The 57,366-nt window shown below is 59.3% G+C and carries 55 protein-coding genes and 1 tRNA gene (2 of these 56 only partly in view); 29 read left to right on the top strand and 27 right to left on the bottom strand.

Going from position 1 to position 57,366, the window contains the following annotated elements; translation table 11 throughout:
• On the bottom strand, positions 1-410 hold the 5' portion of the coding sequence (locus tag KBX14_RS02755) for a DUF4245 domain-containing protein (protein ID WP_070362752.1). It extends 163 nt beyond the left edge of the window; only the first 410 of its 573 coding nucleotides appear in the window; its start codon is at positions 408-410; the stop codon falls past the left edge of the window.
• A gap of 260 nt (positions 411-670) precedes the next feature.
• On the opposite strand from KBX14_RS02755, the gene glpX reads away from it, so the two are divergent.
• The 5 genes from glpX to KBX14_RS02730 all read left to right on the top strand — a co-directional run bounded on the left by glpX (position 671) and on the right by KBX14_RS02730 (position 5,908).
• The gene (glpX, locus tag KBX14_RS02750; RefSeq protein WP_070362753.1) at positions 671-1,684 is read left to right on the top strand and encodes a class II fructose-bisphosphatase; all 1,014 of its coding nucleotides are present in this window, start codon (positions 671-673) and stop codon (positions 1,682-1,684) included.
• Positions 1,685-1,730: 46 nt separating this feature from the next.
• Complete coding sequence (locus KBX14_RS02745) at positions 1,731-3,131, top strand: class II fumarate hydratase (protein WP_070479330.1); 1,401 nt, start codon at positions 1,731-1,733, stop codon at positions 3,129-3,131.
• A gap of 61 nt (positions 3,132-3,192) precedes the next feature.
• The gene (locus tag KBX14_RS02740; protein WP_141742272.1) at positions 3,193-3,708 is read left to right on the top strand and encodes a hypothetical protein; all 516 of its coding nucleotides are present in this window, start codon (positions 3,193-3,195) and stop codon (positions 3,706-3,708) included.
• Positions 3,709-3,749: 41 nt separating this feature from the next.
• Positions 3,750-4,376, top strand: a complete 627-nt coding sequence (locus KBX14_RS02735) for a TetR/AcrR family transcriptional regulator (RefSeq protein ID WP_168161642.1) — start codon at positions 3,750-3,752, stop codon at positions 4,374-4,376.
• Positions 4,370-5,908: an MDR family MFS transporter gene (locus tag KBX14_RS02730; protein ID WP_256041794.1), complete on the top strand. Its 1,539-nt coding sequence runs from the start codon at positions 4,370-4,372 to the stop codon at positions 5,906-5,908. Before KBX14_RS02735 ends, KBX14_RS02730 begins: the two co-directional genes overlap by 7 nt.
• Before the next feature lie 16 nt (positions 5,909-5,924).
• On the opposite strand, the gene KBX14_RS02725 is transcribed toward KBX14_RS02730, so the two are convergent.
• From KBX14_RS02725 to KBX14_RS02715, 3 genes are all read right to left on the bottom strand, one after another.
• Positions 5,925-6,476: a GNAT family N-acetyltransferase gene (locus tag KBX14_RS02725; RefSeq protein ID WP_070479325.1), complete on the bottom strand. Its 552-nt coding sequence runs from the start codon at positions 6,474-6,476 to the stop codon at positions 5,925-5,927.
• A gap of 70 nt (positions 6,477-6,546) precedes the next feature.
• Entirely contained in the window at positions 6,547-7,155 is a 609-nt protein-coding gene (locus KBX14_RS02720; protein WP_070362758.1) for an LGFP repeat-containing protein, read from the bottom strand.
• Positions 7,156-7,204: 49 nt separating this feature from the next.
• Positions 7,205-7,915: a LysR family transcriptional regulator substrate-binding protein gene (locus KBX14_RS02715; protein ID WP_070362759.1), complete on the bottom strand. Its 711-nt coding sequence runs from the start codon at positions 7,913-7,915 to the stop codon at positions 7,205-7,207.
• Between the two features lie 23 nt (positions 7,916-7,938).
• Here KBX14_RS02715 and KBX14_RS02710 point away from each other — a divergent pair, with 23 nt between their 5' ends.
• On the top strand, positions 7,939-8,298 hold the full coding sequence (locus tag KBX14_RS02710; RefSeq protein ID WP_070362760.1) for a DUF5997 family protein: 360 nt from the start codon (positions 7,939-7,941) through the stop codon (positions 8,296-8,298).
• A 3-nt stretch (positions 8,299-8,301) separates the two neighbouring features.
• Here the strand turns inward: KBX14_RS02710 and glyA are convergent, their stop codons facing one another.
• Positions 8,302-9,594 (bottom strand): serine hydroxymethyltransferase, encoded by a 1,293-nt coding sequence (gene glyA, locus KBX14_RS02705; protein ID WP_070976188.1) that lies wholly within the window; start codon positions 9,592-9,594, stop codon positions 8,302-8,304.
• A 188-nt stretch (positions 9,595-9,782) separates the two neighbouring features.
• Here glyA and coaA point away from each other — a divergent pair, with 188 nt between their 5' ends.
• Positions 9,783-10,718, top strand: a complete 936-nt coding sequence (gene coaA, locus KBX14_RS02700; RefSeq protein ID WP_070362761.1) for a type I pantothenate kinase — start codon at positions 9,783-9,785, stop codon at positions 10,716-10,718.
• A gap of 14 nt (positions 10,719-10,732) precedes the next feature.
• Here the strand turns inward: coaA and KBX14_RS02695 are convergent, their stop codons facing one another.
• From KBX14_RS02695 to mca, 3 genes are read right to left on the bottom strand one after another with little or no spacing between them, the layout of a single operon-like run.
• On the bottom strand, positions 10,733-11,503 hold the full coding sequence (locus tag KBX14_RS02695) for an isoprenyl transferase (RefSeq protein ID WP_256041793.1): 771 nt from the start codon (positions 11,501-11,503) through the stop codon (positions 10,733-10,735).
• A gap of 45 nt (positions 11,504-11,548) precedes the next feature.
• Entirely contained in the window at positions 11,549-11,851 is a 303-nt protein-coding gene (locus KBX14_RS02690) for a hypothetical protein (protein ID WP_141742271.1), read from the bottom strand.
• Positions 11,852-11,881: 30 nt separating this feature from the next.
• Positions 11,882-12,790 carry a mycothiol conjugate amidase Mca gene (mca, locus tag KBX14_RS02685; protein WP_070362762.1) on the bottom strand — a complete coding sequence of 303 codons (909 nt, stop codon included), beginning with the start codon at positions 12,788-12,790 and terminating at the stop codon, positions 11,882-11,884.
• Between the two features lie 115 nt (positions 12,791-12,905).
• On the opposite strand from mca, the gene KBX14_RS02680 reads away from it, so the two are divergent.
• The 3 genes from KBX14_RS02680 (at position 12,906) to KBX14_RS02670 (ending at position 14,582) form a co-directional block, all read left to right on the top strand.
• A complete protein-coding gene (locus KBX14_RS02680) occupies positions 12,906-13,370 on the top strand; it encodes a DUF4307 domain-containing protein (RefSeq protein WP_070362763.1) in 465 nt (154 codons plus the stop codon).
• 107 nt (positions 13,371-13,477) lie between these two features.
• On the top strand, positions 13,478-13,999 hold the full coding sequence (greA, locus tag KBX14_RS02675) for a transcription elongation factor GreA (RefSeq protein ID WP_070362764.1): 522 nt from the start codon (positions 13,478-13,480) through the stop codon (positions 13,997-13,999).
• A gap of 52 nt (positions 14,000-14,051) precedes the next feature.
• Positions 14,052-14,582 (top strand): hypothetical protein, encoded by a 531-nt coding sequence (locus tag KBX14_RS02670; RefSeq protein WP_070362765.1) that lies wholly within the window; start codon positions 14,052-14,054, stop codon positions 14,580-14,582.
• Between the two features lie 136 nt (positions 14,583-14,718).
• Here the strand turns inward: KBX14_RS02670 and KBX14_RS02665 are convergent, their stop codons facing one another.
• Positions 14,719-15,549 carry a Bax inhibitor-1/YccA family protein gene (locus KBX14_RS02665; RefSeq protein WP_256041792.1) on the bottom strand — a complete coding sequence of 277 codons (831 nt, stop codon included), beginning with the start codon at positions 15,547-15,549 and terminating at the stop codon, positions 14,719-14,721.
• A 205-nt stretch (positions 15,550-15,754) separates the two neighbouring features.
• Between KBX14_RS02665 and KBX14_RS02660 the strand changes: the two genes are divergently transcribed.
• Together KBX14_RS02660 and KBX14_RS02655 are read left to right on the top strand one after the other, a co-directional pair.
• Entirely contained in the window at positions 15,755-17,812 is a 2,058-nt protein-coding gene (locus KBX14_RS02660; RefSeq protein ID WP_070479322.1) for an acyltransferase family protein, read from the top strand.
• An 8-nt stretch (positions 17,813-17,820) separates the two neighbouring features.
• Positions 17,821-18,447 carry a class I SAM-dependent methyltransferase gene (locus KBX14_RS02655; RefSeq protein WP_070362768.1) on the top strand — a complete coding sequence of 209 codons (627 nt, stop codon included), beginning with the start codon at positions 17,821-17,823 and terminating at the stop codon, positions 18,445-18,447.
• 18 nt (positions 18,448-18,465) lie between these two features.
• Here KBX14_RS02655 and KBX14_RS02650 read toward each other — a convergent pair whose 3' ends face one another.
• The 4 genes from KBX14_RS02650 to KBX14_RS02635 form a co-directional block, all read right to left on the bottom strand.
• On the bottom strand, positions 18,466-19,026 hold the full coding sequence (locus tag KBX14_RS02650; RefSeq protein ID WP_141742270.1) for a hypothetical protein: 561 nt from the start codon (positions 19,024-19,026) through the stop codon (positions 18,466-18,468).
• A 98-nt stretch (positions 19,027-19,124) separates the two neighbouring features.
• Positions 19,125-19,198 (bottom strand) — tRNA-Leu (locus KBX14_RS02645).
• Between the two features lie 74 nt (positions 19,199-19,272).
• A complete protein-coding gene (mfd, locus tag KBX14_RS02640) occupies positions 19,273-22,857 on the bottom strand; it encodes a transcription-repair coupling factor (protein ID WP_083433236.1) in 3,585 nt (1,194 codons plus the stop codon).
• A 47-nt stretch (positions 22,858-22,904) separates the two neighbouring features.
• Positions 22,905-23,537, bottom strand: a complete 633-nt coding sequence (locus KBX14_RS02635) for a TetR/AcrR family transcriptional regulator (protein ID WP_070362771.1) — start codon at positions 23,535-23,537, stop codon at positions 22,905-22,907.
• Positions 23,538-23,892: 355 nt separating this feature from the next.
• Here KBX14_RS02635 and KBX14_RS02630 point away from each other — a divergent pair, with 355 nt between their 5' ends.
• The gene (locus KBX14_RS02630; protein WP_256041791.1) at positions 23,893-24,879 is read left to right on the top strand and encodes a DUF3800 domain-containing protein; all 987 of its coding nucleotides are present in this window, start codon (positions 23,893-23,895) and stop codon (positions 24,877-24,879) included.
• A gap of 73 nt (positions 24,880-24,952) precedes the next feature.
• Here KBX14_RS02630 and KBX14_RS02625 read toward each other — a convergent pair whose 3' ends face one another.
• A complete protein-coding gene (locus KBX14_RS02625) occupies positions 24,953-26,485 on the bottom strand; it encodes a multicopper oxidase family protein (protein ID WP_256041790.1) in 1,533 nt (510 codons plus the stop codon).
• Between the two features lie 54 nt (positions 26,486-26,539).
• Between KBX14_RS02625 and KBX14_RS02620 the strand changes: the two genes are divergently transcribed.
• The 7 genes from KBX14_RS02620 (at position 26,540) to pth (KBX14_RS02590) (ending at position 34,312) form a co-directional block, all read left to right on the top strand.
• Complete coding sequence (locus tag KBX14_RS02620; protein WP_256041789.1) at positions 26,540-27,766, top strand: MFS transporter; 1,227 nt, start codon at positions 26,540-26,542, stop codon at positions 27,764-27,766.
• A 66-nt stretch (positions 27,767-27,832) separates the two neighbouring features.
• Positions 27,833-29,272: a bifunctional UDP-N-acetylglucosamine diphosphorylase/glucosamine-1-phosphate N-acetyltransferase GlmU gene (gene glmU / locus KBX14_RS02615; protein ID WP_071573299.1), complete on the top strand. Its 1,440-nt coding sequence runs from the start codon at positions 27,833-27,835 to the stop codon at positions 29,270-29,272.
• 9 nt (positions 29,273-29,281) lie between these two features.
• Positions 29,282-30,259: a ribose-phosphate diphosphokinase gene (locus KBX14_RS02610; protein WP_070362775.1), complete on the top strand. Its 978-nt coding sequence runs from the start codon at positions 29,282-29,284 to the stop codon at positions 30,257-30,259.
• 162 nt (positions 30,260-30,421) lie between these two features.
• Positions 30,422-31,780, top strand: coding sequence for an amino acid permease (locus KBX14_RS02605; RefSeq protein WP_256000384.1), 1,359 nt, complete (start codon positions 30,422-30,424; stop codon positions 31,778-31,780).
• A gap of 33 nt (positions 31,781-31,813) precedes the next feature.
• A complete protein-coding gene (gene hisC, locus KBX14_RS02600; RefSeq protein WP_256041788.1) occupies positions 31,814-32,878 on the top strand; it encodes a histidinol-phosphate transaminase in 1,065 nt (354 codons plus the stop codon).
• Between the two features lie 141 nt (positions 32,879-33,019).
• Positions 33,020-33,652, top strand: a complete 633-nt coding sequence (locus KBX14_RS02595; protein WP_070362778.1) for a 50S ribosomal protein L25/general stress protein Ctc — start codon at positions 33,020-33,022, stop codon at positions 33,650-33,652.
• An 84-nt stretch (positions 33,653-33,736) separates the two neighbouring features.
• Entirely contained in the window at positions 33,737-34,312 is a 576-nt protein-coding gene (gene pth, locus KBX14_RS02590; protein ID WP_070479311.1) for an aminoacyl-tRNA hydrolase, read from the top strand.
• 6 nt (positions 34,313-34,318) lie between these two features.
• On the opposite strand, the gene KBX14_RS02585 is transcribed toward pth (KBX14_RS02590), so the two are convergent.
• Positions 34,319-35,233 (bottom strand): nitronate monooxygenase, encoded by a 915-nt coding sequence (locus KBX14_RS02585; RefSeq protein WP_070479309.1) that lies wholly within the window; start codon positions 35,231-35,233, stop codon positions 34,319-34,321.
• 54 nt (positions 35,234-35,287) lie between these two features.
• On the opposite strand from KBX14_RS02585, the gene pth (KBX14_RS02580) reads away from it, so the two are divergent.
• Positions 35,288-35,881, top strand: a complete 594-nt coding sequence (pth, locus tag KBX14_RS02580) for an aminoacyl-tRNA hydrolase (protein ID WP_256041787.1) — start codon at positions 35,288-35,290, stop codon at positions 35,879-35,881.
• Positions 35,882-35,891: 10 nt separating this feature from the next.
• Here the strand turns inward: pth (KBX14_RS02580) and KBX14_RS02575 are convergent, their stop codons facing one another.
• Positions 35,892-36,446: an NADPH-dependent FMN reductase gene (locus KBX14_RS02575; protein WP_070362782.1), complete on the bottom strand. Its 555-nt coding sequence runs from the start codon at positions 36,444-36,446 to the stop codon at positions 35,892-35,894.
• 132 nt (positions 36,447-36,578) lie between these two features.
• Here KBX14_RS02575 and KBX14_RS02570 point away from each other — a divergent pair, with 132 nt between their 5' ends.
• Positions 36,579-38,225: a peptide chain release factor 3 gene (locus KBX14_RS02570; RefSeq protein ID WP_070362783.1), complete on the top strand. Its 1,647-nt coding sequence runs from the start codon at positions 36,579-36,581 to the stop codon at positions 38,223-38,225.
• Here the strand turns inward: KBX14_RS02570 and KBX14_RS02565 are convergent.
• Positions 38,222-39,376, bottom strand: coding sequence for a YihY/virulence factor BrkB family protein (locus KBX14_RS02565; RefSeq protein ID WP_256041786.1), 1,155 nt, complete (start codon positions 39,374-39,376; stop codon positions 38,222-38,224). The genes KBX14_RS02570 and KBX14_RS02565 overlap by 4 nt on opposite strands.
• On the opposite strand from KBX14_RS02565, the gene KBX14_RS02560 reads away from it, so the two are divergent.
• Both KBX14_RS02560 and KBX14_RS02555 read left to right on the top strand, forming a co-directional pair.
• Positions 39,375-39,818 carry a hypothetical protein gene (locus tag KBX14_RS02560; RefSeq protein ID WP_070362785.1) on the top strand — a complete coding sequence of 148 codons (444 nt, stop codon included), beginning with the start codon at positions 39,375-39,377 and terminating at the stop codon, positions 39,816-39,818. The genes KBX14_RS02565 and KBX14_RS02560 overlap by 2 nt on opposite strands.
• Before the next feature lie 5 nt (positions 39,819-39,823).
• Positions 39,824-40,534 carry a metal-dependent transcriptional regulator gene (locus KBX14_RS02555; RefSeq protein WP_083329492.1) on the top strand — a complete coding sequence of 237 codons (711 nt, stop codon included), beginning with the start codon at positions 39,824-39,826 and terminating at the stop codon, positions 40,532-40,534.
• Here the strand turns inward: KBX14_RS02555 and KBX14_RS02550 are convergent.
• The 7 genes from KBX14_RS02550 to KBX14_RS02520 all read right to left on the bottom strand — a co-directional run bounded on the left by KBX14_RS02550 (position 40,428) and on the right by KBX14_RS02520 (position 50,195).
• The gene (locus tag KBX14_RS02550) at positions 40,428-41,339 is read right to left on the bottom strand and encodes a metal ABC transporter permease (protein WP_256041785.1); all 912 of its coding nucleotides are present in this window, start codon (positions 41,337-41,339) and stop codon (positions 40,428-40,430) included. The genes KBX14_RS02555 and KBX14_RS02550 overlap by 107 nt on opposite strands.
• Positions 41,336-42,289 (bottom strand): metal ABC transporter permease, encoded by a 954-nt coding sequence (locus KBX14_RS02545; RefSeq protein ID WP_070362788.1) that lies wholly within the window; start codon positions 42,287-42,289, stop codon positions 41,336-41,338. The genes KBX14_RS02550 and KBX14_RS02545 overlap by 4 nt, the downstream gene beginning before the upstream one ends.
• Positions 42,289-43,038 (bottom strand): metal ABC transporter ATP-binding protein, encoded by a 750-nt coding sequence (locus tag KBX14_RS02540; protein ID WP_070362789.1) that lies wholly within the window; start codon positions 43,036-43,038, stop codon positions 42,289-42,291. Before KBX14_RS02540 ends, KBX14_RS02545 begins: the two co-directional genes overlap by 1 nt.
• A 3-nt stretch (positions 43,039-43,041) precedes the next feature.
• Entirely contained in the window at positions 43,042-43,998 is a 957-nt protein-coding gene (locus KBX14_RS02535) for a metal ABC transporter substrate-binding protein (RefSeq protein WP_070362790.1), read from the bottom strand.
• Between the two features lie 163 nt (positions 43,999-44,161).
• Entirely contained in the window at positions 44,162-46,528 is a 2,367-nt protein-coding gene (locus KBX14_RS02530; RefSeq protein ID WP_256041784.1) for a hypothetical protein, read from the bottom strand.
• 18 nt (positions 46,529-46,546) lie between these two features.
• Complete coding sequence (locus KBX14_RS02525; RefSeq protein WP_252931108.1) at positions 46,547-48,565, bottom strand: Rib/alpha-like domain-containing protein; 2,019 nt, start codon at positions 48,563-48,565, stop codon at positions 46,547-46,549.
• 169 nt (positions 48,566-48,734) lie between these two features.
• Complete coding sequence (locus tag KBX14_RS02520) at positions 48,735-50,195, bottom strand: glyceraldehyde-3-phosphate dehydrogenase (RefSeq protein WP_256007874.1); 1,461 nt, start codon at positions 50,193-50,195, stop codon at positions 48,735-48,737.
• 339 nt (positions 50,196-50,534) lie between these two features.
• Between KBX14_RS02520 and KBX14_RS02515 the strand changes: the two genes are divergently transcribed.
• Positions 50,535-51,335: an HAD family hydrolase gene (locus KBX14_RS02515; RefSeq protein WP_070362794.1), complete on the top strand. Its 801-nt coding sequence runs from the start codon at positions 50,535-50,537 to the stop codon at positions 51,333-51,335.
• A gap of 3 nt (positions 51,336-51,338) precedes the next feature.
• Here KBX14_RS02515 and KBX14_RS02510 read toward each other — a convergent pair whose 3' ends face one another.
• Entirely contained in the window at positions 51,339-51,515 is a 177-nt protein-coding gene (locus tag KBX14_RS02510; RefSeq protein WP_168156190.1) for a hypothetical protein, read from the bottom strand.
• A gap of 39 nt (positions 51,516-51,554) precedes the next feature.
• The gene (locus KBX14_RS02505) at positions 51,555-53,093 is read right to left on the bottom strand and encodes an FMN-binding glutamate synthase family protein (protein WP_070362795.1); all 1,539 of its coding nucleotides are present in this window, start codon (positions 53,091-53,093) and stop codon (positions 51,555-51,557) included.
• A 148-nt stretch (positions 53,094-53,241) separates the two neighbouring features.
• Between KBX14_RS02505 and KBX14_RS02500 the strand changes: the two genes are divergently transcribed.
• Both KBX14_RS02500 and KBX14_RS02495 read left to right on the top strand, forming a co-directional pair.
• Positions 53,242-53,820: a DNA-3-methyladenine glycosylase gene (locus tag KBX14_RS02500; RefSeq protein ID WP_070362796.1), complete on the top strand. Its 579-nt coding sequence runs from the start codon at positions 53,242-53,244 to the stop codon at positions 53,818-53,820.
• Between the two features lie 102 nt (positions 53,821-53,922).
• Positions 53,923-54,576, top strand: a complete 654-nt coding sequence (locus KBX14_RS02495) for a heme oxygenase (biliverdin-producing) (RefSeq protein WP_252931110.1) — start codon at positions 53,923-53,925, stop codon at positions 54,574-54,576.
• On the opposite strand, the gene KBX14_RS02490 is transcribed toward KBX14_RS02495, so the two are convergent.
• Complete coding sequence (locus KBX14_RS02490; RefSeq protein ID WP_070362797.1) at positions 54,562-54,999, bottom strand: hypothetical protein; 438 nt, start codon at positions 54,997-54,999, stop codon at positions 54,562-54,564. The two genes, KBX14_RS02495 and KBX14_RS02490, sit on opposite strands and share 15 nt — an antisense overlap.
• Before the next feature lie 94 nt (positions 55,000-55,093).
• On the opposite strand from KBX14_RS02490, the gene KBX14_RS02485 reads away from it, so the two are divergent.
• Positions 55,094-56,998, top strand: coding sequence for an HtaA domain-containing protein (locus KBX14_RS02485; RefSeq protein WP_370687048.1), 1,905 nt, complete (start codon positions 55,094-55,096; stop codon positions 56,996-56,998).
• Positions 56,999-57,012: 14 nt separating this feature from the next.
• Positions 57,013-57,366, top strand: partial view of a hemin ABC transporter substrate-binding protein gene (locus KBX14_RS02480; protein WP_070362799.1) — the start only. It continues 714 nt past the right edge of the window; the window shows 354 of its 1,068 coding nt (coding positions 1-354); it begins with the start codon at positions 57,013-57,015; the stop codon falls past the right edge of the window.

Below are 57,366 nucleotides of genomic sequence, written 5' to 3'. Positions count from 1 at the left end.
CCATCGATCGTGTCCTGGCGGTCAAGCGTGCGCTGCTTTCCGTCGACCTCGGACTGGACCGTTTTGCTGTCCGCACCCGTTTGCGTCAGCTGGATGAAGCCACCATCGGGCGTGACCCACCCTACGACTGGAGCTGGCTGCTGAGCGATCATGCTTCGCCGCGCGGAGTTCGTCACCCAACCTGTTGGCATTTGAGGGTAGCGCACCGGAAAATCGACTCCGCGAGCCTCAAGGCCAAGGAACGTCTTCGCATCGACTTCTTGCACAGGCCCATTTTCGGGCTTACCGGGATTGAACGTGCACAGCCCGGTCGCACCAACGGCAATGATCATGACGACCACGATCAAGATGACGTTGATGAGCATGTCTCTGCCGTCTTGGAAAATGCGAGGTTTGTTTTCTTGAGCCACGCGCTCCAGTATGACATGGATTCCTGATACCCCCGAATTTGTCTTTTACCCCCGCGCGTTGGCTTTTTACGCAGGAAGTCCCCAGTTCAGACACCACTATTCGCAGCATTGCCCTATTTTAGGTGTAGAAACGACGGTTCATGTCTGGCAAAAGTGCCATGATAGAGGTGTGCCAGACCGCAGTGGTATGGCTTTGCAACGCGGCATGATGTCGATGTTGTCACAACTAAAACTAGTTTGCCGCAGGAGGGCACTGTTTCATGTCTGAACAAACTTCTGAAAACTTCCCTGACCGTAACCTTGCAATGGAGCTCGTGCGCGTTACCGAGGCTGCTGCGCTTGCCTCTGGCCGCTGGGTAGGTCGCGGGATGAAAAATGAAGGTGACGGCGCCGCAGTCGACGCCATGCGCAAGATGATCAACTCCGTCACGATGGACGGCGTCATCGTCATTGGCGAGGGCGAAAAGGACGAGGCGCCGATGTTGTTTAACGGCGAAAGTGTCGGCAACGGTTTTGGCGCACAGGTTGATCTGGCGGTTGACCCAGTCGACGGCACGCGCCTGATGGCGGAAGGTCGCCCGAATGCTATTTCGGTTATCGCGGCTGCCGACCGTGGTTCCATGTTCAACCCGCAGGACGCGTTCTACATGAACAAGATTGCAGTCGGCCCTGAGGCTGTCGGGGTCATCGATATTACGAAGTCCGTCGAGTTCAACATTAAGGCAGTGGCAGAAGCCAAGGGAGTCGGCGTTGGTAACGTGACTGTGGTGGTACTCGACCGCCCACGTCACAACAAGCTGGTTGCGGAGATTCGCAAGGCTGGTGCCAAGGTACGTTTCATTATGGACGGAGACGTTGCTGGTGCCATCGCTGCTGCCCAGAACACCAACTCCATTGACATGGCGATGGGCATCGGTGGCACACCGGAGGGGGTTATCACGGCGTGTGCATTGAAGTGCCTTGGTGGTGAGATCCAGGGCCAGCTCGCACCGCAGTCCGATGAAGAGCGCGAACGCGTGCTGGCAGCGGGCCACGATCTCGACCGTGTGCTTGGCCTCGACGACTTGGTGGCCTCCGATAACTGCTACTTCGCGGCTACCGGTGTCACCAACGGCGACATGCTGCGCGGCGTCTCCTACCGTAAGAATGGCGCTACCACCCGTTCGTTGGTAATGCGCTCGAAGTCTGGCACCGTCCGCTACGTGGAGTCCCTCCACCAGCTGCCGAAGCTTCAGGAGTACTCGGTGATCGATTACTCCGGCCCGATCAAGTAATTCAAAGCGTCGATTTTCTGTAAGTATCAAGTAAAGGAAAGATTGAATGGCCGATAAGCAGTACCGTATCGAGCACGACACCATGGGTGAGGTCAAAGTACCTGTTGATGCACTGTGGCGTGCTCAAACTCAACGTGCTGTAGAGAACTTCCCGATCTCTGGCCGGGGCCTCGAGAACCAGCAGATCCGCGCCCTTGGGCTCCTCAAGGCCGCGTGTGCGCAGGTCAACAAGGATTCGGGCAAGCTCGATGCGGAAAAGGCTGACGCGATCATCGCTGCGGCGAAGGAAATCGCAGACGGCAAGCACAACGACCAGTTCCCAATTGACGTTTTCCAGACGGGTTCTGGCACTTCCTCGAACATGAACACTAATGAGGTCATTGCTTCGATCGCGCACGCAAACGGCGTGGAAGTCCACCCGAACGACCACGTCAACATGGGACAGTCCTCGAACGACACCTTCCCAACTGCAACGCACATTGCTGCCACCGAAGCTGCCGTCGAAGTGCTGGTCCCGGCCCTGCAGGTGCTGCAGAAGTCACTGGCTGCGAAGGCTGAGCAATGGCACGAGGTAGTGAAGTCGGGCCGCACTCACCTGATGGACGCGACCCCGCTCACGCTTGGTCAGGAGTTCTCCGGCTACGCGCGTCAGATCGAGCTCGGCATCGAGCGCGTTGAGGCAACTGTTGGCCGCCTCGGCGAGCTCGCCATTGGCGGCACCGCGGTTGGCACCGGCATCAACACCCCAGCAGACTTTGGCGCAAAGGTGACCGCAGAGCTGGTGAAGCTCACCGGACTGACACAGCTGTCGGAGGCAAAGAACCACTTCGAGGCCCAGGCCGCACGCGACGCTCTGGTGGAATTCTCCGGTGCGATGCGCACTGTTGCAGTCTCGTTGTACAAGATTGCAAATGACATCCGTCTGATGGGTTCAGGCCCACTCGCAGGGTTCGCGGAGATTCACCTCCCAGATCTGCAGCCAGGCTCGTCGATCATGCCTGGCAAGGTGAACCCTGTCCTGTGCGAGGCGGCAACCCAGGTCTCAGCCCAGGTGATCGGCAACGATGCCGCAGTGGCATTCGGCGGCTCGCAAGGCCAGTTCGAGCTCAACGTGTTCATCCCGATGATGGCGCGCAACGTGCTGGAGTCCGCTCGCCTGCTGGCGAACGTCTCTCGACAGTTCGCTACCCGCTTGGTTGACGGTATCGAGGCGAACGAGGCCCGCATGAAGCAGCTCGCGGAGTCTTCACCATCAATCGTCACCCCTCTGAACAGTGCAATCGGCTACGAGAACGCTGCGAAAGTGGCAAAGCATGCGGTGAAGGAGGGCATCACGATCCGCCAGGCTGTGATTGACCTCGGCTTCGTGGACGGCGAAACGTTGACTGAGGAGGAGCTCGACAAGCGTTTGAACGTCCTGTCGATGGCTCATACCGAACGCAACTAGTCTTCGCTACAATCATCCCTGCTACTGCCCATGTTCATGAGCACGACCAGGGATGATTTTTATGTCTGATTCTTTTTCGCAGCTTCGTACAGCTGGGGGCTCAAATAAGCCATGGGTTATTGGCGGTGTCTTAGCTCTGGTGGTCTCGCTTATCGGGATAGCGCTCGCCGCAGCGTACTGGTCCGCTCAGCCAAAGCCGGAGCCTAACGGGGTGCCTACAGTTGTGACGGTGACTGCGTTTCCTGAAGCTCCGCAAGTGCGTGACGACGCCCCCTCTGGAACATTCCAAGGCACCCTCCAATCGCACAGCCCTGATGCTGCCGTAGCGGCGTGGCCGGCGGTGTTCTCCCTCCATGAAGGACAAGGGATGGTCAGCTATCCTCTGAGCGGTTGCGTGGCGCTTATCGCGCATGATGGCAGTGCTTCCGCTCTGACGAAACAGTGCCCTCCAACTACTGATGATGGTTTCTGGAGCTTCTCCAGCCCGGAGCCGGGAATCGTTGAGGCACAGTTTTTCGAGCGCCGCGGTGATAGCTCTCCAAACGTGGAAGGCTCACTATCGCTCCTGGTTGAATAGGTTTCTTTGATATTTTTGCACGGAGTGTAAGATTGCACTCCGTGAATTTTCCCGATCAGTCAGAAGGTCTCCGGCAGCGAAAGCGCCGCGAAACACGGCAGCGAATCTTCGATACAGCTGCATCGCTTGTGGCACGCGACGGCTATGACAATGTCACAGTCGAGGAGATCTGCCAAGGTGCAGGCATTTCACGGCGGACGTTCTTCAACTACATGGACTCAAAAGATGACGCTGTGCTTGGTCCCTTCCCTCTCGAGTTCACCAGCGAGAGCTTTGCACGCATTGCTGATGAGTCGTCCACGAACATGTTGTCCCTGGTAATCGATGCAATGGAAGAATCAGGTGCCGAAGATCGAGCCGAGGATGCCTGCCGAATCCAGCGGCTCATGCAGGACAACCCATCGTTGGCAAACGCGATGCTGGCCCGCAAACGCGATACGCTACGACACCTCGAGCAGGCTGTGCGTGAGCATTTTGCGAGCCACCCCGAAGACCGCCGTCTAGATGTCACCATAGAGGCAGAAGCCCGAATCGTTGTGGAACTTTTTCGGACAACGCTTGTGCTTTATGCGCGAAGCCTTCATTTCCAAGAGGAGGGTTCGCCGAAGGAGCAGGCTCGTAGCGTAGCTGCCGTCGTCACGAAGTATGCAAAGGAGTTGCAGTGGTAAACAACACTAAGCCACACGTTGGCCTGATCTTTGGAGCGCTACTCATCACGATGCTGATGAGCTCATTGGGCCAGATGATTTTCTCCACTGCCCTGCCGACGATTGTCGGTGAGCTTGGTGGCGTAGATCACATGAGCTGGGTGATTTCGTCGTTCCTGGTCACGATGACAATCGCGATGCCAATTAATGGCAAGCTCGGTGACAGGGTCGGACGCAAGTGGCCTTATATTGGCTCGATTGGCCTGTTCGTCATTGGTTCCACCTTGGGTGGGCTTGCACAGTCAATGCAGCTGCTCATTATCGGGCGCGCCGTCCAAGGCTTTGGCGCTGGCGGCATGATGGTCAACTCCCAGGCAATCATCGCGGAGGTGGTTCCAGCTCGTAGCCGTGGCAAGTACATGGGTGTGATGGGGGCAGTATTCGGCGTTTCTTCCGTGCTTGGCCCCGTGTTGGGCGGCTGGTTTACGGATGGCCCCGGCTGGCGTTGGGGCCTTTGGATGAACATCCCGCTGGGGCTTCTCGCGATGACGGTCTGCACAATCGTGCTCCACCTACGCAAGGGGTCGCGGTCAGCACAGAGCATCGACTGGCTGGGCACCGTGCTCATGGCGGTTGCCACGACTTCTCTTATTTTGACCACAACGTGGGGTGGCACTCAGTATGAGTGGTCCTCGCCTATCATTTTGGGTATTTCCTCGCTTGCGGTTGTCGCTGCAGCGCTGTTCGTCTTCGTTGAGCTGCGCGTACCGAACCCGCTCATCCCCATGCACTTGTTCCGCAATCGCAACATGGTCTTGACGACGGCCTCCGGAACCGTGCTGGGACTGGCTATGACCGGTGCGCTTGCTTACCTGCCTACCTACCTGCAGATGGTGCACGAACTCACGCCAACGAACGCGGGGCTGATGATGCTGCCAATGGTCATCGGCATCTTGGACACTGGCACTACCGTGGGGTTCATTATCGCGAAAACGGGCCGCTACAAGGTCTACCCGATCATCGGTATGGCCATCGTTTCGGTCGGACTCTTCCTCTTCTCGCAGCTCGAAGTGTCCACACCGCTGACCACGCTGGGTATCTACATGTTCATTTTTGGGTTCGGACTCGGCTTAGTCATGCAGGTACTGGTACTTATTGTCCAGAACTCGTTCCCACTAGCAATGGTCGGTACTGCAACAGCGACGAACAACTTCTTCCGACAGATCGGCTCCGCGATCGGTGCGTCGCTTATTGGTTCGCTGTTCATTCACAATATGACGGAGGAGCTCGCGGAACGCCTGCCAAAAGCATTGGCCTCGATGGCCCCTAGCGAGGCAGCCCCTTACGCCGAGCAATTCTCGAGCGCCGGTGGGCACAACTCCCTCACCCCGCACGCGGTTGCACAACTGCCTGACGTACTGCGCGACGCCGTCCTTAATAGTTACAACGACGGCCTGACCCCAGTGTTCTTACTGATGGTCCCATTGGCCGCCGTTGCGTTGGTGCTGCTCTTCCCGGTCCGGGAGGACCCGCTGAAAGAGACGCTGGACTAGGAACGATGAGGCGTGACTAGACCTGGCTTTTGCCTGGTTTCTTTTCTCCCGGCTTCGGCAACAGCAGCTCGTAGATGTCCGAGTCACGCCACTGGCCTTCCCGCTCACCGTAGGACATTTTCGCCATGTGATGGAAGGTGCCAACTTTCTCAAACCCGCGCGACTTGTGCAGCCCTGCCGATCCTTCGTTTTCCGGGAAGATCCACGAGTGAATCGACCACTTATCAAGTTCGATGCACGTCGCGATGAGCTTGTCTAGCAGCGCACCGGATACCCCCATGCCGCGCGCATCCGGATGCACGTAGATGGAGTCTTCAACTACTCCATGGAACACGCTTCTCGACGACGCCTTCGCCGCAGCTACCCATCCGAGCACACGCGAGTCATCGTGTTCATCAACGGCAACAAACACCGTTTCCATGATCTTCGCCCTGGAAAACTGCTCCCATGTCAAGCCACGCGTCTCGTAAGTTGCGTTTCCGGTACTCAGACCCATCTCGTAGATGCTACGCACCTGCGGGTAGTCTTCTGGCCGGATTGGTCGAATGGTAAACCCTTTTTTGGTCATAAAAAACATTGTCCTCATTGGTCACACATCGTGCAACCAACGGGGACAAAAGCCGTTGTAGAGCTACAAATTACTTCTCGATGATGTTTGCAGCGAACGCGCCGGTGTCGTTGTTTTCACGAGTCCACTCGATGGTGCCGTGCTCGAACTCCTGGAACCAGCCAGATTCATTTGGAAGTGGGGTCTCGGCTGCGGTTGGGAAGCCAACCTTGTCCATAACGCCTTCATTCGTCAGCCACACGTTAGCAATTTGGCCCCAGATCGGAGCGCCACCGGTGTTTTCATTCCAGGCGACGTGGTGGTCATTGTCAAAGTCAACGATCCAGCTGCCATCGTGCTCCGTAACCTTCATCGGCTCGCCCCACTCCGAGTCAGCGTACTGGCCGATTGCCTGGACCAGACCGGTTGGAACCTTGACCTCTTCACCGTCTGCGGTAGTCAAGGAGACAGACTCCGTAGAGCCCTCTGCACCATTAGCGTCGGTGGCGGTCTCAGCAGCAGTCTCCGTCTCGGCTGCCTCTGTAGCTGTCTCGATGTTGGTCACCGTTGCGGTGCCGGAAGCACCATCCGCAGCGGTGGTAGCAGTGCTATCGGCGCCCTCTCCGTCAGAGCAAGCAACCAAGCCTGCGGCCAGAGCGGTAGCAGCAACGGCGGAAGTAAAAACCTTCTTGTAATTCATCAAAATTTCCTTTCGTTGTTGAATTTGTCTGGTTTCCATTATGCAAATTTCACTTTCGCCGCCTCCGTTTCACCCCCGTTCGGGGTGTTTTCCCGGCCGCACCCTTGCGCTTTTTCCCACGTTTCGTATATAAGCGTTTGCCCTGCGCAGCACGGGAGTCTGACACCTGTTTGCGCCGCCTCGTCCCAGCAGTCGGCTCACTCCCCCTCGACGAGCGAGCGGTGCGCCCTTTTGCGACGCCCACAAAGTCCTGGATCTCGTCACCGTCGTCGGCTTTCCGCCACACCAATGCAATCTCAGTTTCAACCAGCGGAGCGTGCCAAACTTCCAAACACGCGATCTGTTTCTTCGAGAGCACCTTCAACAACGGCAACGGGGCCAATGCCACGCCAACGTTTGCCGCAACGACCTGCAATGCACCACGAAGCTCTTCAAGTGACGCCTCCGGCTGGTAGACCCAGTTGATGATTTCGCCTTCGAGGTCCGCGTAATCGACGCGCTCCCCAAGCTCTGCAAACAAAGAGTCCTTGGGCACGGCAACGCCGGGAGCCTCGGTATAGAGACGGACCACGTGAAATTCATCGGTAATACGGTCATCGGGCAGGCGCATCAGCGCCAGCGATGTAGAAGTCGTCTCGTCCAGGAGATCAGCGAAGGGGTCGTCGACACCTTGCGTATCGAGCGAGTGCGGTGTGGACTGTGCGAAGCGTTTAAACCACTTCCCTGGCTCTGTGCCGGTGACGAAAGCAAGCGATAGCATGGCACAATGCTACCGTTTGGTGTATGACTACACAGAAGCCATCCGGAACCGCGATGAAGGCCGCGACCGCCGCGAAGAAACTCGGGATCTACCTGCCAGCGACGCCGCAGGAGTTCCAAGACAATGCCGTGACGCACGCGCAACTGCGCGAATTACAGAACAATCCCCCAGAGTGGCTGCAGGAACTGCGCCGCAATGGGCCACACCCCCGCCCCGAGGTGGCGCGCAAACTCGGGATCTCAATCACCGCACTCAAAGCAAACGACATGGACAAGCCGCTCACCACTGAGGAGATCAACGAGCTGTTGAAAAACCAGCCGGAATGGTTGAGCTCGGCCCGCACCACTCATTCAGAGCAGCGCCAGGCCGAGCAGCAGCAGTAGCTCTTAGAGCATCTTCCAATCTTCGAGGCCCGGGTAGAGCGGGAACCGCTCCGCCAGCGCGTCTACGCGGGCGTGCAGGGCGTCGACGTCGGCGTTCTCACCCTGGATAAGCGCCTCGGCGATAATTTCCGCAACTTCCTCGAACTCTTCCTTGCCGAAGCCGCGGGTCGCCAGCGCCGGGGTGCCAATACGCAGCCCCGACGTCACGGCTGGCGGACGCGGATCGAAAGGAACGGCGTTGCGGTTCACCGTAATGCCAGCCTTATGCAGCAAATCCTCTGCCTGCTGGCCATCCATCGCGGAGTTACGCAGGTCCACTAGCACAAGGTGGACATCGGTGCCGCCGGAGACGACGTCGATGCCGGCTTCCTTGGCGTCTGGCTGGGTCAAGCGCTCGGCGAGAATCTTTGCGCCCTCGAGCGTGCGCTCCTGGCGGTTACGGAAAGCCTCCGTCGCGGCGAGCTTGAAGGCGGTAGCCTTCGCAGCGATCACGTGCACCAGCGGGCCACCCTGCTGGCCTGGGAACACTGCGGAGTTGAGTTTCTTGTGCAGCTCGAGATCGTTGGTCAGGATGAAGCCGGAGCGTGGTCCACCAATGGTCTTGTGCACCGTGGAGGACACAACGTGTGCATGAGGCACCGGCGACGGGTGCAGACCAGCAGCAACCAAGCCAGCGAAGTGCGCCATATCGACCCACAAGTACGCACCAACCTCGTCTGCGATCGAGCGGAACTCAGCAAAGTCCTCGTGGCGAGGGTACGCGGACCAACCCGCGATGATCACCTTCGGCTTGACCTCGCGCGCCTGTTCACGCAGCTTCTCCATGTCGATGGTGCACGTGTCTTTTTCAACCTCGTACGCAGCGACGTTGTACAGCTTGCCGGAGAAGTTGATCTTCATACCGTGCGTCAGGTGGCCACCGTGAGCGAGGCTGAGGCCCAAGATGGTGTCGCCCGGCTCGCACAGCGCCATCAACACAGCCGCATTCGCCTGCGCACCGGAGTGTGGTTGCACGTTCGCGTATTTCGCGCCGAAGAGCTCCTTCGCGCGGTCGCGCGCCAGGTCTTCAACGACGTCGGCGTGCTCGCAGCCACCGTAGTAGCGACGACCTGGGTAGCCTTCGGCATATTTGTTTGTAAACACCGAACCCTGTGCTTGCAGCACTGCTCGCGGAACGAAGTTCTCGGAGGCAATCATCTCCAGCGTGTTTCGCTGGCGCGACAGCTCCTGAACGATCGCTTCGTGAACTTCGGGGTCAAAAGTAGCGAGATCCTGGTAGCGGAGGTCTTCAGACACGTGCACCGGGTCCTTTCAAGATCAGACAGTCAATCATGTTATAGCTCATGCCCAGGCACACCTACGCCTGGCACTGCTATGCAGTATAAGCATCAGCGCTACGAAAGAAGTCCACTTTATTCAGGAACTTCAGAAGTATCTGTACCTGAGTTCCCCGGCACGAAACAACAAATGTAACAATGTTACGCATGGCGAAATCTCCCCGCACTTCGGATTCGAGCCCTTATTTGGACTTTCACCGCGACGATTGGCGGCACCGACGTGCGCAAATGCCACAAGTCTTGACGGAGGACGAAGTAGCCAAGCTCAGTGGTATCGGCGAGAACCTCGATATGCAGGAAGTTGAAGACATTTACCTTCCGATCTCTCGCCTGATTCACCTCCAGGTACGGGCCAGACAAAAACTTACGAAGGCTACAGAGACGTTTATCGGTGATGACCCAGGCCACGTGCCATTCATTATCGGGATTGCGGGGTCGGTGGCCGTCGGCAAGTCAACGACTGCCCGTGTACTGCAGGTGTTGCTACAGCGTTGGGACTCTCATCCTCGAGTGGACCTCATCACCACCGACGGGTTCCTCTATCCCAGCAAAGTGCTCAAAGAGCGCAACCTGATGGACCGCAAAGGATTCCCGGAATCCTACAACCGGCGCGACCTCATGCGCTTTGTCACCGAGGTCAAGTCGGGTCAACCACTGGTCAAAGCGCCGATATATTCTCACTTCGCCTACGACATCATCCCAGGCGAGTTCATTGAGGTCCGCCAGCCGGACATCATCATTCTCGAAGGGCTCAACGTCCTCCAAACCGGCCCGACCCTCATGGTGTCCGACCTCTTCGACTTCTCAATTTATGTCGACGCCCTCACCACCGATATTGAACGCTGGTACATCGACCGCTTCATGAAGCTTCGCAACACCGCGTTTCGAGAGCCCGGCGCGCACTTTGCGCACTATGCCGACATCGATGAGGCGCAGGCCCGTCACAAGGCACGCGATATTTGGCAGTCCATCAACCTGCCGAACCTAGTGGAAAACATTGCTCCCACCCGTATCCGTGCCTCGCTCGTGCTACGCAAAGGCGCCGACCATTCAGTGCAGTGGGTCCGCATGCGCAAAATGTAGCGCCAGGTAGCTGCCTACTTGCCGAAGCGACGGGAGCGCTGCGAGTACTCGCGCAACGCGCGAAGGAAGTCAATCTTGCGGAACGCGGGCCAGTACGTGTCCGTAAACCAGATCTCGGAGTACGCCGCCTGCCACAGTAGGAAGCCGGAGAGGCGCTGCTCCCCCGACGTCCGGATCACTAAGTCTGGATCGGGCTGACCTGAGGTGTACAGGTGCTGCGACACGGACTCGACGGTCACTGCGTTGACCAGTTCGTCCACGCTGCAGCCGCTGGCAGCGGCGTCGCTAATGAGGCTGCGAACGGCGTCGACAATTTCTTGCCTGCCGCCGTACCCCACCGCAATGTTGACGGTCAGGCCAGCTTTGCATGTGGTGGTGTCGGCAGATCGGCGCATCCTTTCTGCAACCTCATCCGGCAAGAGCTCCAGGTGCCCTACGAGCCGAACCTTGCAGGAGTAAGACTGCGTCGCAAGGTCCTCGATCACCTCGGAAATAATGTCGAACAGCAGCTCAACTTCTTCCGAAGTCCGTTGCAAATTCTCCGTTGATAACAGGTAGATCGTAACGACGTCCACGTCCATTTCCGCCGACCACCGCACAAGTTCGCCGATCTTCGCCCCACCCACCCGGTGGCCATGAGAAACATCGGTGAACCCAGCCTCACGGGCCCACCGTCGGTTGCCGTCCGCCATGACCGCGATGTGCTTCGGGCGTTTCTTGCCCTTCAGCTCACGCTTCAGGCGCGCTTCATACAGCGGATACAGAATTTTTTGGAGGCTACTCACGGACCCAACCTTACTCACCAATCAACGGTATGTATGTTAGATGCCTTAGATCCAACGCTTCTTCCGGCGATCAAGCACACCCGCCTCCGCCATGGCCTTATCCAGCGCCTCCTGGTCAAACGGGTCGATTCCGTGCTTCTCAGCGAAGAGGCTGCGACGGCGGAACCGCGAGTACCGGCGATGGAACGCAAACCCCAGAGACAAAATGACCACAGCCAGCATCACCAACAGCAACAGGCCGAATGGCGAAGCCTTGCCAAAGTCAGGCCCCACCGGGTTTTCCTTCGGCGCCTGCGCCACCAAGTAAGCAGAGGTGTTGATAATCGCTGCGTGTGCTGTCGTCATCATGTGTATTTCGTCTTCCTTGTGCTGAAAATGTTAGCGCTCTTGCCCGAAACCTTCAGCGAGCGCGTCCGCGGTCTTCGGGTCAATACCGGCGAAGAGATCATCTTCCGGCAACGTTGATGCTACGCGAGTTCTGGCCAACTCAAACTCTTCTGTCGGCCATACCTCCTGCTGGTCCTCAACTGGGCTCGCCAAAAACGCGCCCGCCGGATCAATCTGTGTCGCATGTGCCGTCAGCGCTGCTGCACGCTGGGGGAAGTACTCCGCGCACTCCACCCTTGTGGTCACGCGACTCATCACATCCGCTTTGTTTTCTTCCCACCGCTGAATCATCAGCTCGTACGGGCTCTTCTTTCCCTGCGCGTACAAGCGGTCCTGCAGAAGACGCATCCGCTGCAGGATAAATCCATGGCTGTAGTACAGCTTCAATGGCGTCCACGCCTGCCCTGCTTCAGGAGCAAAGGATGGATCTCCCGCCTTGTCCCAGGCCAGCATCGAGATTTCGTGGACCATCAAGTGGTCGGGGTGCGGGTAGCCACCGTTTTCGTCGTAGGTAATGATGACATGCGGCCTGAACTCTCGAATCGACTCGACGAGATGCGCCGTCACTGCCTCCGGGTCTTGGGTCGCGAACGAGCCTTCCGGCAGCGGGGGCAGCGGGTCGCCTTGTGGCAGACCCGAGTCTTCGTACCCCATCCACTGATGTTCCACGCCGAGGGCCGCCGCGGCCTCCGCCATCTCCTGCTCCCGGACCTCGAGGATGTTCTCCAGCACGCCCGGCCGATCCATCGCAGGGTTCAAGATGTCGCCTCGTCGCCCGTCAGTACATGTGACGACGAGCACCCGGTTCCCCTCCGATGCGTATTTTGCCATCGTTGCTGCACCTTTAGAGGACTCGTCGTCTGGGTGTGCGTGGATCGCCATCAAGCGCAAGCCGGCCACTATTCCTCCTAGAACTTCTTCGGGGCCTGATTCCGTAACTTCGCGCCATCTTAGTACCATTGGAACGGATTGCAGCTACAGCGTCATCCAGCGTCATTCAGCGAGGTAGGTAACCGTGACTTCTCCCAGTCGCCCAACATCCCGATACGGCTCCAGCACCACCCCGACAGCCACGAAACGCAGCAACGCCGCTGGCCGGATCGTCGCGCTGATCGCCATCGGCCTCGTCGTCGTGCTGCTTTACAGTGTCTTTGACTACTTCAAGAAGCAGGAGTCCCGCACCGTCACTGCGGATTTCATCTCGCTCGAAGCTGTTGACGACAACACCACACGCATGTGGATCGATGTATCACGCAAAGACGTCGAGGCCCCTTCGTACTGCATCGTCACTGCGGTCAACTACGCGCATGCCGAAGTTGGGCGTCGAGAAGTAGTACTCCCCGCAGGCGGGCAGGAGCTCGAGCGGGTCGCCGTCGAACTACCGGTGCGCGAGCCGGCAGTCTCAGGACGTGTCTACGGCTGCTCGGACAATCTGCCGTTCTACATGGACCCCACCAGCACCTTTTACGACGCCCGCTAAGCCTCACCAGTGCACCACCTGCGCGGCAGCTGTGCTATTATCCGCCTGGTAAAGTTGCCCGCCAACCGGCGGGCTCGTTTGACATATATAGGGAAGGTTTTTACCTGATGGCGCAAACTCAGCAGCAGTACATCACCCCGGAGATGAAGGCCAAGCTTGAAGCTGAGCTTCAGCAGCTCATCGACAATCGCCCTGTCATCGCAGCCGAAATTAACGAACGCCGTGAAGAAGGCGACCTCAAGGAAAACGCTGGCTACGACGCCGCGCGTGAGCAGCAGGACCAGGAAGAAGCTCGCATTAAGCAGATTTCCGAACTGCTGGCTAACTCCACCACGGAGCGCTCCGGCATCGTCGAGGGTGTAGCCCACGTAGGTTCCGTCGTGCACGTCTACTACAACAATGACGAAAATGATAAGGAAACGTTCCTGATCGGTACCCGCGCGGCTTCGACGGACAACGAGGACCTGGAGACCTACTCGGAGAACTCTCCGCTCGGCGCAGCCGTAGTCGGTGCTTCCGAGGGTGAAACCCGCACCTACAACGCCCCAAATGGCCGAGAGATTTCGGTAACAATCGTCTCCGCAGAACCGTATGATTCTGTTAAGGCTTCCACGCCACGGGCGAAGTAGCCTGTCTACGCCATCGGCGTTATCCGTGATCGCTGACATTGAAGGAATTCCTGTGAATAAGTTCTTTTCCCGCAAGCTAGTACTCACCAGCGTGGTCGCACTCGGTGCTGTGGGCTTGACTGCCTGCCACCCACCACACCAAAACCCGTCGGACCTGAAGGTTGATACGGCACAAAGCCAGGACCCAACTTCGCTTCCTGGTGAGCGCGCGAAGGCAACCCCGACGAACGTAACCGATGCAGCAGGCGCTACCTCTGAGGCTGCAGTCACCGAGACTGTCACCGCTATGGGTGCTTCGGACAAGACCCCACTGGTCAATAACTGCGGCAGCGTCGGCCTTGAGCGTCCAGCTTCGCTGACTCTCAACTGCAGCGACCAGAACGATTTCCTCCAGGACATCGTGTGGGATACCTGGTCTGAGCAGCTCGCGCAGGGCACCGCTACCCGCACCACGGTCAATCCGAACCGCGAAATCGAAGATGTGCAGGTTGTCCTGGGCAACCCAGACATCGTAGATGGTGTGCTCGTGTTTAAAACCATCACCGTTGACGGCACGTCTATCAACCCTGAGGGTGCACGCTAAGTACGCTGAATACAGCAATTAGCTCCCTGCCCCGGCCCAGCGATGTTGTTGGCCGGGGCGCTTTTGAGCGCAACTAGACAAAAATACCCGGCCTCACAGTCGTGGGGCCGGGTATTTATTGCAGTGAGCGCGTGCGCTATCGCTGTTGGAAGTAAGACAGCAGGCGCAGGATCTCGGTGTAGAGCCACACCAGAGTCACTGCCAGGCCAAGTGCAACGCCCCAGGCCGCCTGCGATGGGGCGCCCATGCGCACCAACTTATCGGCGACGTCAAAGTCCTGCAGGAACGCAAGTGCGCCCAGCACGACGCAGACCAGGCTAAACACGATGGCGATGGTGCCACCACCGCGAAGCGGATTCATGCCTGTAAAGATGCTCAACAAGAGGTTGCCGACAACCAGGATGAGCACGCCGAAAATGGCTGCGGTGAGGATCCGATTAAACCGCGGGGTAACGCGAATGGCACCGGTGCGATAGACCACAAGCATGCCCGCGAAGACACCGAAGGTGCCCAAGATCGCCTGGAAGATTAACGCGCCTGCGTCCGCGCCGGCGACACTGAACTGCCCGGTGATGGCGAATGAGAACCCACCAAGGAACAGGCCCTCAGCAGCCGCGTACGCCAGGGTAATAACTGGGGAACCGTACTTTTTGCCAAATGCGTGAATCATCACGAGGACGAAACCGGCGACGGCACCGACCAGCGTCAGAATGCTGGCAATGGAGCCGTACCCACCGAGGTACAGTCCGAAGTTAATTACTGCAAAGGCGACAATTACGGCAAGGGTAATGCCGGTTTTAGTGACAACGTCGTCAACCGTCATTGGACGGTCCTCAGACACGGTGCCCGCCGATGCACCCATGGGTGCTTGCTCGTACGGGTTCGCGGCACCGTACCCCTGGTACCCAGTGCCACGTTGGGAATCTACTCCCTGCAGAGTTTTCAATACAGGGTTGTTGCTACTCACGGACCCCTGATCCTTTCTTTTGAGAACAATCGTTCACCTACTCCAACGCACTGGGTGTTGTTTTAGTTCCATGCGCCCAAAGAATTTGTCCGGATCACGCCACTGAGCGTGGCCTCTGCAGCAATCTGCACCACAATTCATGTCCATCTTTCTGGCAGCGCTATACTTCTGTACGTTTGTCGCACTCCAGGAAGGTCGCCATCCCATGCCGCCCCCAATATCAGGTTCTCACCGCTATGTCCCCGCCCTCGACGGGATCCGAACGCTAGCGGTCATGCTGGTTATCGCGTACCACCTCAACCTCCCTGGGTTCAGCGGTGGCCTGCTAGGCGTGGGCGTGTTCTTCACCCTCTCGGGGTACTTGATCACGCTTAACCTCATGCGTGGGCACTACCGGGATAACTCGCTGCACCTGAAGACGTTTTGGGTCAGGCGTTTCCGCCGTCTCATACCTGCGATGCTGACCACAGTGTTGGCAGTCGTGATTCTTTCCGTCGCGTTCGATGCGGGCAACCTTCGTGACCGCTCGTTTGAAGCGTTGAGCTCCATTTTCTACGTGAACAACTGGCATAACATCGCCGTCGGTTCATCGTACTTCGATCAGTTCAATGGCCCCGGTCCGCTGGACCATATGTGGTCACTGGCGATCGAGGAACAATTTTATCTCTTGTGGCCGCTGTTGCTGTGGGTGCTGCTGAGGGTGTTCCGTCGTGGGTGGATTGTCGCCGTCGTGACCACGGTGCTCGCCGGAGCTTCCTTTATCTGGATGTGGGTGCTCGCTGATCCTTCTATCGACGCGACTCGCGTCTACGAGGGCACCGATACCCGCGCGGGCGGGCTGCTCCTCGGCGCGGTCTTAGCAATCGTGGTTTCCTCACGGAAGCACGCCGGTAAGAACATTGGTTCCTCCCCTGTTCTGAGCACCGTTGTTGGCACCCTCGGCTTCGGCGGCATCTTCGCGCTGAGCATGCTCGTCGCGCAGGAAAACATGTTCTTGTACAAGGGTGGGATCCTGCTTCTGAACCTTGCGTCAGTTGCTGCTATCTACTCAGTCATTGGGGCGCGCGGCCCCTGGACGACCATTTTCAGCTGGGAGCCGCTTCGCTGGATCGGCGAACGCTCCTACGGTATTTACCTGTGGCACATGCCGGTGATTTACTTCATGCCGGATGCGTGGTTGCAGGATCACCGCGTGTGGTCCTCCATCCTCGTGTTTGTGCTTTCGACTGCACTTGCTGCGCTGAGCTGGACCATGTTTGAGAACCCAATCCGTCGCAATGGCGTGTTCGGGCCCCTGAAGCAATTCCGCGCACACCCGTTGGAGGCACTCCGCCCGATCACGCTTGGTTCGACGATTACGCTCGCCGCAATCATTGCAATAGGCATCCCGGCTGTGTTCGCCATGGATACCTCGAAGCCGAACACCACCATGTCCCTGCCTCAGGATGCGCAACGCGGAGGCACGCGCGACCATCGCGAGGGAAAGGACAAAGCCAAGGAAACTGAGGAAAGCTTGACGACGTCCGCCTCTGAGAAAGCTTCATGGGAGGACCAGCCTTCGGACGTGAAGATGAGCTGCGAGAAGGTCATCCACGTCGGCGATTCCACCTCGATTGGCATGTTCGATATCAACCAGCTTCCTGAAGGCGCGGTCACTGCGATTGACCGATACTTGGACGCTGGCGCAAGCGAGGTAGATACGAGCGTGTTTGGCGCTCGCGCGACGAATCAGGGATTCAACGGCAACGGAGAGAACTACCCGTCTGCGATTGAGTCCGTGCAGCAACTGCTCGCCCAGGGTGCAGCTGACGATGGCACCTGCTGGGTCATCGCCACCGGCGTGAACGACGCCGCCAACGCAGACGCTGCCCGCTCCTACGGCTACGACCCCACGGGTGAGTTGGAGGCAAACATCCGCAAGATGCTTGACCTGTTGGAGGGCTACCGCGTGATGTGGCCGACAGCCGCAACGGGTAACCCGTCGAATGGCTACTACGCCAACGAGAACATGGACGAGTTCAATGTTGCATTGCGCAAGGTTGCGAAGGAGCGTCGAGACGTAGTCGTCTACGACTGGGCGAGCGAGGCGCGCTCCAACTTGGATTGGTTCCTCGCAGACGACGAGGTGCACTACAACGCCACCGGCAATGACATCCGTGGCAAGCACTTTGCTGCCGCACTTGCTCACGCGTTCCCGAAGGATATCCCGGTAGACGCCATCCCAACGGACGCGGAGGTGACTTCCAAGGGGCCGAAGCTATAGTTTTGGGCATGGCCACTTGGAAAGAAATTGTCGCTGCAAACCCTGACCACTCCGAGAATTACGCCCAGCGGTGGCGCAACTTCGTGCAACAGGGCAAAGATATCGACGGGGAGGCCCGGCTTATCGACGCCCTCTCCGCCCGCCACTCCCGCATCCTCGATGCAGGGTGCGGGACTGGTCGCCTTGGCGGCTATCTGGCAAAGCGTGGACATATCGTCTTCGGTGTGGACATCGACCCGGTGCTGATCGGGTACGCGAAGCAAGACTTCCCCGAAGCAACTTGGGTAGTTGGCGACCTTTCCGCCGATCCGATCGAGGTCCGCGATATCGATATTGCGGTCTCGGCAGGCAACGTGATGGGGTTCCTCGCCGTCGACGGTCGCAGGCCCGCGCTTGAGAACATCTTCCGAACGCTACGTCCGGGCGGACGGTTCGTCGTCGGCTTCGGGCGTGGGCGCGGATGGGAGTTCGACGACTTCCTCACCATGTGCCACGAAGTCGGGTTCCAGCCACAGCACCAGTTTGCGAGCTGGGACTTGGAGCCGTTCACGGAGCAGTCCGGGTTCTTGGTTGCTGTGTTGCAAAAGCCAAAGGTTGATGAGCAGGCCGTTCGCTCGTTAACGAACCTACTCTAATAGTTCGCTGGCCCGACCTTACTGAACAAGGTTGACGCGATTCGCCATCCGTTGGCTACCGCCAGACGTGTAGAAGTGCACCGAGTTGTTCTCGTCTTCGGGGTGATCGCACCACATGTCACGGCCATCGCTGCCCATCTTGCACACCATCGGGTAGGTTTCGCCGGTGACGGGACTCGTCACCGAGATATCAGCCCGCGGCACCGCGTTCACGTTGGGGTTCGCCGCTACGTAGCGCCAGGTTGCGGCGTAGGCGACGTCGAAGATCTCAGCTGCAAATTCGCACGATGTTGCGGGTCCCGCCTTGATTCGGTCGCCGAACTCAGTGGTGCCACACTCCCCTCCTACTTGACCAGTGTTGATGGAGTGGCGCGTTGAAAATGTATGAGTCTCGGTATCCTCGGAGGCGCTGGTTGGGGCGGCGGTGTCCTCCGCGTGTGAATCTGTGGTGGTGATTGTTTGGGTGATCGTGGCCGGGGCTGCATCGTTGCTGCTGGAGCTCGAACCACTGTCACCGGAACAACCCACAACGCCCAAACAAGCGACTGCGATCATCCCGACTGCTGCGTATTGCTTCATTGCTTCCTCAAGGTCTTCGGAGAAAAGGGGTGCCCACAGCATAGCCGATAGGAACACAAAAGGTCCCGCTACCTGTAGGTATGCGGGACGTTGCGTTGTGCCCCCAGTGGGACTCGAACCCACACTGAATTGATTTTAAGTCAACTGCCTCTGCCGATTGGGCTATAGGGGCGCACGGGCCCATAGTACAGGCAGCACCGGGAAAACTCCCAATAGGCACCACCGGACAAAGCCCGGTAGAAACCGCTACTGGCTCACACTGATGATGCGTTTCTTTTTCCTGCCACCGTCGCCATCGGACTCACCAGTAACGGAGATCTTCTCGGCATCGAAAATGTCCGCGATGAAGTCGGCGACCCACTGCAGCAGCTCCATGTCGCGCAGGTTTGGCTGGTTGATGCCTTTGCCTTCACGTGGCATTGGTACCTGCAGTGTCTTTGCCGCAGCACGGTAATTCGCTCCCGAGTACAGGCGCTTCAACCTGACTTGCTTCGAGTCTGGCAACTCCACGGGGTGGAACTTGATCCTCGTGCCTTGAGTCAAGATATCCGAGATTCCAGCAGTTCGAGCCAAGTGGCGCACGCGTGCAACCGCGAAGAGGCGCAAGACCTCGGTCGGAAGTGGTCCGAAGCGGTCGATCATTTCCTCGGCAACCTTGCGCAGGTCCTGCTCATCGCGGGCCTCGGCAAGTTTTCGGTACACGTCCAGGCGCAGGCGCTCGGCGTTGATGTAGCTTTCGGGGATGTGGGCGTCGACAGGCAGATCCACTCGGATCTCCTTCGGGCCCTGGTCTGTCGCGTCGACGACTTCGCCGGTCATGAGCGCCTTGTACGTTTCGACGGCCTCCCCGACCAGCCGGACGTACATGTCGAAGCCAACACCTGCAATGTGGCCGGACTGCTCCGCGCCGAGCACGTTGCCGGCACCGCGCATCTCCAGGTCCTTCTGCGCGACAGCAATGCCGGCGCCGAGGTCGTTGTTCTGTGCGATGGTCGCAAGTCGGTCGTAGGACGTTTCGGTGAGTGTCTTCTCTTTCGGGTACAGGAAGTACGCGTAGCCGCGTTCGCGGGAACGCCCGACGCGCCCGCGCAGCTGGTGCAGCTGGCTCAGACCCATGTTCTGCGCGTTCTCCACGATCAGGGTGTTAGCGTTGGCGATGTCCAGGCCGGTCTCCACGATGGTGGTGCAGACAAGCACGTCGAATTCGCGGTTCCAAAACCCTTGGACTGTCTGCTCAAGCTGCTGCTCACCCATCTGCCCATGCGCGACCACGACGCGGGCCTCGGGTACGAGTTGCCGCAGGGAGCGCGCCGTCTTCTCAATATCGGAAACGCGGTTGTGGATATAAAACACCTGGCCGTCGCGGAGCAGTTCGCGTCGAATAGCTGCCGCAACCTGCTTCTCTTCCTGCGGGCCAACGTAGGTCAGCACCGGGTGGCGGTCCTCCGGAGGAGTCGTGATCGAGGTCATCTCGCGGATGCCCGTCAGGCTCATCTCCAGGGTCCGCGGGATTGGCGTCGCGGTCATCGTGAGCACGTCGACGTGACTCTTCAGGGCCTTGATGTGCTCCTTGTGCTCTACGCCGAAGCGCTGCTCCTCATCCACAATGATGAGGCCAAGCTGCTTCCAGAACACGCCCGTCTGCAGCAGACGGTGTGTGCCGATCACAACGTCGACGGAACCATCCGCCAACCCTGCCATAATCTCCTTAGCTTCCTTCGCTGAAGTAAAGCGCGACAGCTCGCGAACGGTGACCCCGAAGCCGTCCATGCGCTCGTTGAACGTGGAGTAATGCTGCTGGGCAAGAAGCGTCGTCGGCACAAGCACCGCCACCTGCTGTCCGTCTTGCACTGCCTTGAACGCGGCGCGAACAGCAACCTCGGTCTTTCCGAATCCCACGTCACCGACGATCACGCGGTCCATCGGTGTCGGCTTCTCCATGTCCTCCTTGACCGCCTCAATGGCAGCGAGCTGGTCCTCCGTTTCTACGAACGGGAACGCGTCCTCCATCTCGTGTTGCCACGGCGTGTCTGGGCCGAAAGCGTGGCCCGGCGCGGCCTGACGCTTAGCGTAAAGCTCAATGAGTTCGCCGGCGATCTCACGTACGGCGGCGCGCGCCTTGCGCTTGGTGTTCTTCCAGTCGGAGCCGCCCATCTTGGACAGCGAAGGCTTCTCGCCGCCGGTGTATTTGCTCAGCAGGTCGAGGGATTCCATCGGCACCCAGAGCTGATCGCCGGGCTGGCCGCGCTTAGCTGGTTGGTATTCCAACACGATGTACTCGCGCCGGGAGGCTTCGTCACCGGTTTTGATGGTGCGCTCGGCCATCTTGATGAACTTGCCGATGCCATGCGTGTCATGCACAACAAAATCACCGGGAGTCAGCGCGAGTGGGTCCACCCGGTTCCGGCGCCGCGGGCGGCGCCGCTTCGCGCCAGCGATGTCGCCGACGCGGTTGCCGGTCACGTCGGTTTCTGTCACTACCACGAGGTTGGGTCCGGGGAACACGAGACCTGCATGTGAAAGGGACTGGTAGACCGTGACCGCGCCATCGACGGGTTCCAACCCAGGGGTGGCGATGCGCGCCGAGATACCGTGCTCCCTCAGTCGCTCCGCCATGCGCTCAACGGTGCCCTTCGCTGGCGCCACGAACGCTACCTTGCCCCCGTTGGTTTGCACGTGCAGTTTCAACGTCGCGTAGAGCTGCTCAATTGCTTTGGGCTCGCCCTTCGGTGCGGGTGCAGCCTCGAATTCCAGCGGCAGCGTCATCGCATCATCGGCGGCAAACATGCCTGGAGGTGCGAATGTCCACCACGCGTTGCCCGCGTTGCGTGCCGACACTTCCAACGACTCGAACGAACGGAACGAGGACGCCGATACGTCCAGCCCCTCCACAGCAAGCGGGCCCTCCGCACCCATCGCCGCGGCCTCCCACCCAGCTTCCAAGAATTCCTGGTCCGTGGCTTCGAGGTCCGCGATACGGGTGCGCACCTTTTCAGGCCCAGAGACGAACACAATGCTGCCCTTCGGCATGAGCTCCGGCAGCACCGAGTACTTCGCGTCGCTGAGCACCGGGATGAGTACCTCTTCCCCATCGGCGTGGGTGTGCTCAGAGATCCGCGTGAGCAGCTGCACCAGCGTGGTATTCGACGGGTTCGTGCGGGCAAGCTCATCGGCGCGTTTGGCCACGCTGGCGTCGATAATTAACTGGCGCGCCGGAAAAAGCTCGACGGATGTGAGCTCCTCGATGGTGCGCTGGTCGGCGACGGCGAAGCTTCGGATGTCGGTGACTTCGTCGCCCCAGAACTCGAGGCGCACTGGGTACTCGGCGGTGGTCGGAAAGATATCGATGATGCCACCGCGCGTGGCGAACTCCCCGCGCTTTGCCACCATGTCGACGTGCTCGTAGGCGAAGTTGACGGCTTGTTCGGTCAGCTCCGTGAAGTCCCACTCGGTATCGACTTTCACTGTAATCGGCTCCACCGCGGGCAACACTGGCTGGCAGAAGGCGCGCGCCGAGGCGACGATGACCTGGGGCATCTCCCACAGCACCTTCGCACGGGCACCCACGACATCAGGCGCCGGCGACAACCGCTCGTGAGGCAGCGTCTCAAAAGCGGGGAAGTTGGCGACCTTGCCCTTTCCGAGCATCGCCTGCAGTTCAGCAGTCAGATCCTCCGCCTCGTGGCTCGTTGCTGTCACCAACAGCACCGGAACCTGGCGAGCCAGCGCACCCGTAGCCCACGAACGAACCTGGTCAATTCCAGTCACGTGCAGCGAGTCGACGCCGATGTTGCCCACCAAGCCCTTAAGCTTCGGGTCGGTAAGCGCCATAGTGAGCAAACCACCCAACGCAGGCGCCTGAGCTGTCTGTTCTTCCACTACTGTTCCTCCACTTCGTTCGTCATGATGCGGGGCTGTGCCTCCAACCCGCTCAACCCGTTCCAGCACAGGTTCGAAATGTGCGCCGCGACCGTCGCCTTATCCAACCGCGTATCGACGCCCCGTTGGTCCAACCACCACAACGCCGTATTCGACACGGTCCCAACCAGCGCCTGCCCGTACAGTGCCGCCACCGAAGCATCGAGGCCGCGGTGCTCAAACGCACGCTCAAGCAGGTAGGACACCTCCGCAGTTACGCGGTTCAGCACTGTCGAGTACGTTCGTTCACGTCCGAGGATCCTACCGTGCACCAGGATGATAAACCCATCAGTTTCCTCATCGATGTACGTCAGCAGAGCCAACACGCCATTATCAATGCGCTCTCGCCAGCGTCCGTTCTGGATCACTTCGACAATCGTGCGCTCGAACCGCGCCATCTCCTGCGAAACGACGGCGTCGTACAACCCGGTCTTACTGCCAAAGTGTTCGTACACGACGGGCTTCGACACATCTGCACGCAGCGCAATCTCCTCCATGGAGATTCCATCAAATCCACGTTCTGCAAAGGCAGCGCGACCAATTGCGAGCAACTGGTCCCTGCGCTGCGTTCTTGTCATTCGCTGCCGAGCCATGCATTCTAGCTTAGAGCCCACCCCGGGCATCACCCCGACAGCCCGTAAACTGCCAGCTCATCACACTTTTTAACATTTCGTGAGGTTTCGGTTACACTAGGTCGAGTAATTCCCCATGGTGTAATCGGCAACACTACGGTTTTTGGTACCGTCATTCTAGGTTCGAGTCCTGGTGGGGAAGCTTTTTATTGCCCCCGCTACCTGGCGCTTTGCCTGGGTTGGGGGTGTTTTTCGTTTTCCAGCGGGGTGAACTGTGGGGCGTTTGAGGGCGTTTGTGGGGGTTTATGTAGTCAAAATGTAGTCACGAAACTGCACGATTGACTCCGTTTACCGGAAAAGCTATATTGAAATTGCAGTGGCGGCGCTGAAACACGCGTACCGCGCTAATTCCGGCGGCCAGAGCAAAGCATTGTTCTGGCCGCTGAGCTATCTCGAAGGAACCGCCATGCTCATAGCCTACCTCGATGAATTCGGACACCAGGGCCCCTACATCCGACATGACCATAAAAAGTTTAATACACACCCAGTATTTGGTTATGCCGGGTATTTGATACCGTCGCACAGCGTTCGGCAATTTGGTGGCTATTTTGAGTACGTAAAAGAACAGCTTCTTGACTGGGAAATTACGCAAGCTAATGCGCATCCAAGACGGTGGGAAAAGAAGGGATCAGCACTCTTTACCACCGCGAATATCCGCGAGTACAAGGATGAAATCAACCCAGCGACTAAGAGGCTGTACCGAAAACTGGGAAATCTTGGTGGTCAACTCTTCTTCTTTGGACAAGAGAAGCCAATTGGCCCAGTCAGCGTCACTAAAGAGACTTCTCAAGAGCGCGAGGAACATTGTTTGATCCAAGCCATCAATAGGCTTGGCAGGATAGCGACGAAAGCCAATGAAGAGCTGCTGGTCATCATGGATGCAACTGATACGGACAACCGTGAACGTGCGGTCGCAACACTTGGCAAAACTATTTACAGCAAAACCAACAAAGATAACCGCAGCATCATTGAAGTTCCGATTCAGGCCGACAGTCACTTATACGGAACTATCCAGTTTGCTGACTGGACGTGTGCGTTGCTCGGACGGCTCACAGACTACCACTTCGCAGAACGGTCACAATTTGCTTGGTCGGTCGACCTCTGTAGAGATGTGTTCAAGCGCTGTTCGCCCTCCAGCAACTCGATTATTTGGAGCAATTCAACCGATCACTCATTGAAGTGCTCTCCAAAGCATCTAATAAACACGACAAAGTTTTGGGAAATCGCTGCGGAGCACGAAGCCAGAAACAAATGCTGCAGCGCATCGTCTCGGCAGGTTCCCCTGACTTACAACGGAAGTTAGACGCCATTCGCGGAGGCAAAGCTTCCAAGTAATTCTTAAACCTTTTCAGGTCGTGGTCTTCCTGGAACTTAGCCTAGTGGTGATGCCCCTCCGGCATCGGCCGCAGGTTCGCCTTCTGCCCAGGCTCAACCATGACGAACTGCCCCATCATCCCTTCATCTTCGTGGAAGAGCATGTGGCAGTGGTACATGTACGCCAAGGTCGGATCCGGGTGCCAGCCGAACTCCACAATGAGGGTGACGGTTGACAGTGGCGGTACATAGATCGTGTCGTGCCAGCCTTCGGTGAATGCGACGTCGCCGTTGTCCACCTTGTCCACCAGGAACCTGGCGTTGTGGACGTGGAAGTTGTGCGGCCAGTCGGAGTTCTCGTTGGTGACGTGCCAGACTTCGGGGCCATTGTGGTCGATGACAAAGTCGACGCGTTCCATATCCATGGATTGCTCGTTGATTTGGAAGCCGTTAAGCCGGAACTCGCGCTCCGGTGCTCCGCTGACATCAGGACGCACCACGGGGACGAGCTGTGCCGGTAGCGCGTCGAGTGCGGTGTCGTTTGCTGGGGCTTTGATCTCGAGCAAATCGAAAGTGTCCTGCAAGCCAAACCCGTTGGCGACTTCCTCGTCGGGGAGGCCTCCGCCGTTCGGGACGCCGTCACTGCGCAACATGAGGTCCTTGCCGGCTTCGAGGTCCACGATGATCTCCACACGCTCGCCTGGACTTAGCAGGACCGCGTCGGCTTCGATGGGGGCGTCGAGAAGCCCTTGATCGGTTGCGATGATGTTGAACGGCACGCCGAGACTCAAGTGGTGGAAGCGCATCGTTGCACCGTTGAAGATGCGAAGTCGGACACGGCTTGTCGACGCCTCAAAGCTCGGCTTCGTGATGCCGTTGACCAGCGGCGTTGTCCCGAGGAGGCCATAAGTTGGGTCGATGGTTTCGTCGAGCTGGCCGTCCTCGGTGAACTTCGCGTCGGTGATGATGACGGGGATGTCGTCGACGCCGTACTCCTGCGGCAAGCCGAGTGCATCAGCTGCGTCATCGGCGATGACAATGCCTCCGGCGAGCCCGCGGTAGGCGTGCAAAGCGGAGATCTCGTGCGGGTGCGGGTGGTACCAGCAGGTGGATGCGGCCTGCTCGACCTGCCATGTCGGCTCCCAGCTCGTGCCTGGATCGAAGATGAGCGCTGGACCGCCGTCCGCCGCCGCGGGCAAGTGCAGGCCGTGCCAGTGCACCACCGTGGGCTCATCGAGCGCGTTGTTCACCTTCATCTCAATGGTTTCACCCTGCCGCATGTAGAGCGTGGGCCCAAGCCACGGGCCATTGAAGCCCCAGGTCTTCGTCTTTGTGCCTGGCACGATCTCGTACTCGCCTTGCTGCGCGGTCAGCTCAAAGCTGCGCGTGGTGCCATTGAGCGTGCCTTGCTCCAGCGGCGGGATAGGAAGCGGGCGGGCTTCGGCCTCAGCGCCTTCGGGCGTCGCCTGGCCGGAGCGTACCCCTCCCGGGCCTTCCCCGGCGCACGCCGCCAACAGCGCAACCTGCGTAAACAGTGCGCCTTTAAAGAATGTCCTTCTACTGATGACGTTGCGGTGAGCGCGTGCCGAAGCCATGGGTTCTCCTCTTTCGAATGCGTAAACTCTGCTGCCGACCCTACTATCTTTGGTATGACGTCTCACGAGGAGTACAACGCACGCAGATTCGTGTGGGCCAACGGCTTGCAGGGAATCGGTGACCAAATCGTTGCTACAAAGACAGTATTACCGTGGCTGTTCACAGCTGCCGGGGTACCAGCCCTGTTCACGGCATTCTTGGTACCGATCCGCGAATCAGGCTCAATGCTGCCGCAAGCCGCGCTGAGCCCCTGGGTCACGTCGCAGCGTTCGCGAAAATGGGTGTGGTTGGTTGGTTCGTGGGGCCAGGCCGCATCAGCAGGGCTGATCGCGCTCTCTGCGGCGCTGCTCAGTGGCGCTGCCTTAGGCGTTGCGATTGTCATCCTGCTTGCAGCGCTCTCGATCTTCCGTGCGCTGTGTTCAATCTCAGGCAAAGATGTACAGGGACGAACCGTATCGAAGGGTCGCCGTGGTCTCATCACGGGGCGGGCTACCGCGCTGTCTGGCGCCGTCACCCTCGCGATCGGTGTCCTGTTCGCAATTCTCCCGAATGACCTACCCCGATGGGTCCTGGTGACGCTTCTTGCGGCGGGCGCCTCCACGTGGGCGTTCGCCTCCCTGGTTTTCCGCACCATTAAGGAGCCTGAAGAGGAACCCTCGGAGGCCTCCAGCAAGGGGTGGGCACGCCAAACGTGGGACCTGATTAAGGACGACAGGGATCTGCAGAAGTTCCTCATCGTTCGCTCCCTCATGCTGGTCACCGCCTTATCGACGCCATTTATTGTCGTGCTGGCCCAGCAACAGGGCACGAACCTTTCCTCACTCGGCGGCTTCATCCTGGCATCGGGTGGCGCAGCACTCGTTGGTGGAAAGGTCTCCGGTATGTGGGCGGATAAGTCGTCGAAAAACGCGATGGCGTGGGCTGCTGGCGCCGCATCCGTCGTGCTCGTGCTCTTGGTGATGTCCGGGCACTGGCTTGCTCCCGAGGTCAACCGCTGGATCATGCCAATCGGGTTTTTCCTGGTCAACTTGGCGCACACGACGGTGCGCGTGGGCCGAAAGACCTACCTCGTGGACATGGCGGAGGGTGATCGACGCACGATGATCACCGGCGCCGCGAACACAGCGATGGGGATCGTCCTGCTGATCGTCGGTGCGATTTCATCGGCGGTTTCGACCCTTGGACCTGAGGCAACGCTGCTGTTCCTGGCCGCAGTCGGCGCGGTGGGTGTGTGGCGCGCGGCAGGTTTGAAGGATGTGTCTGCAAACTCGCGCGCGTAGCGCGTTATGCTGTTGTGCAGTTGGTTTTATACCTCATTCACCGATGAATTAAGGAGTACCCGTTCAGTGGTAAATCATCCTGAATGCGCCGTCGTAGTCCTCGCCGCAGGTGCGGGCACGCGCATGAAGTCCAGCATCCAGAAAACACTGCACGAGATCGGCGGACGCAGTCTGCTCGCGCACTCGCTGCACGCAGCCAACGCGGTAGGCCCGCAGGAGCTCGTCGCGGTTGTCGGCCACCAGCGCGACCAGGTCTCCCCCGCCGTCGATGCCATCGCCGAGGAGATGGGGCGCAGCATCAAGCAGGCAGTGCAGGAGGAGCAAAACGGCACGGGCCACGCGGTGCAGTGCGGGCTTGAGGTCATCCCAGACTTCGAGGGCACTGTCGTTGTTACGAACGGTGATGTGCCGCTGTTGCAGCCATCGACAATCACCGAGCTTATCGACGCCCACAAAGCCACCAGCGCCGCCGTCACCGTGCTGTCGCTCGAGTTCGACAACCCAACTGGCTACGGCCGCATCATCCGCGACGCTTCCGGCAACGTGTTGGAAATCGTGGAGGAAAAGGACGCTAACGAGGAACAGAAGAAGGTCCGTGAGGTCAACTCCGGCGTGTTCGCCTTCGATGCCGCGGTCCTGCGCGATGCGCTGACCCGCATCGACGCCAACAACGCGCAGGGCGAGCTCTACATCACCGACGTACTCGGCATCGCGCGCGGCGACGGCAAAGCCGTCAGCGCCTACGTGGCGAAGGACCCTCGCGAGTTGGCCGGCGTGAACGACCGCGTGCAGCTCGCCGAGGCCGGCAAGGAACTCAACCGCCGCTTGGTCGAGCGCGCCATGCGCGCTGGCGCCACTGTCGTCGACCCTGCTACGACCTGGATCGGCGTGGATGTTGAGATCGGCCAGGACGTCATCATTCAGCCGAACACGCAGCTGTGGGGCTCAACCGTGATTGGCAACGGCGCGACCATCGGCCCAGACACCACCTTGACGGACATGGAGGTCGGCGAGGGTGCACAGGTTGTCCGCACGCAGGGCTCCCTCTCCGTCATCGGCGCGAATGCGAACGTCGGCCCATTCACGTTCATCCGCCCAGGCACCGAACTTGGCGCGAATGGCAAGCTCGGCGGATTCGTCGAAGCCAAGAACGCAAAGATTGGCGAAGGCTCAAAGGTGCCACACCTGACCTACATTGGCGACGCCACCGTTGGCCGCGAGTCCAACATCGGCGCATCGTCTGTGTTCGCCAACTACGACGGCGTCCAGAAGCACCACACCACGATCGGCGATTACTGCCGAACTGGCTCGGACACGATGTTCGTAGCGCCAGTAACCGTAGGCGATGGCGCGTACACTGGCGCAGGTACGGTGGTAACAAAGGATGTGCCGGCGGGTGCGCTGGCCATCAAGGAGGGCCATCAGCGCAACATCGAAGGTTGGGTTGAGGCCAACCGCCCGGGTACGGACGCAGCGAATGCTGCAAAGAAAGCACGCGAGAACTAAAGGATCACCATGACTGGATATTCCACGGAAAGCCAAAAAGACCTCAAGCTATTTACTGGACGCGCCCACCCTGAGCTTGCGGAGGCCGTCGCAAAGTGTCTGAACATCGAGTTGGTACCGACCACCGCGCGCGATTTTGCGAATGGTGAAATCTTTGTCCGCTTCGAAGAGTCCGTGCGTGGCTCGGACTGCTTTGTGATGCAGTCGCACGCGCAGCCGCTGAATAAGTGGCTGATGGAGCAGCTCATCATGATTGATGCACTCAAGCGTGGTTCCGCAAAGCGCATCACCGCGATTCTGCCGTTCTACCCGTACGCCCGCCAGGACAAGAAGCACCGCGGCCGCGAGCCTATCTCCGCCCGCCTGGTTGCTGACCTGCTCACCGCTGCCGGCGCAGACCGCATCGTGTCCGTGGATCTGCACACGGATCAGATCCAGGGCTTCTTCGATGGCCCGGTCGACCACATGCACGCTCAGCCAATCCTGGTGGACTACATCAAGTCCAAGTACCCGATGGACAACCTCGTGGTGGTCTCCCCTGACGCTGGCCGCGTGAAGTCGGCTGAGAAGTGGGCCAATATGTTGGGTGATGCCCCGATGGCGTTCGTGCACAAGACTCGAGACATCGACGCCGCGAACAAGGTTGTCTCCAACCGCGTTGTCGGCGACGTCGACGGCAAAGACTGCATCCTGATGGACGACATGATTGATACCGGTGGCACCATCGCAGGTGCGGTCGGCGTGCTGAAGAAGGCCGGCGCGAAGTCGGTCGTCATCGCGTGTACCCACGGTGTCTTCTCTGACCCGGCACGTGAGCGTCTGAGCGACTGTGGCGCGGAGGAAGTGATCACGACCGACACGCTTCCGCAGAGCACCGAAGGCTGGAAGAACCTCACCGTGCTTTCCATCGCTCCGCTGCTGGCAAAGACCATTCACGAGATTTTCGAAAATGGCTCGGTAACAACCCTCTTCGAGGGACAGGCATAGCCTTACGCCTCACTTTCGGGATCTCCCCCTTGCGCGCTTCCCCGCGAAGCGGCGTCAAGGGGGTTCTTTGTGCACACCCAACGGTTGTCTGACACACGCAATTGATTAATGTGTGAGGAAGCCTCCGGCTATCCGGCAATCTTTATCGCAAGGAGTACGCCAATGAGCGGCGATGAACAACACCAAGTCACCAGCGATGGTGGCCTGCAGCGCAAGGTGAAAAACCGCCAGCTGCAGATGATCGCATTCGGTTCCTGTATCGGAACTGGCCTGTTTCTTGGTTCTGCGGAATCCATTAGCTATGCGGGCCCAGCGGTCCTGCTCACATTTTTAATTGTCGGGTTCATCGTCTATCTGCTGATGCGCATGCTCGGCGAGATGGCAGTAGCGCATCCTGTCTCAGGCTCGTTCGCGGCCTATGCTCGCGAGTTTATCGGCCCGCGCGCCGGGTTTATCACGGGGTGGAACTGGTGGTTTACCACCATCGTGGTGGGCATGATTGAGCTCACCGCGATGGGCACCTTCCTCGACTTCTGGTTCCCTGACATTCCACACTGGCTCACTGCGCTTGTCACGCTTGTCGTTGTGATGCTTGTGAACGCAGCACGCGTGAGCGTGTTCGCAGAGGCCGAGTACTGGCTCTCACTGTTTAAGGTCATTGCGCTGATCCTGATGATCATTCTGGGCGTTGTGCTGGTGCTTGGTCTTGGTCCGGAGCCAGCAGTCGGTTTTGGCAACCTCTTTGTCCACGGCGGATTCTTCCCGAATGGTGCATCTGGTGTGCTGTTCTCCCTGGTAGCGGTGACCTTTACATTCGGCGGCATCATGTCGATCGGTACCGCTGCTGGCGAGACGGAGCACCCGGAGAAGACGATCCCACGCGCAGTGAACTCTGTTATTTGGCGCATTTTGGTCTTCTACATCGGTGGCATGAGCGTCATCTTGCTGCTCGCGCCGTGGGACGAACAGGATATTTCCGCCAGCCCGTTCGTCAGGGTGCTCTCCTCCGTGGGAATCGACGGCGCCGCGCACTTGCTCAACCTTGTCATTTTGGTAGCGGTTGCGTCAGTGTGTAACACAATGACGTACTCAGGAAGCCGCATGCTGCGCGATCTCGCGCGCAATGGCCAGGCGTCTTCATTTTTCGCCGCAACGACCAAAAAGGGGTTGCCGCTTCGCGCTCTGCTGTTCAACGGTTCGCTGATGGGCATTGTGGTCTTCATGAACTACTTCTTTGAGGGTCGTGTGTTCGCCATCCTGCTTGCCATCATCGTCGGCTCCGAGCTGATTACTTGGGCTGCTGTGTGCTTCGCGCACCTGAACTTCCGGAAGACGCACCCCGATGTGTCGTTCCGCGCTCCGTGGTACCCAGTGGCAAACTGGATCTGTGCAGGGTTCTTCATCCTGGTGCTGGTCCTGATGGCGTTCCTGCCTGATTACCGCACCGGCCTGTTCGCTCTGATCGGCTGGGTGATCGCGCTTTCAATCATTTGGGCGTTGAAGCCGAAGTCGCGCGCCTAAAATTTTCTATTCTCTACTCAAGGAGTATCCGAGTTGATTCGCAAAGATCTCGATAGCCTTCCGTCCTACGTCCCCGGCCAGAGGAACGAGCGTGCGGTGAAACTTTCCTCCAATGAGATTGCTGAGGGCCCACTGCCCGCAGTAGAGGAGGCGATGGCACAATCACTGCGGTCGGTGAACCGCTACCCGGACATGGGTGCGATGCAACTGCGCGAGGCGATTGCTGCCTCGCTCGGCGTGCGGTCGGAGCAGGTCGCTGTCGGCACCGGGTCTTCAGCGCTGTGCCAGCAGCTGGTTACCATGACCTCGCAGCCGGGCAACGAGGTCGTCTTCCCATGGCGGTCGTTCGAGGCGTACCCGATTTTCGCTCAGATCGCGGGAGCTACGCCGGTTGCAGTGCCATTGACGGCTGACCACCGGATGGATTTGCCAGCGATGGCGGATGCAATTACCCCACGAACTTCCCTGGTGTTTGTGTGCAACCCGAATAACCCGACGGGCACCACAATCACGGAGCGCGAGTGGGCTGACTTCATGGCCCGCGTCCCTCAAGACGTTATCGTCGCGCTGGACGAGGCCTACTTCGAATACAACGCAGCCACCGACTCCCCGCGCGGTGTCGATGAAATTCAGGTGTATCCCAACGTTGTGTGCCTTAGGACCTTTTCCAAGGCGTATGGGCTGGCCGGAGCGCGCGTTGGCTACGCGTTCGGCCAGGAGGAGACGATCGATGCGCTGAATAAGGTCGCCGTTCCGTTTAGTGTGAGCTCGGTGGCACAGGTCGGTGCGCTTGCTTCCTTGTCTTCACAAGACGAGCTCCACGACCGCGTCGCCCGGACGCGCGCGCAGCGTGAGCGGCTGCAGGAGTTCTTCGCTGCATACGGAACTCCCCACTCCGAGGCGAGTTTCGTGTGGGTTCCGGCAGAGAGTTTGAACGAATCACCGCAGGAGTTGGCGGCGCAGCTTGCTTCGCACGGGGTGCTTGTTCGCGCCTTTGATGAAGGCATCCGTATTACGGTGACAAACGAGGAAGAAACCAATGCGTGCACTGCCGCCTGGCGGGCGCTTGACAATGGTGGGCGTCGAAACCTAAGCTAGCTGGGTCTCGGCGAGGGCTGATTTTGGCCGTTATCGACGCGATATGTATCTCAGACTTTGGCCTGTGATCACTCGACGAGCAATTTGTCCGTTCAGTGGTCACAGGTTTTTTGTGGCCCAATTACAAAAGGAGTCACAAACATGGCTATTACCCCAGTTGTTGTCCCAGGTCAGAAGCGCGAAGAGTTCGGCAAGGGCGCTGCACGTCGCCTGCGTCGCGACGGCCGTATCCCGGGCGTTCTCTACGAAGCTGGCATCGACAACATCCACTTCTCTGTCGACCGCATCGAGATGACCTCCATCGTGCGCAACGAGGGCGTCAACGCCATTGTTGAGCTGGAGCTCGACGGCGAGAAGCTGCTCGCGATGGTCAAGCACATCGACCAGAACGTGATCACCCTCGATATCGACCACATCGACCTGCTCGGCATTAAGCGCGGCGAGAAGGTTGTCGTCGAGGTCCCTGTTGTCACTGTCGGCGAGGCTCACCCAGACGCAGTCGTCCTGGTCGAGTCCGACCTGATCGAGATCGAGATCGACGCTCTGAACATCCCGGACGAGATCGAGGTCAACATCGATGGCAAGGAGATCGGCGACCTCATCACCGCTGCCGACGTCACGCTGCCTGAGGGCGCTGAGCTGGTGTCCGCTCCGGATCACCTGCTGGTGAACTTCACCTACGAGCAGGTTGACGAGGATCTCGAGGCTGCAGCTGAGGAAGCTGAAGAGGGCGGCGCTGAAGCTGGCGCAGAGTCCACTGAGGAAGCTGAGTAATCCTCCCGCTGCGTTTCACAACGTTTCGACGCCCCGTTCCACATGCGAGCGGGGCGTTTTGCCATCTGTGCCTATGATGTGGGAATGACTGCTTCACCTATCATCGTCGTGGGCCTTGGAAACCCTGGCCCGAAATATGAGGGAACGCGCCATAACGTAGGCGTGTCTGTTATTGAGGAGCTCGCGGGCCGAGCAACGATGTCGCCGGCGACGCTTGCGCTGCACAAGCGCACGAATACCCAGGTTGCGGAACTCGCCGCAGGCAGGCTTCTGGCGGACCGTCGAGTGGTCCTGGCACGAACGCAAAGCTACATGAACGTGTCTGGCGGCCCGGTCAAGGCACTGCTTGACTACTTCGACGCCTCCCCCGCGGACCTTTACGTGGTCCACGACGAGCTTGACCTTCCGCTGGGAGAGGTGAAGCTACGCACCGGCGGGGGCGACCACGGGCATAACGGGCTGAAGTCAGTGACCCAGTCGCTGTCGAAGCTGAAAAACGGCAAGAACTACAACAAGCTTGCGGTCGGGATTGGGCGCCCGCCGGGCAAGATGCCGCCGGCGGACTTTGTGCTGCGCCAGTTCGCGGCGAAAGAGCAGATCGATGTCGCGATTGCTGTTGCCGATGCGGCCGACGCGTTCATCGCCCACGCGCAGGGTTAAACAGGGTTAACGGGTACCTGCCATCCACGCTTCCACGGCCGCCGCGGGCCCCGTAGGCAAGGTGCCTCGGCGGGCACCGACTAGGCAGTAGTCATTGCTCGAGGTCATGGGGCGCAGGTAGGGGTAGAGTGGCGGCAGATCGGGGTGTTCGTCTGTGAACGCGCTCTGGATACCCCTGGCGACCCGTCCGCTGAACGCCCTGCTGGCAATCGTCGACCGATCGCTTTGGAGAAGCTCTCGGTTGCGCAGGCTCGTTCCGGCTTCGTCCGTCATGAGGAATATGCTGCCGCAGGATACCGCCGTGGCGCCTGCTTCAATGAGGCGATCGACGTCGTAGGGCGTGCGCGCTCCCCCAGCCGCGATGATTGGCACTCTGATGTCCTTGAGCACGCGGACAAGCTCCAGGGTGTCCCGCGGGTCGGGTGTCTCGTTCGGCGACCACGTTGCGCGGTGGCCTCCTGCAGAAATTCCTTGCACCACAAGTGCGTCAACGCCACGCGCGACGGCAACCTTCGCTTCTTCTTCGTTGGTGACGGTCGCCCAGGCCTGCGCGCCGGCGTTGTGTGCGCGTTGAATTTCGCGCTCGGAAAAACACCCAAACGTCGAGGAGACCACTGCAGGGCCAGCCTCGAGCGCAATCGCAAACTTATCCTCGAAGCCACAGCTCAAGTCAACATCCGGCACCTCCACCCCAAGTTCCGCGGCCAGCGCGCGGACGTCACGCTGATCGGGCGCAATCCGCTGTGGCATGAAGAAGTTCACGCCAAAGTTGCCGGTGACCTCCGCAAGTTCTTCGCGGGCCTGCGAGACGCTGCAGGTCCCAAACGCGAGGAACCCAAACGTCACGGCGTTGACAAGGGCCGGCGTGGAGGGTCCTCCCGCCATCGGAGCCGCAATAATCTTCGGTAGCTGCATACCCATACGCTAACGGCTCCCACCGTGAGAATCGAGAGGTTCTGCCTTACACTAGCCTCCGTGTTGAACTTCTTCCGCCGCTTCAAGCGCGCCAACCCCGCCCCTGAGAACATCGACTGGCTCGTAGTTGGGCTGGGCAACCCTGGTACCGAGTACGAGCGGACGCGACACAACGTCGGCTACCTCGTTGTGGATGCGCTCGCGGAATCGCTTCCGGTCATCGCAGGTCGCGATTACTCGTTCGCGGTGAAGGACGGTGTGGCCTACGCCCGCGCGCACACCTACATGAACGAGTCCGGCAAGGCCATCGCTCCGCTCGCCGCGCGCTACAACCTTCCCCCGGAGCGAATCGTGATCGTCCACGACGAGCTGGACCTGCCTCCGGGCAAGGTTCGTTTGAAGCAGGGCGGCAACGAGAACGGCCACAACGGGTTGAAGTCGCTCACGCAGGAGCTTGGGACGCGCGACTACGTGCGGGTGCGCGTCGGCATCGGCAGGCCGCCGAAAGCAAGCGGCATCGCTATCCCCGATTGGGTGCTTGCGGAATTCACAACCACCCCCACTGACGCAATCGCGTTAGCTGCCGATGCCGTCCACGCAATCACCAGCACCGGGCTCGCGCAAGCGCAAAACGAGATCCACCCGCGCAGCTAACCCGGCTCTCCTACTGGGAAGCGTGATGGTGACGCAAGAACTGTTCCAGCGCATTCAGCATCTTCGTCAGGTCTGTGTTCTTCTGCGGGCGCGGGGTGAGGGTGCCGTTGGTGGCGTCGTCGAAAAGTGAAAGGGCAACTTGGTTGCGCACGTCGAACATCGAAAAGTTTGCGACGATCTGCCGCCAGTGCTCCACCGCGCGAATCGCGCCGTCGGCACTGTATCCAACGAATGCGACGGGCTTCATGGCCCACTCGCCGCTGAGGCTGTCGTAGGCGTTCTTCATCGCGCCAGGCACGGAGTGATTGTGCTCAGGGGTAACGAAGATGTAGCCGTCGCAACTATCGACTGCGCGAGACCATGCGGTAACACGCTCATCGGCGTACTGTTTGTTCGCGCCTCCAGGTAGCGTCGCTGTGTCGAGCAGTGGGACTTGAAACTCCTGGAGATCAAGGATCTCGTAGGTGACGTCGGGGCTGTTCGCAGCAGCGTCAGCAACCCAGTGGGCAACTTGCTCGCCAAAGCGGCCTTGGCGAATGGATCCGAGCACGATTCCGACTTTCATCACAAACCTCACAGTGTTGCGTTACGTTGACCTAATTCTTTCCCAACCGCGGCGACTATAGCACCGCCGCTTCTCACCCTACCTGCCTCCGGTTGTCTATCTCCCCCGCCTTGCGACTACGCTTGAGCACTTATGAGCACGTCTACTGGTACCCGCGCAGAGGCCCACCGTCGCCGCACGTTCGCAGTCATTGCCCACCCCGATGCTGGTAAGTCAACGCTGACGGAGGCGCTCGCGCTGCACGCGCACGTTATTTCGGAAGCAGGTGCGGTGCACGGAAAGGGCAACCGCAAGTCGACGGTCTCCGACTGGATGGATATGGAAAAGGAGCGCGGCATTTCGGTCGCGTCCTCGGCGCTCCAGTTCGAGTACCTCCCCGAAGGCTCGGAGGCGACGACGCCCTACATGATCAACCTGGTTGATACGCCTGGTCACGCCGATTTCTCCGAAGATACCTACCGCGTGCTGTCCGCAGTCGATGCCGCTGTCATGCTTATCGACGCCGCCAAGGGCCTTGAGCCACAAACCCTCAAGCTCTTCCGCGTCTGCAAGGCGCGCGGCTTGCCGATCGTCACGGTGGTCAACAAGTGGGACCGCATCGGCCGCGAGCCGCTCGAGCTGGTGGACGAGATTGTCCAGGAGATCGACCTGCAGCCGACGCCGCTGTACTGGCCTGTCGGCGAGGCTGGCGACTTCCGTGGGCTCGCCCACATCAACGCTGACGGCGAGGCAGACAACTATATCCACTTCATCCGTACCGCCGGCGGGTCCACCATCGCGCCGGAGGAGCACTACTCCCCTGATGAGGCAGCTAACCGCGAGGGCGAGACCTGGGAGACCGCCGTCGAGGAAGCTGAGCTGCTTGCCGCCGACGGCGCTGTGCACGACCAGACGCTGTTCGAGCAGTGCGTGACCTCCCCCATCATCTTCGCCTCCGCGATGCTGAACTTCGGTGTCCATCAAATCCTGGACACGCTGTGCGCGATCGCGCCAGCTCCTCAGGGCCGTGACGCCGACCCCAAGGCCGTCGAGACTTCCACCACCGCGATGGATACTCACCGTGACCTCGACGACGACTTTTCCGGTGTGGTGTTCAAAGTGCAGGCAGGCATGGACAAACACCACCGCGACACCTTGGCGTTTATGCGAGTCATCTCCGGCGAGTTCGACCGCGGTATGCAGGTCACGCACGCCCAAAGTGGCCGTACGTTCTCCACCAAGTACGCGCTGACGGTCTTCGGGCGTAACCGCGACACCGTGGAAACCGCCTTCCCCGGCGACATCATCGGTTTGGTCAACGCCGGTTCGCTCGCGCCGGGCGACACCATCTACGCAGGCAAGAAGGTGCAATACCCGCCGATGCCGCAGTTCGCACCGGAACACTTCCAGACGCTGCGCGCTAAGTCTTTGGGCAAGTATAAGCAGTTCCGTAAGGCCCTCGACCAGCTGGATGCGGAAGGCGTTGTCCAGATCCTGCGCAACGACCTGCGCGGCGACGCTGCTCCGGTCATGGCGGCCGTCGGCCCGATGCAGTTCGAGGTCATGCAGGCCCGCATGGAGCTGGAGTACAACGTGGAAACAGTCACGGAACCAATCCCGTACTCGGTGGCACGTCGCACCGATGCCGAATCCGCGGAGGCGCTTGGTCGCCAGCGTGGCGTCGAGATCTTCACGCGCACTGACGGCGAGCTCATCGCCCTGTTCGGTGATAAGTGGCGCCTGGCCTTCATCCAGAAGGAGCACCCGAACCTCACGATGGAACCACTCGTCGCCGACTAGGCCTCCGGCCCCTCCTCGACGTCGTCGTCATCCTCCTCCTGCGCTTTGAGCGTTGAGGCACTGCGGTCGATCCAGCGCTGCACTTTCAGCCGGAAATCGACCGCTTTTGTGCTGCGTGGCGGGACCTGGATTATTGTTTCGGCGTCGTAGCCCGCCTGCAGTTGCTTCACGCGCAGCACTTCCGCGTCGATCTTGACGCCTTCAAGTAGCACGACGTTCATCACCCACACCAGAACAAGCACGGCACCTGCCGTACCGAACGCCCCGTACGCGCTCGAAATCCCGATCGTGCCGATGAACCACGAAAAGCCAAGCCAAATAATGAAAATCGCCGTCAACGCCATCGAAGATCCGAGGGTGAGCAGGCGAAACTTCTCCGGCCGTACGTTGGGCGAAACGTAGTAGAGCACGGAGATCAACGCGATCGCAGTCACGATGATGACTGGGAAGCGGGCGTAATCCCAGACAGGCAGGAAGATCTTTGTCAGGTAATCAACGGTATCTGTCATCCCTAGAGGTTCTGCGATCGGCTGCAGCAGACCGTTCACAATTGACTCGCGCAAAAACGTGCCGACGATAATCACGATCACCCCGAGCACCATGACCAGCGTGGTGACCCACATCGTGAACCACGTGCGTACCAGGTTGCGCCCCTCCATGCGACCGTACATGACGTTCGCGTTCCGTGAAAAAGATCGCACGTACGCGGATGCGGAAAGGAGCGAGATCACAATCGATACCACCAGCGCAATCGTGCTCTGCGCCGGTGTGCCAATCACCGTCAGGAGGAAGCGCAGGGCCTCATCCTCCAGCGCTTCGGGCACATAGAGGGCGATGAAGTCGTCGATGATGTCGTTGACGGCGGCTTCATCACGCGGCAGCAGCAGCGTCGCGATCGAGTAGACCGCCAAAATCATCGGGGCGATAGACAACACGGCGTAGTAGGTCAGCGCAGCTGCGCGGTCAAGCATTGCGTCAACCGAGAAGTCCGCAATGACACGCTTAGCCACGTATATCCAGCCCTGTGGCGTGACCCGGTTATCTTTTGTGAACACGTCAGGCCCGTCGCTGTGCTGCGGCACGTGCACGAGTTCGCCGGGACCATAGGGCACGACGTAGTCTGTCGCCGGAGGCGATTGGCTGTGTTCCATGGCGTTTACCCTAGTACAGGGTATCGTGTGCACCATGAGCGTGTTGGGTCAGATTAAGCAATGGTTCGGGGCGGGCGCTGCTCCTGCACTCGCTGAGTACCCGACGGAGTATGAGCGTGTAGAGCTCCCGGTCCTCAAGGTCACGACTGCAGCGCTCTCCCCAGGTTCGGACGAACGACTGGTCATCGTGACCTCCACACCAGCGGCACTCGCGGAGCTCCAGCGTATCGACGGCCCACTCCAGATGATCTGCCCCGGCGCACGCACCGTGACCTGGGTGCCCGTCAAAAAGCCCGCTGTTCCTGTACTCGACCCCAATGCTGGATGGGTCATCCCGCTGACCGCTGAGGCGCGTCAGGAAATCGCTTCGCTGCCGGCGACCGAAGGCGAGCTCGAGCTGCAGACCATGCACCTCGCGTTCATTCTCGAGTCTGTACAGTAAGCCCCATGGATTCCGTTTCCCAGCTCTCCACCAGTACGCAGGACTATCTCAAGTCACTCTGGGCGCTCACCGAATGGTCAGACACGAAGGTGACCACCAAGGTGCTGGCGGATTACATGGGGCTTCGGCTCTCGAGCGTGTCGGACGCCGTCAAGAAGCTTGCTCAGCAAGGGTACGTACACCATAAGCCTTACGCGCCCATTACGCTGACGGAGGAAGGCCGCGCGCACGCCGTCGCGATGATTCGCCGTCACCGCCTCATCGAAACATTCCTCGTGGAAACGCTCGGATACTCGTGGGACCAGGTGCATGACGACGCCGAGGTCCTCGAGCACGCCGTTTCGGAATTCATGCTGCAGCGCCTCGACGCCCACCTCAACTACCCTTCCCGCGACCCACACGGCGACCCCATCCCCGCCGCCGACGGCACCGTGCCGCAATTCCACGCTGAGCCGCTGAGCACGATCGCCCCAGACAACGACGTCGTGGTCCAACGTGTCTCCGACGGTGACCCGAGTCTGCTGCAGTTCTTCGACACCTCCGGTATCACGGTGGGTACGCACTTGCGTACCCAGCAGGCAGCCCCGTTCTCTGACACCGTCGAAGTGCTTATCGACGGCCAGCAACCTCCACTTGCGCTCGGGAAACGCGCAGCGGACGCCGTGTGGGTGACCGCCGAGTCTGCCGAGTCCACCGGGCCCACAAGGCGCAGCTGAGGAACTCGAGCCCGTAGATGACAGTCATCGTGGCGGAGGTGGGGGCGTCGAGAAGGTAGGCGACGCCGAAGCCTGCGACTGCCCCAACCGCAGCGAGCAGAACCGTCAGGGCCATCATGCGAGGTACCGTCGTGGCCAACTGTTTGGCTGCTGCCGCGGGGATGACCACCAGTGCAATGACCAGGATCGCCCCGACTGCGTTGAACGCTGCTGTGACGGTCAAGGACACCAGGAACATAAACGCGACGGACAGCATGCTCACTGGCACGCCGATGCTGCGTGCGAACTGGCCATCAAACGTGGACGCGAGCAGTTGCGGATACACAAGACCAATCGCGACCACGTTGAGCGCTAGCACCGCGAGCATGATGTAGAGATACACCGGTCCCAGCTGCGCCCCGCCAACAGTAAGCTGATTCCACGCAGCCAGGTTCAAGTCGCCGACGAGCACCGCGTGTGTATCCAGGTGGACGTTCGAGAAGTGGGAGGTAATCAGGATGACGCCCACGCTGAACAGTGCCGGGAAGATGAGGCCCTGCGGGGCGTCTCCAGTCACGAGTCCCGAATCCCCGAGCCACTGTGCGCCGAGGACCACCGCCACACCGGCCAGCGCCGCGCACACGATCACCACCGGTGAGTTCAGGTTGTTCGTAAACAAGTACCCCAGGGCAATGCCCGGCAAGATCGCATGCCCGATAGCATCTATGAGCATGGAGTGCTTCCGCAGCACAACGAATGCTCCCGGCACTGCGCATGCGCACGCCGTGACCACCGCGAGCAAAAGTGTTCCGACGATGAAACTCACGACGCTACCTCCGCCGAAACTGTTGTTTCCAGCCGGGCACGCAGCGCTGCCGTCGCTCGCCGCTGCGAACGGGCCCGGGCGATGACGCTTCGCTTCGGGGCGAAGATGAACGACACCAGAAACACCGCGAACAGGACAAGCACGATAACGGGGCCGGTCGGCACGTTGCCAAGCGCGATGGACAAGTAGGATCCAGCACCACTGCCGACGGCTCCAAACACGCCCGCGAGCACGACCATCGCTGGCACCGTTTGCACCCACTGGCGCGCCGCGGCAGGCGGAGTTACGACGAATGCCACCATCAACACCAACCCGACAGATTTGACGCCGATCACCGTCGCAAGCGCGATCGTCATGAACATCACCGTGTCGATGACCCTCGGGCGAAACCCAAGCATCGTGGACTGCACGGGGTCGAAGGAGCGCAGCTCGAACTCCTTAAACAACACGCACATCACGCAGACCGCGAGCAACCCGACGATGATGCTGATTCGCAGGTCCGCCCTGGTAATCACGGATGCGTTGCCGAACAGGTAGTCCTGAATACCACCTTTGCCTGGGAACGGATTGCTCGTGATCACGTCCAGCAACAGCATCCCGAACCCGAAGAAGAACGACAAGCTGATCGCCATCGCCGCGTCAATCGACGTCCGCGTCCGGGCAGTAATCGTGTTCGCCACCATCACCGCGCACGTACCAGTGACTACGGCTCCAACCAGCAGCGCAACCATGTTACGGCCGTCGACTCCCAGCCCGACGCACAGCAAAAACGCCAGCAACGTGCCTGGTAGTGCGGAGTGCGAAATCACATCACTGGTCAGCGACTGCTTGCGCAGGTACGCGAACGTCCCAAGCATCCCTGCCACTGCGCCAATGATGGTGGTCCCCCAAAACACCATGGCATAGGTGTGGTTCGCAAAGAACGCACCAAGGCTTATCGACGTCCCCATCACAGCACACCCAACAATCTCATCGAGTCCGCGCCTAACCCGTACGCCTGCGCAATCGTTTCCGGCGTAAACGTGGAGGAGACTGGCCCCGATGCAATCACTGTCTTATCCAGCAGCGTCACCGCATCGCAGTACGTCGGCACTGTCGAAAGGTCGTGGTGCACCATCACGATTGTTGTGCCATTCTCGCGCATGGTGCGGAGCACGTCGATAATTGTCGCCTCACTTTTCGCGTCAATGCCTTGAAACGGCTCGTCGAGGAAGAACAAGTCCGGGTCCTGTACTAGCCCGCGTGCGAGAAAGACGCGCTGGCGCTGCCCGCCTGAGAGTGCGCCGATCTGGCGGCCAGCGAAATCCTGCATCCCTACGCGTTCCAAGGCTTCGTATGCGGCGGCGCGTTCGCGCTTCCCCGCCCTGCGGAACCAGCCCAGCTTCCCGTACGTACCCATCGTCACCACGTCGAGCACCGTCGTAGGAAAGTCCCAGTCGACGCTCGCGTGTTGTGGCATGTACCCCACGCGGTGGCGCACTGCCTTGAGCGGCTGGCCGAAGAACTCGGTCTCCCCGGTCAGCGTCGGGATAAGCCCCAGCATCGCCTTGATCAGTGTTGACTTGCCGGCACCATTCGGCCCGACGATCCCCATGATGGCGCCCTCGGGGAACCGCACATTCACCTGTTCCAGGACCGGATCAAGGTGGTAGGCAACGGAAAGATTATGCGTCGCGCACGCAAACGTCTGCGTAGTCATGGGTTACTTGCCCCCGAGCGCTGCAGCAACTGCTTCAGCGTTATGCAGGAACGCCCCGATGTAGGTATCCGTTGGCGCGGTGGGGCCGAGGGTGTCGGCGAAGAGCTCCTCGTCAGAAATGGCGACATCCCACCCGCGGGCGTGCACAGCCTCCTGCAGGCTCTTAATCGCCTGCGGGTTCGCCTGATTGTCCTGGAAGATCGTCGGCACCTTGTTGTCCGCGATGAGATCCGCAAGGTCCGAAAGTTCCGACGCCGACAGCTTCGCCTCTGTGGAAACAAAGTCCGTCGCGTACACATCCAACCCGTAGGTCTTGCCGAAGTAGTTGAAGGCATCGTGGCCGGTGATCAAGATGCGTGGCCCAGTGATGTTCGCCAGCATGGTTGCAGCCTTTTCGTTCGCATCCGCGATTTCCGCCTGGTATTTCGCGGCGTTCTCGTGGTACTCATCGGACTTCGAAGGGTCGACCTCTGCAAGCTTGTTTGCGACCTCGCCGACAACCAGGCTCCACGCCTCTGGACTGTTCCATACGTGCGGGTCATGCAGAGGGTTGCCCTCAGCATCGGTTTCTGGCCAGTCAAGCAGCAGATTGTTCGGCAGCTTGTCTCCTACTGCCAGCTGGCGGTCCCCGAGGCTCTCCAGCTGCTTGATCATCTGAGCTTCGAGGTGCAGGCCGTTCCAGAACACCACATCGGAGGACTGAATCTTGTCGATGTCCTTCGTTGAGGGCTGGTAGGTGTGCGGGTCCCCGCCCGGGCCAACCATCGTGGTGACCTCCGCCTCAGGCGCAATGTTGGCGATGGCATCCGCGAGGTAACCCGTGGTTGCGTAGACCTGCAGCGCACCGTCGGCGTTGATGCCGTCCTGTGTCGCCTGGTTGTCCTCGGTAGACGAGCAGCCTGCGAGCCCTACGCCCAAGGCAAGCGCGCATGCAGTGAGGATCCTGGATGTGCGTGACATGAAGTGTTTCCTTTCAAACTAAGGTGTACCTCACCAACTCTAAAGTTCGCCCTACCGAACTTGCAACTTATTATATGCAAACTCACACGAAGATATGGTTGAGCTGCACAAATAGAGAAAGGCCCCGCGGGAGAATTCCCACGGGGCCTTTGTAGAGAGAAGTTTAGAACTTCAGAAGACCTGATGCCCATGCCGCCGCGTAGACCGCCGCCAACACACCGCCGACTGCAGCGATAATGCCGACGATCATCCCCACGTTGTCGGACGCGGACGACTTGTCCGACTGGCCCGTGTTCACACCAGTATCGGTCGGTGGCGCCTGAGGCTTCGGCGTCTCAACGTCAATGCGGTCCGGCTCCTCCGGTGCCTGACGCCCAGCCTTCGGGTCCAGAATCCGGCGCGCAGATTCCTTCAGGCGGTCACTAGCGGTTGGATCCTTCTCGATCTCCTTGCGGATGCGCTCCATCTCTTCCGCCGTGTAGTCAAGAACGGAAACCTGGTACTCCTCCTTGAATACCTCGTCGCCTTCGGCGTTAACGATGCGGATCTCAAGCGGCATCGTCGAGTCCCGCAGCGAGGTTGCATTCTTGATCGGGATTTCAACACGTGCAGAAGGTTCCGCACCGCTGGCGTTAATCTGGCCAGGAACAGTGACTTCGATTGGCTCCGCACCCGTGATCGTCGGGTATTTGGCGTACACCGTGAACTTGTGCAGATCCAGACCGAGGTTGCGGATCTCACCAGTCAGTACGTCGGTTGAACGGTTCGTCACCACCGCCGCATCTTCACCACCGGCCAGACGGAAACCGGCCTTTCCAGGGTTCTGATCTGCAGCAATGATTTCTAGCTCGCGAGCAGAAATATTGTGGCTTGGCTCCGGAATGTCGTCGGTGCCAACGGTGCCTTCACCTGAGCCAATGTATTTGCCCTTGAGGTTCAGGTTGTCCCAGTCCGCTGGTACAGAGTATTCGCCCTCGTAGCAGACGACGCCGTCCTGTTCGCACTTCTCCTTCGGGTACCTCTTGTCGGTCTTGGGGACCGATTCATAGGCCTGGTCGGAGTAGTCGAAGTGCGACCACTGGTAGAGGTAGTTCATGACCGACTTGTACGTCGGCAAATACGCCTCGGTATCCACCGGGTTCGTCGACAGTGCGCCATTGTGGGTCAGGCCTAGGTTGTGGCCGAACTCGTGCAGGATGGTGTTTCGCAGCTGCTCTTGGTTGGTCACGTTCTCGTGGTAAGACACGTAAAACGCAGAGTCGTTGACCAGGCCGGTACCCGTCGACCAGTCGCCTTTCTCCATCTGGTCGCCGATAATGCCGACGCGGAACACCGACTCACGAGTACCGAGCAGCTCCTGGCGCTTTTGCCCTAGCTTGTCTCGCTTCGACATACCATCCGCGAAGTACAGCGGGGTGAAGTCCTCCGTTGGGCCACCGTGCCTGTTCTCGTAGTTAGGGATGGAGGTGTAGAGGTCACCAGCATCGATATGGAGACGAATCCCGTGCGCAGCGAACTTATCCTCCAGCTCCATCAGGGACTCACGGGAAGGCCGGTACACGTTCGCGTTCGCCTCAGCGCACTTCGCAAACTTCTCAAAGTCTTGGATGTTCGCGCCGAACTTATTCACCTCGTTGCAGTTCAGCGTCTCCCACTCAGACTTCATCCAGTTCAACTGCAGGAACAGATCTTTCTGTCCTACTTTCGCCCCCCACCTGTCGAGTGGAAGCTGGGTCCCGTCAGCAGCGGTAAACCCCACCTTCTCCCACTCATCCGGCAGCCCATCCTGGTCAGTGTCTTTCGCCGTGGGCTGCGTCTGGATGAAGATGTTCGCGGTAACCGACGCCGTCCCCTGAACTGGTAGTTCCTTGTTCCACGCCGCGTACTGGTAGCCGGCGCCGTCTTCGGCAACTTCACCCACCCGGCTAGCTTCGCCAGACTCGATCGCGTGCCCCGCCGCCTTTGAGACGTCAGCACCACGGAAGTTCACCGAAACATCGTAGCCAGGTTTTTCGGCAGGACCGAAGTTAAACCTTCCGCCTCGGTAGGTACCTTGATACTGCGCATACTTTGGCACGGCAGAGAACATCTCAATGTCAATCTTGCGGTCACGCTTCGACTTGTTCGTAGCCTCGACCGTCACGTCCATCGAATTTGTGCCGATCTCAATCGTGCGCGTGATCTGGATTTCGGTGTTCGCATCGTAGTGCGTCAGGATGACCTTGTAACCGATCTCGTTTTCTTCAACGTCAGACTTCGTCTCAGTCGGGAGGAACGCCACCTGCCGCCCGTCGACGGTCAGTACAGTCTGCAGGCTGCTTTCGAGCAAACCGCCGACCGACTGCGGGTTCTGGAACGTCGTGGTCAGCTTCGACCCGTACGCCAGGGCCGAGATAGCAAAGCCTTCAGTCTTCGAATCGTTCTCGATCCAGACGCCGCCGGGAATCTTTTGAACGCCAGCCTCAGCGATGGGCTGCACCCCACCGAAGGCAAGGCCTGCGCACAGCGCGATAGCAAGAGCTCGTTTCATCTTCACTTTTCTCGTCCTTTATCCCGAAACGTCAAATCCGGCGTTCTTCAACGCATGCGTCACCGCATTAAACGGCGGAACATGCTTATTACTGTCCCACAACCAGAAGAGTAAGACACCAAGGCCCTCAGCGGCGATCATGAACGGCACGATCCACCACACGCGCTCCCAGTTCAGCTCCTTTTGCGTCGCTGTTTGCTTAGGCACAACGTGTAGGTCGATCAGCTGCTGTGAGCCATCTTCCCACGTCACAACAACAGGAACGTTAATCTCTTTTGGCTTCTGACTACGTGGCACCGTAGCTCGCACCTCGCCCGTTTCCGGGTTGATATCGACGTTCGCGTCCTGGTTCTTGTAGCTCTTTGGCAGCCCGTAGTGCACACCAGAGAACTGATCTTTCGGCTTGGCAAAGCCCTCTTGCACAGCGTAGTCGACTGTGTTCTTCCTAGCTAACGAGTTAGCAGTTGCCTTCAACTCGATGATTTGGTGCCCACCGGGGAAGTCAACGCGCAGCTTCGCGGTGTAGGTGCTGTCTGCCTCGGTATCTGCCGGAATCTTTGCAGTGACGCGGCCTGTCGCGCGGTCAATGGTGATCGGAATGCCACCGTCGTTTTCGATGGAGAACACGCTGCCGTAGACAGGATCGCCCTCTGGTTCAGCGGTGAACGCCTTACCAGGGGTCACGATTTGCTGTGCATAGCGCAGCTTGTGTGCCTCGAGTTCCTCCGGGCTGAGTTGGTTCACGATGTGCACAGGCAGTGTTACGTACTCCCTTGACCCATCCGTGTAGCTGGCCAGGATGTGTAAGTTGTAATCCTTATCCTCGACGCCTTCGGGAACCACAGCCTCGACGACCCCCGTGGCACTGTCGACGGCGACGTTCCATCCGCGGAGGTCAGCGTTCTTTCTAGCGTCCCAACGGAACTCGGTGCCAACGGGCAGCGGTTCGCGGGAGTTGAGATCTGCAACGAACTTTCCACCTGGCGCCACGCGGGCGTCATCATAGGAGATGTCCGTTACTGTCTTGAGCAGTGGCGGAATCACCTCAAAAGCGGCGTCCGTCTTCAGCTGGCTGCCGTCGGGCATCGTCACGGTCACCGGAATTTTGACGGTCTCCCCGACCTTGGTACCCCTCGAAGCGACGTACTTGACCTCGCCGGTGTTCTTATCGATCGTAGCTTCTGGGTATGAAGTCTCAAACGTCGTCCCACGAGGCACCGGCTGGTTAATGAAGTCGTAGCCGTCTTTACGCAGCGTCAAGCTCGGTGTGATGCTTGAACCGACAGAACCGGGACGAACGTAGCTAGTTGGGTACTTGAAGGCGTACCGATCAGCGCCACTAGCTGATTCCTGCAACTCAATCCTGACGGCAAAGTCAGGTGCATTCGAAGCGCGAATCTTGACGGTGTACACACCGGCCTTCGTCGTTTCGAGTGGTGCAACCTCCACCGTGCCGTCACGGTAGACAGTCACCCATTCAGGAGTCCCACCGATCTTTTCAAACTCGGTACCGGTCTCATTCTCCTCGTTTGGCATGACCACTTTGCGCTCACCTGGCTTCAAGTCAATCTTCGGCCACGTATAGAAAATGGTTTGCTCAGCAGGCAGCTTCAGCGAGGTGATGATGAACGTGTCTTCTTTGACGGTGATCCAACCCGAAATAAAGCGCGGTTTCTCCGGGTCCTTTCCGCCATAGATTTGGTAGCGGTACGAACCTGGGTCGACGATAAACGCAACTGCACCATTCTCGCTGGTGCGCGCAACGTGCGAAGTCTTCCCATCCTGGCTCACGAACCGTACCTCGGTGTCCTGCAGTGGTGAACCATCGGTATCGAGGAAGAGGTACGAGCGCTTCGCTTTCCCTTCCGGAAGTTCCTCAAACCCCAGCGAGTTTGAAGTATCGACGGCAACTTCGTCGATCACTTCCGGAGAATCTTGCTCGGCATGGGCATATGTTGGAGCAATACCTGCGGACACAAGCATGATTGAAGTCGCCGCTGCGACCGCGAGCCCGGTTTTACACTTACCTCGACGCACTATTGCCTCTGCCTTACACTTCTTCGAATCACCCATACCGAAAGACGTACGCTTCTAACTTAGTGTATGAACGTCAATTTGCGAACTCCCAGCGCAAAACGTACACCCCCCAATAACTCATCATGCCCCAGGAACTGCCATGTGCAGCCTGGGGCATGGAAAGAAATGACTACTTCAGATCCTCCGGAACGGTCCGTGCGGGGTAAATGCGCGGGCGAACACCCGCGATCTCCTCAACAACTCGCACTACCTGGTGGGAGTAGCCATACTCATTGTCGTACCAGACGTAGAGCACGAGGTGCTTGCCGGCCGAAATCGTCGCCAACCCGTCAACGACACCAGCGTGCGTGGTACCGAGCAAATCTGTCGAGACAACCTCAGGCGATTGGATGTAGTCAATCTGCTGGCGCAGGTTAGAATCCGTCGAGACCTTACGGAGGAAGTTATTGACCTCATCCTTTGTCGTCTCGGTTTCGAGCTCGAGGTTGAGCACCGCCATGGAAACGTCAGGCGTTGGAACGCGGATCGCGTTGCCGGTCAGCTTGCCCTCGAACTCGGGAAGCGCCTTCGACACAGCCTTTGCGGCACCTGTTTCCGTCAGCACCATGTTGAGGCCAGCAGCGCGACCGCGGCGGTCCCCCTTGTGGAAGTTGTCGGCCAGGTTCTGGTCGTTCGTGTAGGAGTGCACTGTCTCAACGTGACCGTGGACCACACCGTAGCGATCGTTGATGACCTTCAGCACCGGCGTAATACCGTTCGTGGTGCACGAAGCCGCGGACAGGATCTGGTCGCCGTCCGCAATGTCAGCATGGTTGATACCGTAGACGATGTTCTTAATATCACCCTTACCTGGAGCGGTCAGCAGAACGCGGGAGACACCCTTGGACTTCAGGTGCTGGCTCAGCCCAGCCTCATCGCGCCAGACACCGGTGTTATCAACGACGATCGCATCGTTGATGCCGTACTCGGTGTAATCGATGGATGCCGGATCGTTCGCGTAGATCATCTGGATCGGCGTCCCGTTGGCCCAGATGACTTCCTTCTCGTGATCCACAGTGATAGTGCCGTCGAATGGGCCGTGCACCGAGTCGCGGCGAAGCAACGATGCACGCTTGACGATGTCGTCGTCACCCTTCTTCCGCACGACGACGGCGCGCAGGCGCGCTCCCCCGTACATCGCCTCACGAGCAATCAGAATGCGAGCCAACAAGCGGCCGATGCGACCGAAACCATACAGCACAACATCGCGTGGCTCGAGCTCCGAGTCCGTATCGACGACGTCGGCAAGCGCCTCGTTCAAGTAGGCCCGCAGATCGCTCGCGCCGGACTTCTTGTAGTCGCTGGCAAGACGGCCAAGGTCAATCGATGCCGTGCCGAGGTTCATCTGAACAAGCTCACGAAGCACCGGCAACGTGTCCTCGAGCGGAAGCTCCTTCTCCACAATGCGACGCGCGTACCGGTGCGCCTTAATAATGTCGATGTCCGTCACACCTACCAGCAGTCGGCCAAAAATCGAGGTGACAACGTTGTTTTCACGGTGAAGCTGGCTGATGAGCGGAAGCATTTCCTGGGCCAGGGTCAGCTTGTGATTCCAGTCCTGTTGGTGCGTTGTATTCGTAGGCGTAGACACAGTCATCCTCTTCATGCGGTAATTGAACAATTGGGAAACGTTTGCCTTGGGGGTACATGACACAGCTGCCGTACCCCCAATACAGGAATTATCGTAGCGTGTATTGGTCCATCTTTGTTACAAATACTCCAGCTAAACCAACCGCACCGCGAGATATGGTTACATCAGTCGCCTTAGGTGGGCTTTGTAGTGCAACGCCAAGTAAACCCGCACCCCACCCCCAAAACACACCCCCGGTGCTGGATGGCGGTATTTGTCCAACGTGGCGTCGACAAGCTGGCGCGAAACTACCTTCGGTACCCTGTGCACGTACATCAACGCATTGGAGGAAACGAATCTATGCCTTGCCCGAAGATCATCGCCCTCGACATGGACGGCACCCTGCTCAACGAACACGGGCGCATTCCCGACGCCTTCTGGGAGCTCCTTCGCCTTGCCGACGACCGCGAAGTCCTGGTCACGCCGGCATCGGGACGCCAGCTCGCGACGCTTCGTGATATGTTCACCACTCATCAGCCTCACACGTTCATCGCGGAGAACGGTTCCGTCGTCTTCCACGACGGCCGCATAATCGACGTGACTGCCATGCCGGAGCAGCCAGTACGCGAGTTTCTACGCGCGTTTGAAACAGCGCCGTTTTCAGCGTCGGCGGTGCTGTGCACCCCCGAGCAGTCCTACTCGCTGCGCGGTGCATCCAAGGAAGTCGAGCAGGAGATTGCAAAGTACTATCACGCCAACACAAACGTGGATTCGCTTGTCGACGTCCCCTTCGAACAACCCGTGAAAGTCGCGCTCTACGTGGACGGTGATGCAGAGCGTGACGCGCTGGCGTGGGTGCAGGCGCACGCGCCTGGACTACACCACGTAGTTAGTGGCCAGCACTGGATCGACATCATGAGCCCAGAGGCAGACAAGGGCAAGGCGCTGCTGGCGATCGCGGACGCCTTGGGCGTGCCTCAGGAAGCAACTGCCGCGATCGGTGATTTCCTGAACGATTACACGATGCTCCAGGCGGCTGGAACAGCGGTTGCGATGGGCAACGCCCACCCGGATCTTAAGACGGTGGCGGACGAGGTCATCGGAACTAACGCTGAGCATGCAGCAGTGCATCGACTTGCTGCATGGCTCAGTGAGCAATAGCGCTTACTTTGCGGACTTGCGCTCCGCAATAGCTCGCTCAAGCTCAGCTTGGCGCTCTTCGAACTCCTGGACTTTCGCCTTCATCTGCGCCATGAGTTCTTCGTGGTGCTTACGGCCGAGCTCGAGGCGTTCCTCAAGCTCGGCCAGTTCCTTCGCGCGTTGTGATTCATCTAGGGTCATGCCCCTATTGTGGCAAATTTTCCACGCCGAAGCGAAGCGCTACTTCCCTTTCGCTAGAAACGACTCCGCGTTCGCAGATTCCCAGTCCTCGCGCCAGTTCTCCGGGACGTCGCCGTCGACAAGCTGACCGTCGCGAAGCCACTCGTAGCGCTCGCGGTACGTCTGGGGTTTCCCGTAGTCGTCGTTGCAGCGAATCATCTCGGGGCGCAGGTCCTTCGGATCTTGCACTCCCATCGCGGCCATGAGGCGCAGCGCTGACGAAACGGTGGCCTTCTGGTACCGCATCACGCGCATTGATTTGTCCTCGACATCCAGGCCACGCTCACGCCACGGGTCTTGCGTCGCGACACCAGCCGGGCACGTACCGAGGTGGCACTCCATTGCCTGCACGCAGCCGACGGCCATCATCATCGCGCGGGCGCTCAGCAGGAAGTCCGCGCCCTGCACCATGCGACGCACCAAGTCGTTGCCGGCGGCGATCTTGCCGGCAGCACCGATCTTGATCTTGTCGCGAAGGCCGCAGCCCACCAGCGCATTATTCACGAACGTCAGGCCCTCTGTGAGTGGCAGGCCCACGTGGTCCTCAAACTCCTTCGGCGCCGAGCCAGTACCGCCCTCGGAACCGTCGACCACGATGAAGTCAGGCAGAATGCCAGTCTCGAGCATGGCCTTGCACACCGAGAGGAATTCCCGACGAGAGCCTATGCACAGTTTGAATCCAACCGGCTTCCCCCCGGAGAGGGTACGCATCTGGTCGATGAAGTGCAGGAGGCCGATTGGGGTATCAAATTCAGAGTGCGCACCTGGGGACGTGAACGCCTTCCCTTCCTCGATCCCGCGAATTTCAGCAACTTCCTTCGTCGCCTTCGCGGCTGGCAGCTCACCGCCCAAACCAGGCTTCGCTCCCTGTGAGAGCTTGAGCAGCGTCATCTTCACCTGTGGCCGCTTTGCCTTCTCTGCGAAGGTATCTGCATCAAATCCCCCCATCGGAGTGCGTGCGCCGAAGTACCCGGTGCCGATTTCCCACACCAGGTCACCGCCGTACTTTTCGTGGTGCGGGGACAGACCGCCTTCACCGGTGTCCTGGTAGAACCCGCCCAACTTGGCTCCCTTGTTCATCGCTTCGACGGCGCGCCCAGACAACGAGCCGAAGCTCATAGCGGAGATGTTCAGCAATGCTGCACTGTACGGCTGGGAGCACTGCGGGCCTCCAATCAGCACGCGCGGCGGCTCCGCAGGCATATCTACGGGGCGCATCGAATGCACCAGGGAGCGGTGTCCCTGCTCGTAGACGTTTTCTTGCGTACCGAACGCAGTGGTCGAAGTCTGCCCTTTCGCGCGCGAGTAGATGAGACTACGAGTGCGGCGGTCGAATGGGCGGCCGTCCCAGTCACGCTCAATAAAGTACTGCTGAAGCTCCGGACGAATCTTCTCGAGTGCCCACCGCGCACGCCCCAAGACTGGGTAAATTCTTCGAATGGAGTGTTTCTTCTGAGTCAGATCCACAGCTGCAACAGTTCCTACCCCCAACGCTGCCGCGATCGACGCTGTTGCTGCCCAGTTGCGCTTGCCTGCCATGATGCTCCTTAGACTAAGTGGCGTGTAGAAAAGCGTTCCTGTTTTCACCGTACGCAAAAAAATAACAAAACAAACTCCAGCCACACTTCATGTGGTGTTTCCCCCTTTCGTTCAACCACCATTGGGGAACTCTCGTTAGGGTGGGGCCATGATTGACTTTTCCCGCCCCGCAAACATCGTCGCGCCGAAACTACTCGGGTGCACACTCACTCATGGCGGGGTCAGCATCGTATTGACCGAGGTCGAGGCATACCTCGGCGAGGAAGACGCCGCCGCGCACACCTATCGCGGCAAAACGGCACGAAACGCTGCGATGTTCGGCCCTCCAGGACACTTCTACGTCTACCTTTCGTACGGCATTCACCACAACGTCAACATTGTGTGCGCACCGGAGGGCATCGGCCAGGGATGCCTACTGCGTGGAGGCAGGGTCATCGAAGGCCACGACATCGCCTATCGACGCCGCCAAAAACCCGACCGCCTTCCCATCGAAGAAGACAACCTGGCGCGTGGCCCCGGAAACCTGGGCGAAGCGTTGGGGTTTGAACTCACCGATAACCATAAATCCGTCTCTTTGACCGCACCTACCGCTCCCCCGGAGTGGGTTTGTGGCCCCCGTATTGGCATCTCGAAGAATGCTGATGCCCCCTGGCGATTCTGGATCCCCGGAGACAAAACTGTTTCCACGCCTCGCGGTTATAAAACGAGCAATAAATACAAGGCATAAATCCTAAACTTTTGGGCGATTTTCTTTAGGTAAGCCTTGCCTTACTATTGGTGGGTCAGCTTGGAGCGCTCGCTCCCCACCTACACACGATCGGAGTCACCGATGACCCTCATCGCCCCTGCGCAGATGCCACTTTCCGTCGCCCTGAAGGAGCAGACCACAGCCGCACACGCAAGTGCCGAGACCTCCCGCTTCATGTCTCACCTCAGCGGAGGCCAGCTCAACGCAACAGCCGTCGCCGAGCTCACCGTGCAGTACTTCCACATCTATTCCGCGCTCGAAGCCGCGGTGCGCCGCACAGCCACTCACCATGCCGTGGCCCAGATCGCCGACCCGAGACTTGAGCGGGTGGACGCAATCTCCGCCGACCTCACAGCGCTACTCGGCGCGGATTGGCAAGATCACCATCACCCACTCGAGGCAACGTCGCGCTACGTGGCCGAGCTCAACGCACTCACCCCCAACAACGGCCCCGAGGTGATAGCACACCACTACGTTCGCTACCTCGGCGACATCGCTGGCGGTCAGGCGCTTGCCCGGGTATTTCGCAGCGAATACAACCTCGGCGATAACGCCCTCAACTTCTATAACTTTTCCGCGATTGGGAAAATCCCGCCATATCGTGCGCAATACAAAGCATCCCTGGACGCCATGCAACTGAGCGACGACGAACGCGCCCAACTCATCGAGACAGCAAAGCACGTCTTCACACTGAATGAAGCCGTGTTCCAGGAGCTTACATCACGACTCGACTAGCCCTCGACGCTTGGCGTCACTGCTGTCGAGATACGCAAACACACCCCACACGGCACTTGCCGCCACAAAGGCGGCAAGCACGCCCCCGGTAAGGGTGTAGCGCTCAGGCACGGCGAACAACACCACCAGCGAGACTGCAACCACCCCAGCCCACACCACACCAACGAGAAACCCGGAGCGACGACCTCCGCGCGGTGATGCCTGGTAACGACGTCGCGACGGCAGCGCAGCCAGCGCAAAAACTAGTGCAACCAACCCCAAGCAGGCCAAGGAGCTTACCCACAGATTTCCGGCGCTCACACCAAAGACCACTACGCCAGCAATTACAGCCGACAGTGCACGCTCCCACGGCGCGAACCGCCCTTGAGACACCTCTGAGACGACTGGAATGAGCTCGGTTACAGGCTCCTGGTCCACTACCACAACAACACCCTTTCATAAGGCTATGCTCACCTAACTTTAATTAGGTAAGCTTACCCTCATTTATCCCGACGACGAAGAGTATTTTCCAAGAACTATGTCTATCCGCTACGTATGCGCGTTGGCCACTTCTGCCAGCATGCTTGGCTTTGCAGCAACAGCGTTCAGCCCGCTCCTCATTACCCCTCCCCCTGCTCCGGCACAGGAACAAACCGCGTCACACCGCACTGTATCCACGGGAACAATGGATTGGGGTGTGCGAGAATCGTTCCGTAAGTACATCGAAACCGGCGTCGCCAAGGGGTCCATCTCCACAGATGAAGGGGCAACTCGCTCAGGGACGGCATTCCAATTCCCAGCCGAATCCTCCGCGATTACTGGCCCATCCTCCGGACAATTCAACTTCACCGGCTCAGTCCACTTCAGTGGCCACGATGGCTCTCTCGAGCTGACGCTCAGCAACCCGATCTTGGTGGTCAACGGCACTAACGCAGAACTCCGGGTGGACTACAGCACACGGAAGTATGTCGGCGCAGGAGCTGTGGGCCCTGTCGAAGAAGGACAAAAAGAAGTACTGGCCACCATCACCCTTGACGCCGCACCGAACTTCACCGCAAGCCAAGTGACAATAAGCGGCCACACCTCACTTACCGCTTCTGGGGAAACTATCTTCGCCGGATTCTACGAAGCAGGCGAGCCCCTCGACCCGATCAGTATCGATCTCTCACTCACGGAGGCTTCGGGTGCCGGACCAGTCCCGGACTTCACACTCGGGTCCCCATCAGGAGACAATAGCAACGCAGCTGCTCAGGGGCACAGTGGCGCCACACGTTCAAAGGCGACAAGCGGACCGGCTTTCTGGCTCGGACAGGTAAACGACACGCTCATCGAGGTCAACGGGCTGTTTACCAACGCCGACAAGGTCTTGCGAAGCGCAACGTCGTTACACGAGCGCGCTACATCGTCGCAACAGTCAGCCCGTCCCAACCGCTCTTCGACGGCGCCGGGGACGACTGCTTCGGCTGCCAACACGGCCCCGGCGCGCAACCAAGCATCAGCGCCGACTTCCCCATCGAGCAACGCATCGGCCCACAGCAATCGCGATGCCTCAGCCACAGCACCGTCAGGCGGTAATGCATCTTCAAATACCGTCTGTGATGCTGGCACCTCACACGGAGTCACCTCTGCTGAGGCACAGTGGGGAATCCGGCAGTCGTTCCGTACATACATCCGTGGCAATATCGCGAAAGGAAAGTGGGAGCTCCAAGGCGTTGGAGACAGCGGTAACACCTTTACTTTCAACGGCAATTCGGGAGCAGTTGATTCTGCGACGCGGTCGGGGTCCATCCTCTACCCCGGTTCGATCCGTTTTACCGGGCACGGGGGCGTATTGGACACTCGTTTTTCCAACATGGAAATCCAGTTCTCCGGCAATACCGGCCAGCTGATCCTCAACGCGACGTCGAACACCATGGAAGGCGACCCCCGCGACTACGGGCGCATCGCCATCGCAGACCTCACTTTCACGAACCTCGATGTGAGCGACTCTGCGGTAACCGGTACAGCAGAAGCAACGCTTACGAGCACAGGTTCGGAAGCGTTTGGGCAATTCTACCCTCCTGGCGATCCGCTCGACACAATTCACTTCACCGCTCAACTCGGCGGATCGGCTAACTGCGCCGAAGGCCAGGGCTCCATCGGAGGGGCGTCCTCTCCATCCAACAATGCGGCGGGGGCCGACGCTCGAGCGAAACTTCGGAAGTCTACAACATCCTCGTCTACGCCTTCCCGCGGAAGCGTTCTCGACGAGCATTTGGGGGACGCAACTGTTTCGTCCCCTGATCAGCCAGAAGGCGGAAAGTTCCAGATTAAAAACACCGCGCCCAATTCGCGTACAGGGGCGGATGGTTGGGATGACGCGACCGTCGCGACGCTCTTGGTGCTCATTGCCTCGCTGCTTGGCGCAGGCGGTGCGCTCATCAGATTCGCGGTCATCGGATAGGGAGATATGACACTATGAAAATGCTGCAAACCACTCTTTCCTTGGTTACCGCGACTGCGATAACGCTGAGCCTCGGCGGGTGTGCGGAGTGGGACAACCCAACACAACACACCACCAACGAGCTCGCGGAGTCGCTGCAGACAAACGGGGACCCACACCAGGCGCAAGGGGTTTCGATGGTCTCTGAGATCTCCGAGGTCGAGCCAATCGATACGCCACGGGAACAAGCTCTGCCCGTCGAAGTGACCGATGCGGACGGTTACGACGTCACCATTACTGATACCTCCCGCATCCTTGCACTGGACCTATACGGCACATTCACCAAGACGCTTCGTGGTGTCGGCATGGCAGACAACATCGTCGGGCGG

This window comes from Corynebacterium sp. CCUG 61414, assembly GCF_024453945.1.
GTDB classification, from domain to species: Bacteria; Actinomycetota; Actinomycetes; order Mycobacteriales; family Mycobacteriaceae; genus Corynebacterium; species Corynebacterium pseudogenitalium.
This window is presented reverse-complemented; position numbering and strand designations above follow the sequence as displayed.

Excerpts from the sequence above, each read along its gene's own strand:
- KBX14_RS02650 (WP_141742270.1), bottom strand. The coding sequence starts at position 19,026 with ATGAAGCAATACGCAGCAGTCGGGATGATCGCAGTCGCTTGTTTGGGC.
- KBX14_RS02570 (WP_070362783.1), top strand. The coding sequence starts at position 36,579 with ATGAGCACGTCTACTGGTACCCGCGCAGAGGCCCACCGTCGCCGCACG.
- KBX14_RS02725 (WP_070479325.1), bottom strand. The coding sequence starts at position 6,476 with ATGACCAAAAAAGGGTTTACCATTCGACCAATCCGGCCAGAAGACTAC.
- KBX14_RS02485 (WP_370687048.1), top strand. The coding sequence starts at position 55,094 with ATGTCTATCCGCTACGTATGCGCGTTGGCCACTTCTGCCAGCATGCTT.
- KBX14_RS02710 (WP_070362760.1), top strand. The coding sequence starts at position 7,939 with ATGACTACACAGAAGCCATCCGGAACCGCGATGAAGGCCGCGACCGCC.
- KBX14_RS02495 (WP_252931110.1), top strand. The coding sequence starts at position 53,923 with ATGACCCTCATCGCCCCTGCGCAGATGCCACTTTCCGTCGCCCTGAAG.
- pth (WP_070479311.1), top strand. The coding sequence starts at position 33,737 with ATGACTGCTTCACCTATCATCGTCGTGGGCCTTGGAAACCCTGGCCCG.
- KBX14_RS02545 (WP_070362788.1), bottom strand. The coding sequence starts at position 42,289 with ATGGGGACGTCGATAAGCCTTGGTGCGTTCTTTGCGAACCACACCTAT.
- KBX14_RS02505 (WP_070362795.1), bottom strand. The coding sequence starts at position 53,093 with ATGGCAGGCAAGCGCAACTGGGCAGCAACAGCGTCGATCGCGGCAGCG.
- KBX14_RS02530 (WP_256041784.1), bottom strand. The coding sequence starts at position 46,528 with ATGAAACGAGCTCTTGCTATCGCGCTGTGCGCAGGCCTTGCCTTCGGT.
- mfd (WP_083433236.1), bottom strand. The coding sequence starts at position 22,857 with ATGGCGCTTACCGACCCGAAGCTTAAGGGCTTGGTGGGCAACATCGGC.
- KBX14_RS02740 (WP_141742272.1), top strand. The coding sequence starts at position 3,193 with ATGTCTGATTCTTTTTCGCAGCTTCGTACAGCTGGGGGCTCAAATAAG.
- KBX14_RS02690 (WP_141742271.1), bottom strand. The coding sequence starts at position 11,851 with ATGATGACGACAGCACACGCAGCGATTATCAACACCTCTGCTTACTTG.
- KBX14_RS02575 (WP_070362782.1), bottom strand. The coding sequence starts at position 36,446 with ATGAAAGTCGGAATCGTGCTCGGATCCATTCGCCAAGGCCGCTTTGGC.
- KBX14_RS02565 (WP_256041786.1), bottom strand. The coding sequence starts at position 39,376 with ATGGAACACAGCCAATCGCCTCCGGCGACAGACTACGTCGTGCCCTAT.
- KBX14_RS02535 (WP_070362790.1), bottom strand. The coding sequence starts at position 43,998 with ATGTCACGCACATCCAGGATCCTCACTGCATGCGCGCTTGCCTTGGGC.
- KBX14_RS02540 (WP_070362789.1), bottom strand. The coding sequence starts at position 43,038 with ATGACTACGCAGACGTTTGCGTGCGCGACGCATAATCTTTCCGTTGCC.
- KBX14_RS02515 (WP_070362794.1), top strand. The coding sequence starts at position 50,535 with ATGCCTTGCCCGAAGATCATCGCCCTCGACATGGACGGCACCCTGCTC.
- KBX14_RS02660 (WP_070479322.1), top strand. The coding sequence starts at position 15,755 with ATGCCGCCCCCAATATCAGGTTCTCACCGCTATGTCCCCGCCCTCGAC.
- coaA (WP_070362761.1), top strand. The coding sequence starts at position 9,783 with ATGGCGAAATCTCCCCGCACTTCGGATTCGAGCCCTTATTTGGACTTT.
- greA (WP_070362764.1), top strand. The coding sequence starts at position 13,478 with ATGGCGCAAACTCAGCAGCAGTACATCACCCCGGAGATGAAGGCCAAG.
- KBX14_RS02560 (WP_070362785.1), top strand. The coding sequence starts at position 39,375 with ATGGCGTTTACCCTAGTACAGGGTATCGTGTGCACCATGAGCGTGTTG.
- glpX (WP_070362753.1), top strand. The coding sequence starts at position 671 with ATGTCTGAACAAACTTCTGAAAACTTCCCTGACCGTAACCTTGCAATG.
- KBX14_RS02610 (WP_070362775.1), top strand. The coding sequence starts at position 29,282 with ATGACTGGATATTCCACGGAAAGCCAAAAAGACCTCAAGCTATTTACT.
- KBX14_RS02655 (WP_070362768.1), top strand. The coding sequence starts at position 17,821 with ATGGCCACTTGGAAAGAAATTGTCGCTGCAAACCCTGACCACTCCGAG.
- KBX14_RS02620 (WP_256041789.1), top strand. The coding sequence starts at position 26,540 with ATGACGTCTCACGAGGAGTACAACGCACGCAGATTCGTGTGGGCCAAC.
- KBX14_RS02715 (WP_070362759.1), bottom strand. The coding sequence starts at position 7,915 with ATGCTATCGCTTGCTTTCGTCACCGGCACAGAGCCAGGGAAGTGGTTT.
- KBX14_RS02510 (WP_168156190.1), bottom strand. The coding sequence starts at position 51,515 with ATGACCCTAGATGAATCACAACGCGCGAAGGAACTGGCCGAGCTTGAG.
- KBX14_RS02595 (WP_070362778.1), top strand. The coding sequence starts at position 33,020 with ATGGCTATTACCCCAGTTGTTGTCCCAGGTCAGAAGCGCGAAGAGTTC.
- KBX14_RS02720 (WP_070362758.1), bottom strand. The coding sequence starts at position 7,155 with ATGAATTACAAGAAGGTTTTTACTTCCGCCGTTGCTGCTACCGCTCTG.
- KBX14_RS02500 (WP_070362796.1), top strand. The coding sequence starts at position 53,242 with ATGATTGACTTTTCCCGCCCCGCAAACATCGTCGCGCCGAAACTACTC.
- KBX14_RS02745 (WP_070479330.1), top strand. The coding sequence starts at position 1,731 with ATGGCCGATAAGCAGTACCGTATCGAGCACGACACCATGGGTGAGGTC.
- KBX14_RS02555 (WP_083329492.1), top strand. The coding sequence starts at position 39,824 with ATGGATTCCGTTTCCCAGCTCTCCACCAGTACGCAGGACTATCTCAAG.
- KBX14_RS02585 (WP_070479309.1), bottom strand. The coding sequence starts at position 35,233 with ATGGGTATGCAGCTACCGAAGATTATTGCGGCTCCGATGGCGGGAGGA.
- KBX14_RS02625 (WP_256041790.1), bottom strand. The coding sequence starts at position 26,485 with ATGGCTTCGGCACGCGCTCACCGCAACGTCATCAGTAGAAGGACATTC.
- KBX14_RS02635 (WP_070362771.1), bottom strand. The coding sequence starts at position 23,537 with ATGGCTCGGCAGCGAATGACAAGAACGCAGCGCAGGGACCAGTTGCTC.
- KBX14_RS02605 (WP_256000384.1), top strand. The coding sequence starts at position 30,422 with ATGAGCGGCGATGAACAACACCAAGTCACCAGCGATGGTGGCCTGCAG.